This is a genomic window from Sporomusa sp. (genome assembly GCF_035561255.1).
GTDB lineage: Bacteria > Bacillota > Negativicutes > Sporomusales > Sporomusaceae > Sporomusa.
Genome location: NZ_DATMXX010000070.1, coordinates 1 through 49,207, shown reverse-complemented (window position 1 = coordinate 49,207; position 49,207 = coordinate 1). Strand labels below are relative to the sequence as shown.

The window sequence follows — 49,207 nt, the reverse complement described above, 5'->3', positions numbered from 1 at the left end:
TTATAACCAGCCTATTTTTCGGACACAATAATACCGGAGGGATGTCAAAAATGAACGAAATCGTTTGTATGAGCTGCCATAATTGCCTGCCGGATGATTTATCTTCTTGTCCTGATTGTGGCAGCGAGATTGTCTTAGAAGGCGATAGCAAAAATGTAATCGACCGGCTGCAGCCTAATTGTCTTATTCATCGTTATGAGGGTTCCGACCTGTTAGAACCAGCTGTTATCCTTAAAGAAACGAAGGTCAACTGCAAAGTGGCCACCAAACTTAAAGAATACGCTAAACCGGTAACAGTGCCCAAAGTCAAAGTATTTACATTTGACCCAAAAATTCTGGGTGCTATCCAGGCGCTAAGAAATGAGCGCACTGCTACCATACACCGGTATGACCAACTAATCCAGGTACACTGGCAGAACTTAAAGCTATATCAAGAATAGCCTGCCCTACCCAACACCAGTTACCGTGAAACCTCATAATACTGCAGCAGCTCACTGACCGTTACCAGCTGGTAACCCTGTGCCCGCAGCTTGTCAATAATTATAGACATAGCCTGGGGCGTAGGCAGCGGATACTGCCCGTCATGCATAAGGATAATGCTGCCAGGCTGCACATTATCAAGCACAGCTTTCACCACCCGTTCTACTGGCAACTGCCGCCAGTCACCCGTATCAACAGACCATAGCACCGTAGTATAACCCCGTTCACGCGCCAACGCCACAATACCATCATTGTAGGCCCCATCAGGCGGTCTGAACAGAGTTGGCTTCGGGGCAACCGGCTGTAATACCAGTTCCAGCCGCTCAAGCTCATCTACTACCTCTGCATCAGTTAACCTATTCAAACGCCTGTGGCTGTATGCATGAGATGCTATCTCATGCCCTTCTGCTACTGTCTGGGCAACAATTTCGGGATGAACCTCAGCATTTTTGCCTAAAACAAAAAAGGTAGCTTTGGCCTGTTTCTCCTTCAACACCATTAATATTTCTGGTGTTGTTTTATAATGAGGCCCATCATCAACAGTAATTGCGACTACCTTGTGTGTAGTTGGTATTTTTTTGATTACCCGGCTTTTATCATCAAATACATCGACAGTTTGATACAAAATACTGCACATTAACCCGACAGCAAGCACTGTAAAACTAAAAAAGCTGCGGCGCAGCACACTTTTTTTGTGCATAAGACCCCCTTTGGTAAAGGTTCTTCTTGATACTACGCCAGCGGCCTGTAAGATATGACAGTAAGTGGGTATGACCTGGCCGGATGAGCAATATAATAATATAGCTGATGAAAAGGGGGTATTCCATGGGCCGTCTGCTATTACGTTCTACCGCCTTAAGTATACTATTTCTCTGGGCAGTTACCTGTATTGCTTTTGCTGCTCCGCCGACCATGTCCGCCCAAGGGGCTATTTTAATGGATCTCAAAACCGGTCAAGTACTCCTCGACAGAAACATAAATAAGAAACTCGCACCAGCCAGCACTACCAAAATCATGACAGCCATCATTGCTATTGAGAGCGGACGCTTGGATGAGACCGTTCGTATCAGCGCTAACGCGGCTGGAACCGGCGGATCTTCGCTTAATCTTTATCCCGGTCAGAATATCACGCTCCGGGAACTGCTTACCGGCCTACTGCTCCGTTCCGGCAATGATGCCGCCGTGGCAATTGCTGAGCATCTGGCAGGGTCTGTTGATGCATTTGTGGAAATCATGAACAGGAAAGCGGCCAGCATCGGCGCCGTCCACACCCATTTCAGCAATCCGCACGGTCTTTCCGCCCCCAATCATCTGTCTACAGCCTTCGATTTAGCCTGGATAACCCGGTATGCTCTGGCCAATCCTACATTTGCTGAAATCGTAAGTACTAAGGAAACAAATATTGAATGGCTTGATCGTAAGGGAAAAAGTCAGGATCGTAACCTCCGTAATACCAATAAACTGCTTTGGATGCTTGAAGACGCTGATGGTGTAAAAACCGGGACAACAAACCGGGCCGGGCCTTGTTTGGTATCAAGCGCAACCCGCGGCAACCAAAAGCTTATTGCAGTCGTATTAAATGATCATTCGCGCTGGTATGATTCGATGCAGCTCTTAAAGTATGGCTTTGATTCCTTTGACCTGTATGAATATGCAGAGCAGGGGGCAATATTAGCTTCACTGCCTGTAGAAAACGGGATGACAGGGATCATCGATGCCATCGTAGATGCCCCCGGCTCGCTGGTAGTCAGCACAGCAGACTACTCTTCAGTAACGGTAGAAGTCGATTTGCCCGAAAAAATAAAGGCCCCGGTATATCAGGGCCAAAAAATCGGTGAAATCATATTTTATGTGCAGGATAAAGCCGTAAAAACAGTGGATGTCATCGCCGGGAATGCCGTCGAAGAAAGCACCCTGAGTAAAATCCTGCTCCAGCACTGGCTGGATACCGTGAGACGGCTATCCAGCTGGGGGGTATTATAACAGAAGCATTATCCGGCCTTAACTACAGAGGTTTCCGGTAAAAGAACGGCAGGTAGTGCTGAAACCCGATATCACGGAAGTTCAATATCGCCTCAGTGCCGCCGACAAATAACACACCGCCAGGTTTAAGTGCGGCAAAGAAGCGGCGGTACAGCCCGTCTTTGGCTTCTTCAGTAAAATAGATTACAACATTCCGGCACAAGATAAGGTCAAAACCTGATTCAAATTTATCAACCAATAAATTGTGCCGCTGAAAATCGATCCGGGCTTTGATATCATCACCAATGGTGGCTATGCCGTCTGCCTGCTTAAAATATTTGTTGAGCCGGGCAGGCGGTATATTTTTAAGTTCATTAGTTGTATAAGCCCCCAGCTTGGCTTTGGCCAGCATCTCAACATCAAGGTCTGTCGCCAAAATGCGGTGTCTGATATGAGGGGTAATCTCATTGAGCATAATCGCCAGCGAATAAGGTTCAGCACCAATCGAACAGCCGGCACTCCAGATGCTCAGCTTCGAACTCTGTTTTAGAAGGTCAGGAATAACCCGTTTCTCAAGTTCATCAAACTTCTCCGGTGTACGGAAAAACTCCGTCACATTGATTGTAAGAAAATCAATAAACTCTTTATATAGCTTGGGGTTAGCCTCCAGCTTGGTAAAAAAGTCCAGATACCCATTCGCCCCATGGCGGCTCATCATATTGCCGATACGGCGCTGCATTTGTGCCGGTTTGTAATCGTTAAGGTTAATGCCTGATTTAATATGAAGTTTCTGCTTAAACAGCTCCCAGTCTTTGTCGATCATGGAACCCCCCTGTTATTATTGCATCAAAATCTGCATCATCTTTTGCTTGTTAACTTTCGACATAACACACTCGTTTTCCTACCGGTCTACCTGCTTATTTACATCTATGGCCAAAACATATTAACCACAGAAATAGGGTCAGGCTCGACTTGCCTTAAGCAGCAAGTCTAACCTGACCCTATAAACCGCGCTTATTTATTTAAGCCAGAACCTCTTCTACCGGAGTAACCGGCAGGTTATGCGCTTCGGCAACGCCCTGGAATACAACCTTGCCATTATAAACATTGAGACCTTTTGCTAAGCCTGGATCGCCCTTGAGAGCGGCTTTCCAACCTTTATTAGCGATTTGCAGGGCGTATTCGATGGTAGCGTTAGTCAGGGCTAACGTTGACGTCCGGGCAACAGCCCCAGGCATATTGGCAACTGAGTAATGAACAACACCGTATTTCACATAGGTTGGGTCACTGTGTGTGGTAACGCGGTCAATTGTTTCCACTGAGCCGCCTTGATCGATGGCCACGTCAACGATAACAGAACCAGGTTCCATCGTCTTAACCATTTCCTCAGTAACCAGTTTAGGCGCTTTGGCCCCAGGCAACAACACCGCACCAACGACCAAATCCGCCTTTTTAACCCAATTGGCAATATTATAACTGTTGGACATTACCGTAGTTACCCGGCCACCGAAAATATCATCAAGATATGCCAGCCGTTCGTTTGACTTATCAATAATAGCAACGCGGGCACCCATACCAACAGCCATTTTAGCTGCATTTGTACCAACAACGCCACCACCGATAATTACCACTTGGGCAGATTCAACACCAGGCACACCGCCTAATAAAATGCCTTTGCCACCAAACGGTTTTTCCAGGCAATGCGCCCCGACTTGCACCGCCATTCTGCCTGCTACTTCACTCATCGGTGTCAAGAGCGGCAGTGTGTGGTGGCGTTCTATCGTTTCATAGGCGATACCAATTACTTTTTTGTTCAATAACGCAGTGGTCAGCTCAGGCTCGGGAGCCAGGTGCAAATATGTAAACAGGATTTGCCCCTCATGGAACAGCTCATATTCTGGAGCGAGTGGCTCTTTGACTTTCATGATCATTTCAGACTTGTCAAACAGTGCTTTCTTATCAGTAATGATTTGGGCCCCGGCTTTCACATAACTTTCATCGGAAAAACCGCTGCCTACACCAGCACTTTGTTCAACAAGCACAGTATGCCCAGCTTTTTTTAGCGTTTCAGTTCCTGCCGGAGTCAGGGCCACCCTGTTTTCATTGTTTTTAATCTCTTTAGCAACACCAATAATCATTGTTTTGACCTCCTTATAAAATCTACGCTATACAGCGGCTCTCTTCCACTTCTAAATATAATGCAATTGTTATGCCAATTAATTCTTTTAGGGGATTCTTTTTTGCTCAACAGCTGGCAATACCAGTAGAACTAGTAATCGACCCAGCATGTAACATAACTAACATAAAGAGAGATTGTTGTTAATGGAAACTAAAGTTTACACTATCCTGGCATTAAATTGTGCCATTGGAAACATTTATTTCCAGACAACATTGTTCTTTGTATACAATATTATCTGCTGTTATTAATATCCTGACGGCCCTCAATACTTGGCTTATCCCAGCCAAACATATAATAGGCGGCCACAAGCAGGCCCAACCAAATAGGACCTACAATCATGGCTATACGCGTGTCTGCGTCAAAACACATAACAACAGCAACAAAGGCCAGGAATACAAGGCAAATCCAGTTAATGACCGGATAACCGGGCATAGGATATTTTAATTCGGCTTGCTGCTCAGGCGTCAACTCCTGCCGGAACTTCATCTGCACCAATACAATTACAGCCCACACCCACAGTGCAGCAAAGGTGCCGACACTTGTTACATAAGTAAAGACCTTGCCGGGAACCAAATAGTTTAAGACAACGCCAATCAATAAAAATACCGATGATACTAGAATCCCGTTCATTGGCACTTTACGGTCACTCAACTTACCGAAAAACCCGGGTGCCCGCCCTTGCAGCGATAAATTATAGAGCATGCGCCCGGTACTGAAAATCCCACTGTTACAAGAGGACAACGCGGCAGTCAAAACAACAAAGTTAATGATCCCTGCCGCTGACCGTATACCAAGCTTTTCAAAGGTTAATACAAACGGACTGCCAATAGTCCCGAGCTGGTTCCAGGGATAAAGTGACATAATAACGAACAATGCCCCAATATAGAAAATTAGAATCCGCCAGAAAACTTTGTCAATCGCCGCCGGCAGCGTTTTTTCAGGATTTTTCGCTTCACCTGCTGTTACGCCAACCAATTCAATGCCTAAGTAGGCGAACATAACCATGACCAATGCCATAATCATTCCAGGCAAGCCTTTGGGAGAAAACCCATCATACGCCCAAAGATTAGAGATGCCAATGGGTATGCCGTTATTGCCAATCCCAAAGATTATCATGCCTAACCCAGCAACAATCATAACAATGATCGTGACAACCTTAATAAGGGCAAACCAAAATTCAAATTCGCCATACGCTTCGACAGCAATCAGATTGACAACAACCATGCATACCAGGGCCGCCAGCGCCGGAATCCACTGCGGCACCTCCGGAAACCAAAACTGCATATACACACCGACAGCCGTAATCTCGGCCATACAAGTGACAACCCACATAAACCAATATGTCCATCCGGTAAGATAACCAGCCATCGGCCCCAGGAATCTGTTAGCATAGGCACTAAATGAACCTGACACCGGATATGCCACAGCCACTTCGCCAAGTGCCCGCATAATATAGAATATAATAATACCACCCAGTAAATACGTAATCATCAAAGCCGGACCGGCTGTTTTTATCGCTGTAGCCGACCCCAGGAATAGACCGACGCCAATCGCGCCACCGAGGGCAATCAGTTGAATGTGACGTTCCTCCAAGCCCCGGTGCAGATCTTCATGCAAACCATCTTTTTTAGACACGCTTTATTCCTCCCTCATTTTTACAAGTACCCCAGAGAATTACCCGCTTTGTCTCCACCTCCACAATTTAGAGTACATTCACCTACTTTGTATTCATAGCACAAACTATGCCAATATTCTAAATAGTGTTTCAATGCCGGTTTGGCGTATTTGACTAGCATTTTGGGAAACCTACATTTCCATTATCTGGTTATTTAAGTTTCCATGTGGAATAATTTGTTTACAAAAAATGTAATTTTACTTTTTTTGAGCAAAAGACAGGCTTTCTGATCAGGGAACCTGTCTCTCCCCCGCATTTCGGCATTTGCTTATTCGTCCGATGCTAAAAAGAAAAACTCCCTTCGAAAAGGAAGTTAATGACATGGAAAACATCAGGGAGCCCCTTACTTCAAGCCCGGGGTTTATAGTCCCAGGCTCTGTTTCATTAAGTGTAACGCCGCACCGGGATACCGTTCAGCCAATAAGCCGGCAGCCGCCATAACATAATGCCTGTCGATCAGTGCCTGGCCGCTACGGGGCAATAGGCAGTTACTTTGCGAACTATTAATCCCTGACAGGATGGCCATTCGGGCAGGCAGCCTGGTCAGCGCCCCGCCGGTACCGATAATCCATTTGACACCTGTCAGATCTTTGCCCCTGGCAACTGCCATTCGGCCTGCCGGACCATAAATATACTCAATGCTGCCGGCATGGCGCCTTATCGCGGTAGTTACTGCAATTTCAGTCAAAATTCCGGCAAACTCTTTCTCGGCTGCAGTCACCGGCAACGGCGTCCGCAGATTTAATAATTGCTCAGGTTGGCAGGCAAAACGCTCACATAGCTGCTCAGTATCAGCTAACTCCAATACATTGGCTAAGTTGACATAAACCCCCAGGTCACCCTCAACAGTGCGTTTGGCTAATGGTTCAGGCGTAATTAACATCGCCGAAATATCAGGATCGGCCTCTGCTACTGAATGCACATCAGTAGTGGCACCGCCAACATCCAGGACAACAAGGTCGCCAATCTCCTCACGCAATAGACGGGCCGCCTGCATAACCGCACCCGGCGTAGGAATAATGCGCCCGTCAACCAGTTTACGGATTTTATGCATTCCCGGGGCTTCAGTAATATGTTTTTCAAAAACCTCATGGATAACCCGCCGGGTGGGCTCAATATTGAGCTGATCAATTCGCGGATAAACATTATCAACCGCTTTTATGCTAAAGCCACTGCCGGTAAAGATCTCGCATACCTGCTGTTTAGCTGCAACATTACCGGCATAGATAACTGGCGTGGATGGCGCCAAACTGGTTGCCAGCCGGCGGGCGTTGGCAATAACGGTTCGTTTTTCACCATAATCAACACCACCGGCCAACAGAATAATGTTCGGGTTAATCTGTCGAATTTCATCAAGGTCGGTCTCACTTAGCTCCCCGGCTGTAACCATATGAATGTTGGCTCCTGCCCCCAGAGCCGCTTCTTTGGCGGCTTTAACAGTCATGTCATACACCAGGCCGTGTACTGTCATCCGCAAACCGCCGGCAGCGCTGCTGGCTGCAATCATTTGCCGCCACGCTACAGGGGTGCCCAGCTTTTCTTGCAGGGAAGCAATGGCCTGATGTAACCCCAGCGTTACATCCCCATCCAGCACAGTAGTTGCAGCCTGCCCTTGCCCGATTAGCTCCGGCAGGCCTTGTTTTATGCCGGCAAAGGCATTGACGACAGTTGTTGTACTGCCAATTTCAGCAACAAGCACATCAATGGCTGCCATAATTAGCTATGCCTCAGTTCTTTATGGCGTTTTATCAGGGCGCTGGCAACATGCACGCCCTTGGTACCCCGCCCGAAACCTGCGTCCATTCCTTCCTCAACAGCAATCTCATTGCTGACCTGCGTACCGCCGCAAACAATAACAAGATTATCCCTTATGCCTTTTTCCTGGCAATATTGATGTAAGCGCCGCATATTAATCCGGTGGATATCGGCATGTGAGATGACCGTGCTGGCCAAAATGGCATCTGCACCAAGCTCAACAGCCGCATCAACCAGTTTTTCCACAGGCACCGAAGTTCCCAGATGGTGGCATTCAATCCCAAATTTTTCGATACCGCCATGCTTTATATCCAGTATCTCCCGCAGCCCCACCGAATGTTCATCCTCACCGACAGTAGCGGCAACTATTTTAAACTTGTGTTCGGTCACATACTGCCTGATCGTATCCTCAGTAAGTGTTTCCGCCACTGCAGGTATTACCAGCTCTGCCGGATCAATGGCAAAGGGAACCCGTCCCCTCACTTCCACCAATGTTCCTTCTGACGGATGCATAACCTGTTTGTGAATGACTTCAACCTCCTCAAACCCCATTCGTTCAGCAATGCTTTTGGCCGCAAATTCAGCAACCCGTTCGGCCGCAGGCAGAAACATCGTCATACAGACAATACCATCACCATACCACTGCACTTCTGGCCGCAAAAGTCCCTGCCGGTGCTCGGCATCATGTTCGGCCATCCGGCGTTCTACATTGTCCTCCGGGTCTAATTCATCAATCCAGACAATTTTATCAGGGTTGCACAAGGTGCATCCATTAATCAGATCACAGGCTTTAGTCACAGTCACGCCGTCAGGCAATGCATTATAGCCGAAGTGGTCACATACCGGCGCCATATAGTCGGCATCCCGGGGGACAATCGTGCCAGCCCCCACTCCGCCATTCAGCTGGCGGGCAATACCATCGCCATTACGTTCGGGATACAGGCCTGAGTCGACAAAGAAACCTTGACTGACTGCCGCAAAATAACCGCCGGCAACAATGATTTCCTCCATAAACAGGCAGGCCCGTTCTTTCAGTTCACGAACTCTGGCCCCCAGTTCCCCGTCAAAGTTTAAGCTAACCATGTCCTGCAGGCCGTCAAGTCCAAGCAGTGCCTGCTTAGCAGTATTAACCCCGTGGATATTATTGTAATGCCAGGGAACATTCCGGCCCTCGTCCGGTGTAATAGTACTCTGGATGTCGGCGCTGGTCAGCCGGGATAGCAGGGTGTTCAGCACATGGGTAACCGTTACCTCCCTGGTGCACGACTCCATGTATTTAGTATTCATCTGGGCCCGGAACCTAAAACCTTCAAACAATTGACGCAACGCAACCGCATATGGCAGATCGAGACTAACGCAGGGTGCCGGCGGCGCAGTGGGCGGTACTGTTGACAGACAGATTTTATCTTTCGGCATGCCTGCCATAACCGAATACTGGCAGTTAATAGCATGCTGCACCATGAGTTCGGGCATCACTTTCCAGGCTTCACGGGCTGTGGCATTGGCATTGTGAGCCCCGTCGATCTGTGCCATGCCGGCAGCAGCCATAATTCGTTTGGCAACGGCGGCATCCACAAAAGAACGGTACATGTTGACATTTCTGTACAGCACATTATATTGGGGGTCCTGATGAGCCCCGTTTACCCCTTCTTCTGCCAGCAGCACACCTACCTCAGGACCAGCCACCCCACTCACATAGGAGTGAAAATTAATCGGCCTGCCAACCTCATCTTCAATCAAATCAAGTGCTTTTCGGGTAGCCCGCAATTGTTTGCGCGTGACTGGCACACCACCAACACCTTCAGGTGTTCCCTCGATTAAGCCATCGAAATGACTTTGTCCGGCCGTCCGAATAACCATAATGTGATCTGCGCCATGCCAGGCTGCCATCCGCATCCGGCGGATATCATCCTCAAACCGTCCGGAAGCGATCTCGGTAGTAATCACACAGTCAGGCTGGGGATCAATATTGTTAAAATACTTGGCAGCAGGCAATGGGCAAGACTGTTTGAGTGGTTCTGACACCTGGCGGTATGGGAAAGCCCCTGTCTGCTCCGTTTCTGCAGAGGTTCGCCACGTCCAGCCCCTGCGCCGGGGGCGGTAATGCTCTAAATCAGCCAGGATACTGCCTATATCCAGTTTCTCATCTGCTTTCACGGTCACGAGCACCCCCTCCTTTTTGCCAGAATGCCTGCAACCGGTCCCAGCCCAGTCCTTGGGCTAACCGCAGTCCCGCTTCCCGGTGAGCGATGTTTTCAAGCTGGGCCAGCCGCCATACGGCATGACCTGCGCCTTTACTCAGCAGTTCTTTTTCGACACATTTGTCGACAATAGCGTTTGCCTCAATGCTGGAAAAACCCATACGCAGCAATACTGATCGCTCGACAGAAGGCGAAGTGTGAGTACGGGCCAATTCCACTAACGGCTGCACCACTTGTTCGGTTAACTGCCAAAACCGTTCCTTCAACTGCGCGTCAGATAACGCGGCCAGTCCGACCCGGCGCCTGGAGAATTCATCCTGTTTTTGCATATAAAATCCGGGAACCTCCCGGTTCACCTCCTGTACATTTTTTATTGCCCACTTACTATGAGCTTCGTCATTTCTTCAACAGCAGCAGGCGAAAGCCTGATTTCCTGTGCCAGAAACTCGGTATCTGCCACACTGAGTTTGTGCTGCCGGCCTGTCAAAATATTACGCAGATAGGAATACCTCATTTTATCAAGGTCAACATCCCTGACGGCAATTTGCCCGGGGTGTTCAGGAATGACGATTGTTTGCCCCGGTACATTGTCGGCAGGCAAACCGCGCCTCACCGCAATACCGTTGGTTTTGGCAAACGTCAGTTGGGGAGATGGGTGCTTGCCGGCCCCGGTATACTCTGTCTCCTGTACCACAATAACTTCAGCCTGATCCATTTGTCTGGCCAGGGAAATTGCCGCCGCCAATGACGTGTTGCCTGCAGGCCCCCGCTCCAGGCCTTCCAGGGCAGCCAGCAGTTCTGTCACGTAAAATACCTCGCCCTGCGTAACGGTGACATAACGGTCCATATACCGGAGTGAGCGGGCGGCATTTCGCGGCACATCGACCCGGTCGGGATTGGTGGCGAAAGGCACGCCGAAACCGGTATGCCCGGTAGTAAACGATTTGCGGTTGAAATCGGTATCACTGGCCATATGCAGCCCAGCCAGATCGACACTGGCGGCAATCACTTTGGCGTCATGGCAACCGGCTCGTTTAAGACCCCGGGCAGTACCTGTTACATTGCCCCCGCCGGCGTGAGTGACAACTACGGCGTCAGGATAACGGCCTATGAGCTTTTCCGTTTGAACCGCAACTTCCACACCCAGTGTTTCTATACCGGCAATGCTAAAAGGCGTATATAGTGAAGCATTAAAAAAGCCTGTTTCCTCCAAGGCCAGCAGAAACATGTAAAACAACTCAGGTCCGACCGACAATTGCAGTACCTCAGCGCCATACGCCTCACAGGCCCGGCCTTTTTCCATAATCTCCGGCTGACCGATACCCCTGCTGTCAAAGACCTCCTGCACAATTATGCTGCTGAGATTCCGCATTGCGGCCTGCGAGGCGATGGCGGCGCCAAAGTTGCCGCTGGTAGCGGCAATTACCCCGGGATAACCATGTTTGCAGGCATGATACACAGATACAGCAGCGCGGCGCGCTTTAAAACTACCTGAAGGGTTGACCGCTTCATCTTTAAGAAAAACCCTTGCCCCTTTACCGGGAGCTGCGATCTGCCGCACCAGCGCTGTTATGTTTTTCAGTTCAATAAGCGGTGTGCCGCCTACCCCGGAACCGCGCTGAATTGCAGCAATCTCCCCGGCATCATAAGCCGCCTGGCTCATCATTTTTTCGTAATCAAAGGCAATACCGCCACTTTCAAACTCATTGTAGTCAATATTGGTGGCGCGCCGGATAATCTCCGGCCGCCGGGCCATGACGGCCTGGTAGCTTGTGTCACGCATCTTTTTCACCCCGCAGTATAGCCCGTACCTCCCCGGCAATCATCATTAATTCCGGCTGCGGCAAGCCATAATCGACCCCATAGGCTGGATTTACCGCCACCAACTGGCCCTGAAGGTGCCTTCCGGCAAAAGTACGGATGGTTACCTGCTGCCCCACTGCCGCCTGTTCATCCAGCAAAAAACCTTTAACTTTCATTTCCAATGGAACACGTTGTGTTTCTACAGGTATGTGCGGTGCCCGCTCCCCGGCCGTCAAAACAACCCTGTAAACTTGTACCCAGTCTCCTTGCTGCGCATCAGCCACGACGTTTCCCTCCCCCTCAAATCTCCATGATTACTCGTTTATGTTCATTTCATTTCCATTTTGCTTATTTACGGCGGCTCTTTTAGGAGCCACTACAAAGTAATAATAGGCCATTACCACAATAATAAATGGCACACCGGCATAGATTGCAATTCTTTGGCTGTCATCAAACCACAGTCCAATGACAATAACTAAGTTTAATAGGAAGCCCAAAATAGGTACCAACGGAAACAAAGGCGTCCGGTATTTTAAATCGGTTAGCTTGCCGCCGCTATTGATAAACTGAGTCCGGAAGCGAAACTGCGAGGCGCATATCCCCATCCAGCCCAGCACCCCAGCCAAGCCACAGATCGAAATAAGCCATAGATAAACACTATCGGCGGCATAAACACTACATAACAGGGATACGCCGGAAACAGCCATTGTTAAAATCAGGGCATTCATCGGCACCTGATATTTGTTTAATTTCCCTAAAGACTCGGGAGCCATTCCGCCCTTGGACATAGCCCACAAAATCCGGGTAGCGCTGTACGCCCAGGAATTGCCGCAGGAAAGAGCCGAAGTAATAACGACCAGGGTCATTATGGTATAAGCCCCGGGAATACCTGCATACTGAAAAACTTCGGCAAAAATACTTTCTTTTACCCCGGCCTCTTTCCAGGGAATGATCGCTGCAACTACAATAATTGACAGCACGTAGAACAGCAGTGTACGAAAGGCAGTAGCATTGACAGCTTTGGGAATACTCTTTTCCGGATGCTCGCTCTCACCGGCAGCAATACCGATAATCTCTGTACCATTAAACGCAAAAGCGACTGTCAGCATCGCCACCAAAATCGCCCCTACACCATTGGGGAAAAGACCATCTGCAAAATAATTGCTAAACCCAATCGCGCCATGGCCACCAATTGTTCCGGTCATAGCCAGCCCGCCGGTAATAATACAAGCGATGATAGCCGCTACCTTGATACTGGCAAACCAGAATTCCGATTCGCCGAACGCGCCCACCCGCAGCGAGTTCAGACCGAACAGTACAACCCCGAAGCCAAGCACCCAGATCCATTCCGAGACTTGCGTCAGGTTCTTCATCAACATCCCGGCTGCTACCAAATCAATGCCGATGGTCGTTGCTCCGTTTAACCAAAACAGCCATCCCAGCAGATAGCCCACCGACGGCGAAATAAAGGTGCTGGCATAGGTTTGAAACGACCCGGCGATAGGCATCGCCACAGCAAGCTCACCAAGGCACAGCATAACAAGATACATGATAAACCCGCCAATAACATAAGCAACAACAGCGCCGCCCGGGCCGGCCTGATTTATAATAGAGCCAGATGCCAGAAATAAACCAGTCCCGATAACGCCGCCTAAAGTGATCATAAATAGATGCCTGCTTTTCATCCCCCTGTCCAAACCGGACTGCTGGGCCACCGCACTGTTGACCTTTTCATCAAAACCACTAACCGACATTAAAAATCCCCCTCATAAATTGATCAAACCAAACTATCTGTGTTCTTATCACATCGAACCAGCGGTGCTTATTTGCTTAGCTATAAATTAAGCATTGAGATGGGGCAAATGTTTCCGTACGTGTCTCCAGCAGTGTCTGAACTACTTTATTTATCACTTGATCCAGCTATTAGCGTTTAATCTTTTGACGAACATCACCCATCAAGGCAGTGATGACAGGAAGTTCCGGCATAGTAAGCAGGCCGGCTTGTGCGTTAATTACCTGTGGAATCATGTTTACAGCAGTCGCCATCGTACCGATACCTCCGGGGATTTCCTGTTCATCTGCGAACTTAATGGTCGGCGTGCCTTCAATGACAATATAATCACCTGTTTTCACACCCTCTAATTCCGGGTGAATTTGTTGCGGGTGTTCCAAAGTAATAATTTCTTCCCCGTTTTTATAACCGCGGGCAATATGCCGGCAGCCTGCCACCATGCCTGGCTGCACTTTTACATGCGGTGTTTCCCGAAATACATTGGTGATAATAGGTTCTCTGGTTTCCACAATATCATCAAGCTCCCAGCCTAACGATTTGGCAATCAGGTAAATCGATTGTTTGAAACCAATATGACCCACGATGGCCCCTGTTTTTACGCCGGCATGGAACTCTTCCACAGTTGCCCCGACGCCCTGCGTTTTCATAACAGTGGGGCCAAACGGCGAAAGGTCATTAATGCGGGCTGCCCTAATTTTATTTACTACCTGGCAAGCGCCCGTCAATGTCAAAATTAATGTATCCAGTACGAAACCTGGATTGACGCCTGTACCTAAAATTGTGATACCGTTTTTCTTGGCAAGGTTATTCAATTTTTCCGCTAATTCAGGGGTTTCTACCTGTGGTGCCGACATCTCTTCCGCGATGGTAATGACATTCTTGCCTGATTCGGCAATAAGCACTAATTCAGGATATACATCTGAGGTAAAGGACTGGGTGGAATGAAGCACAATATCGGCTTTGGTATTTTTCAGTACCTGCTCCGGATTGTTCGAAACAGTGACGCCCAGCCTGCGGTCGAGCCCCAAAACCTCCCCTAAGTCTTTCCCAATTTTTGCGGGGTTTTGTCCAATAGCCGCCACAATCTCAATCCCTTGCTTGTTAAGCAGTATGTCTTTTGCCATCCCGCTCCCCATAGCACCTAGACCCCATAAAACAACTTTGACGTTTTCCATATGACCAGCCTCCTGCTTAATATTTGCAATGAATAACTGCTAGGCCTATTAAACGCAAGATTGATGCCAACCGAAAAAGACGGATTATTCCGTATTTTTCGGTTCAATTGCCGCAAAATTATTTGCAGTAGTGCCAAAATTTTTGCACTAATCTAATTATTTAGAATACCATTTACCCATCTATCCCCAACAATCGCCAATCCATTATCCGCAGCAGTATTTCTCCGGGTGTTTATAAACCCGCGAAACATAAGGAGAAATCATAGCATGGACCAATGCGGCGTATTCCATGGAAAAACACAACTCCTGCCCCACACAGATTTCACCGGCAGCCTCAGTAACGTCAAGAATTAAATGATCACTGCTGCCGCCCAGTATCTCTACACCTGGCAGCGTTGGCTGCAACCCTTCAAGTTCAACGTCCTGCCGGCCAATAGCCGCAATTGCCCGTTTCCTTATGCCCCGGTCTTGAAATACAGGTGTATTACCAAAAGCATCCTGACTGGTTTTCCCTGGTGGTATTGACGGTTTTTCCTGAACCTCAACCACTTCTGCATGCAAAATAAAAGCATCTTGATAGGCACAGGGAATGGGGTTGCGATGTACCGTTTCCCGTCCTAGCAGAATGCTTTCGCCAAGCCGCAGCTGCGTAATTCCCGCCGGCGTAACGCCGCTTACTAATAGCTCAATATTGGCAGAGTTTCCACCTGAAATAACAGGTAGAGCCAGCATGGACTCTTCCCTTACCTTCTGGGTCAGATTAACAAGGTTATTGAGGATTTCCGGTGTTGGAATCAAACCGGCATAACATGCAAAATTAGTTCCAAACCCGCGTACTCTGATTCCCGGCAGAAGCATACCTTGCTGGACTAGGGGCAAAATTTTTTGCGGTACAACCCCTTCCCGCAAATCCCCCATATCAAGCATCAGAATAACGTCATGAACGATCCCTGCTTTTTTTGCCGCCTGACTTAACTGGCGCATTGTTGCGAACTCCGAAACAAGACTGCAATCAGCAACCCTTACCACCTCGCTGACTTCACTGGGCATAGGAATGCGCAGCAGCAGCAATGGAATCTTAATCCCAGCCTCGCGAAGCTTACGGAGATTCTGGATTCGTGCATCGCCCAGTGCTTGCACCCCGCCTGCTACCATCGCCTCTGCAATCGCCGTATCTGCGCAACAGGCTTTAGTAACGCCAACCACCTCAATCCCCTGCTTCTGGCATAAAGAAACAAGCAGCCTGGCGTTGGCTGTTACTTTTTCTAAATCAATTTCCACAAATGGATAGCCCATAGCAAAAAACCTCCACATCGACTTTGCATTTAGTCTCAGAAAACTTATCATGCACAATCAATGCCAGGATGTACGCCACAGGCCTGTCACTACTTCAGTTTATATTTCTTTATTTTGTATTGCAGCACCTGACGGGTCAAACCCAACCGCCCGGCAGCCCGGGTGGTGTTGCCACCGGTTTCGGCCAGTGCCGCTGCAATGATTGTTTTTTCCATCAATTCTTTTTGATCGCCCAACGTCTGCCCGGCTTCTAAAGCAACAGGACGAACAGCAGCTTCCCGGGGCGATTCTGCGCTGACAGCTGCATTGGCGCAAAAAAGCATCGGCAGGTGCTGTACCTCAATTTCTTCCTCATTTACGATTAGATTCATTGCCCCCTCAATTACATGCTGCAATTCGCGAACATTGCCAGGCCAGTTATACCTTAGGAAAATGTCTTCTACGCCCGGGGAAATCCTCTTTATCTTTACTTTTAAAGCACTATTATATTTTTTAATAAAAGCTGTTGTATAAATAGCAATATCATTTTTTCGCTCCCGCAAGGCGGGAATCCTGATGGTGACTACACCAAGCCGGTAATATAAATCTTCCCGCAGCTTTTTCTGCTCGATGGCTGCAGATGGATCCATGTTCATGGTGGCAATAACCCGCACGTTAACAGGCACTTCATTAGCGGCACCCACCCGGCGGACGATATTTTCCTGAAGAACCCGCAGCAGTTTGGCCTGCAGTTCCATATTCATAGAGTTAAGCTCGTCCAGCAATAAAGTACCGCCATTAGCCTGTTCAAACAACCCGGCCCGGTCAATAGCACCGGTAAAACCGCCTTTAGTTGTGCCAAACAGCAGTCCTTCCAGCAGTTGCTCCGGTAAGGCAGCACAATTAATAGCAATAAACGGATGATGTTTGCGGGGACTTAGGTTATGAATGCTCTGAGCAAATAGCTCTTTACCGGTACCGGTCTCACCAAAAATCAGCACATTGGAGGGTGTGCGGGCAGCTCGCTCGGCGTAATGAATTGCCACCTTCAACAAGGGCGCTTCACCTAAGATGCTCTCGATGGTATAGCGTGTATTAGGGTGATGCGGAACCTGTCCGCCTTTTTTTTGTTTAATCAGGTTTTCCTGCAAATTAACAATCTTATCAGCCAGCGCCTGAATAAAGGTAATATCTTTGGAGATTTCCAGCGCCCCCATAACCTTATCTGCAATGAGCAGCGGAGTAGTACTATTGACTGTAACAATCTGTTTACCGTGGGCATTAATATAATTTTGCTGGCGGTCGGTTAGCGATTTACCGGTCCTGAGAACAGTAAGCAACGTGCTCGTCTCGGTCGTTAAATGCGGCATAGCACTTAACAGGTCTTTGCCTAATACCTCAGTAGTAGCACAGCATTCCAGTTTAGACATAGTATCGTTATAAACAATGGTTTTACCCTTGTTGTCAATGACATGGATACCCACATCCAGCCTTTCCAGAATGGTCTCATACACCTGAATCTTATGCCGGAGTTCTGCCAATAGGGTTCTCATTTCAGCTGCGCTTTCCAAAATTTCCACCTGCTCCCCATTTGCGTTGCCAAAAAAACGCTGCCAATAACCGCAGCAATTTTTGTTGTTAATCGATATAAATTTGCGAAATTATCTTTTCAACTATTCTGACAATCATAATTCTATATCCATTCATATTGCTTAATCAAGAGACATTAGATCATTATGTCAAGTTATTTTTTGAACATTGTGTATTAAATTCATCCATTACTTTGTGGCATAGTAATTGCATTGTACTATCAATGAGCAAAGCGGCGCACATTAGCGCCTGACTAATAAGGACTAGGAGGCAAAAAACATGATTATTGGCGTACCAAAAGAGATCAAAAACAACGAAAACAGGGTGGCTCTTACTCCGGCCGGGACCGAAGCGTTGAGAAAAGCCGGACATTCTGTGCTTGTTGAGCTAAATGCCGGAGCAGGCAGCGGCTTCTCCGATGAAAGCTACGTAAAAGCCGGAGCGCAGATTCTTGCCGATAAGAAAGCGCTTTTTGACAAATCGGAGATGATTATGAAAGTCAAGGAACCGCTTGCGCCAGAATATGAGCTGTTCCATGAGGGGCAAATCCTGTTTACGTACCTGCACTTGGCACCTGAGCCTGAACTGACCACAGCGTTACTAAATAAAAAAGTAATTGGTATCGCCTATGAAACGATCGAACGCCATCATACACTGCCGCTCTTGACGCCAATGAGCGAAGTAGCAGGTAGAATGGCCGTACAGGTAGGCGCACACTGCCTGGAAAAACCGTTTGGTGGTAAAGGCATCCTATTAGGCGGTGTTCCTGGTGTTGAATCTGCCCAAGTAGTAATTATCGGCGGCGGCGTTGTTGGCACTAATGCAGCCAAAATGGCTGTTGGCATGGGGGCCCGGGTTGCTATTATTGATAAATCGGCTGAACGTCTGGTTTACCTTGATGACATCTTTGGCGGCCGGGTAACTACGGTAATGTCCAACAGTTATAATATTGCCAACTGGGTTAAAAAAGCGGATTTGCTTGTTGGTGCAGTTTTGTTGCCTGGAGCCAAAGCGCCTAAGCTGGTTACTGAGGATATGGTTAAAACGATGGAGCCCGGTTCGGTTATTGTTGATGTGGCCATCGATCAAGGCGGCTCAGTGGAAACAATTGACCGCGTTACCACGCACAGTGACCCAACCTATGTGAAATACGGTGTTGTTCATTACTCTGTTGCCAATATGCCTGGCGCTGTTGCCCGGACCTCAACCTTCGCCTTAACCAATGCCACGCTCGAATTTGCCCTCCAGATTGCTAATAAGGGCTGGAAAGATTCACTTAAGGCCGATCCTGGTCTTGCTAAAGGACTTAATGTCTATAACGGCAAGGTTACCTGCCAAGCGGTTTCCGAAGCCCACAACCTGCCGTTTACCCCCCTAGAGCAAGTTCTGGCATAATTGGGGGTTCCTTTTCTTGTCGTTTGTTGGGCGGAGCACTCAGCTCTGCCCAATATTTTTATGGTAATAAAAAAGGCCTCCTCTCCAGGAAGCCTTAACCAGCGCTTAACTATTCTTATATACCCGTGGCACCCGCTTGCTCACCATACACACCAATTCATAATTTATCGTCCCTACAATAGCCGCGATCTCATCTGTTGATAATTCCGGTGCTCCAAACAACGTAGCTATATCACCTGGCTGAACATCTGGTATGGCACTGACATCAACCATGCATTGATCCATACAAATCCTACCTACCAAAGGTGCCCGGCGACCGTGAATAAGAACGTCGGTCTTACCTGATAACAGCCGCGTCCAGCCGTCAGCATAACCGATCGGCAATGTGGCAATTCTCCGCTCAGCTCGTGCCGTATAAGTTCGGCCGTAGCTAATGCTCGTTCCGGACTCTACAGTTTTAACATGAGCAACCTGAGCTTTAAGGCGCATAGCCGGGGTCAATTCAATGCTGCGCTTACTTTCAGCCGATGGCCATAGTCCATACAGGATAATGCCTGGCCGCACCATGTCCAGATGGGTCTCCGGCATTTCCAAAGTGGCAGCACTATTGGCAATATGCCTTATTGGCACCTTAATTCCTTTGGCACTTATTCGCGCTAGCGCTTCCTCAAATCTAGCGTATTGTTCTTTAGCATAGGTTTTATCAGTATCATCGGCTGTGGCGAAATGAGAGAACACGCCTTCAAGCTCTACCCCGGGCATAACAGATACCGCACTGGCAAATTCGCCTGCCTCTTCAGGCAAAATACCAATCCGCCCCATGCCTGTATCAATTTTTATATGTATTTTCACCTTTTTCCCTGTCTCAATCCCGGCAGCCGCTAAAGCACTGGCAGCCTCCATTGTATACACTGTCTGCGCAATATTATAAGCTGCGACCGTACGTGCCTGATGCGGCGGGGTATAGCCAAGTACCTGGATAGAAGCTAAAAAACCTGCCTGTCGAAGCTCAATAGCCTCACTAAGGAGAGCTACCGCCAACCGGTCAGCACCGGCCGACAAAACTGCCCGGGCCACGGCTACCGCGCCATGCCCGTAGGCGTCAGCCTTAACTACAGCACAAAACTTGACATTGGGACTAAGGCTGTTTTTGATCTTTTCGACATTTTTTTTGATCGCGGCCAAATCAACCTCTGCCCAAACCGGACGTTCAAACATAAATGAATCCCCCTCACAAGTTGCATCGTATCGCTCAACAATTGTTATGCAAAAATCACGCCAACTTAATGTTAATTTGAGAACATTGAAGCAGGGTTACAGTTTCCGCCAAAAAAAATACGCCATCGTCAGCCCTAGCAGCCATATCGGGCCGATGACCAGAGCCAGAAGAGTATCAGGATCCTGACTCATCACAACAGCCACCAGCCCCAGCATTAGCAAACAAAAAATACCTGAAACCGGGTACCAGGGCATTGGATAGGCCAGCTTTGCCCTCTCGCCAGGACTCAGGCTGCGCCGGAATTTTGTCTGAACAATAACTATGGTTGCCCACACCCACAAACAAGAGAAGGTACCGATACTTGTGACATAGGTAAATACTTTCGCGGGAATGAAATAATTGAGGGCTACCCCTGCTGTTAAACAAGCAGATGAAACAAGCACACCATTAACAGGAACCTGGCTATTGTTAAGCTTCCGTAAAAATGCTGGCGCCTCACCCTGAGCAGCCAGGGTATACAACATACGTCCTGTACTAAAAACACCGCTATTGCAGGAAGATAGCGCTGCTGATAACACGACAAAGTTCATTATGCCGGCGGCATTAGCTACCCCCAGCTTTTCAAAGACAGATACAAACGGACTGCCTACACTGCCAATCTCTGTCCAGGGATATATCGACATAATTACATACAATGATCCGATATAAAACAGTATAATCCGCCAAAACACCTTGTCAATAGCCGCCGGCAGTGATTTTCCAGGTTCTTTGGCCTCGCCGGCCGTAATGCCAATCACTTCAATGCCGACATAGGAGAACAATACCATGGCCAGTGCCATAACCACACCACTTATTCCATACGGGAAAAACCCGCCATGTTGCCAAAGGTGCGAAATACCGAGCGGAACACCATTATTGCCAACACCAAACAGGATCATCCCAAACCCACCCAGGATTAAAAGGACAATGGCTATAATTTTGATTAAAGCAAACCAAAATTCGAATTCACCGAAGGCTTCTACTGCAACAAGATTGACACCAGTCATAATAACGACCGCTGCCAGAGCGGGAATCCACTGTGGCAGTTCGGGAAACCAATAATTCATATAGACACCGACGGCAGTTATTTCAGCCATGCCTGTCACAACCCACATGAACCAATATGTCCAGCCTGTTAAAAAACCAGGCAACGGTCCCAAAAACGTATGAGCATACGTGCTGAATGAACCAGCTACCGGATACGCAACTGCCACCTCGCCTAACGCCCTTAACAGGCAGAAAACAACGATACCGCCAATAAGATATGCAAACAGGAGAGCTGGACCAGCCGTCTGAATCGCCGCTGATGATCCCAGGAATAATCCTACCCCAATAGAGCCGCCAAGAGCAATTAATTGGATATGACGCTCTTTAAGGCCTCTTTTGAGTTCCTGCCTGTTCCCCGTTTTCCTCAATTCCATTCCCTCCGCAGCTATAAAGAGTACTATTTGGTGGAGTAAATACCCCACTAGTACAATTTATAATTGCAGCAGCCGGATTAGACCTCAGTTTTTCGTATCAGCCTGACGGGATCAACTTTGATTAGACCGCCGGACGCTGGCCAGTTCATACTCAACAATAAGTTTGTCAAGATAAGTGCTCATTCTTGTTACCTCACTATCCGAGAAATTACCATGTTTTTGCTCAACTAACAGATGCAGTTGGCCGCGCACAATCTCAATTTCCCGCTCTTTTTCCGCCAGACTAGTCACACTTAACCCCCTAAATCGTATTTGCCTGCCTGCGCGTCTGGGACGCCCTGGTTTTAAGCCATTCAATCCAAGCAGTTAGCCCATCCCCTGTTCTGCAGGAGGTTTGCAGTAAGCTCGCTTGAGGATTTAATCCTCTTATGTCACAAATAGCAGCATCCATATCAAAGCTTGTATAAGGCAACAAATCAATTTTGTTTAGAATTATAGCCTCAGACTGCCGGAAAATAAGCGGGTATTTAAGTGGTTTATCCTCGCCTTCTGTAATGCTAAGTACAACAACTTTTGCATGCTCACCTACATTAAACTCTGCAGGACATACCAAATTACCAACATTTTCGATAATCAGAATATCAATTGTTGCTAAATCAAGCTTAGCTAACGCAGCCTTGACCATAGAAGCGTCCAGGTGACAACCGCCCCGGGTATTAATCTGAACAACCGGTGTTCCATACTCAGCAAGCCGGTCAGCATCTTTCGAGGTATATAAATCACCTTCAATCACAGCGAGAGTATGCTCATTTTTTAACAATCTTACCGTTTGTTCCAGCAGCGACGTTTTGCCACACCCTGGTGAGCCCAATAGGTTCACCGTGAAAATTCCCCGGCTAGTCAGCATGGCATTTAGTGCTGCAGCATTCTCGTCATTTTTATTAAGAATATTACTCATAACAGGAATTTCCAATGCTACTCCACCTCCACACTTTCTACTTTAAGTTCCCGGCCTGACACAATCTCAATAGCATATGAGCCACATGATGAACAAATGAAGCGATATTTATCAACCCGGTGCTCAGCACCACAATCCAGACACCGGCCGGTTAGCGGAACAATAGTTATCAATAAGCAAGCCCCAGCAGCCAATGTACCTTCGGCCAAAGCCGCAAAACCGAACTCCAGGGCTTCAGGCACAACACCGGTCAATTCGCCAGCCAATACCTTAATGCCGGTTATTTTGCCGGCACCATGACTGCTGGCTGTATTAAGAGCTAACTCCAGGATACCCTGGGCAATTGTCATTTCATGCATCGCAAGCCCCCACCTGGTAGCAGTTCTATAGCAACGGTCTGGTGCATATAGTAATTCTCTGCCATTTTGTAAATTCCTTCCAAAATAATTGTACTATTTTTTTACAAGATAGCGCTCAATCAGCGCTGGCAACATTTTACTTAATTAACATAATATTTTTTGGATAACGATTAGTTTAGTCGTAAATACTAGGTTTAGACAAATTTCAGGAGGTGCTTATTACATGTCTAGAAGCAAAAAACCAGTTAATCCCGGCTCTGAAAACGCCCTTGATCAAATGAAAATGGAAGTTGCTAATGAATTGGGTATAAGCGAACGCGTTCGCAGCCAAGGTTGGAGTACTATGACATCGGCCGATTGCGGTCGGGTTGGCGGTCACATGGTTCGCCGCATGATCGAGCAATATGAATCATCGTTGGGCGGCCAAAGCTCAACTTCCACCACCAGCACAACTGGCACCATGACTTCACAATATGATATCAACAGCAGCAACTAAATCAATTAACATAAGAGGTGGCCTATAGCCACCTCTTATGTTTTTTTATACACAGCCAGGGCTATTGGCGCTTGCGCTGCAACACCCCTAATACTTGAGGAAAGGGATAGCTATTAACGATATCGCCGGCCGTCAGTCCCGCTTTGCGGGCTAACGCCAAGCCATAGCGCATATGCTCAAATTCACTTACAGCATGTGCATCCGGATTAATAGCAAATAGAATCCCTTGTTCTTTAGCAATTCGACACCAGCGCCAATCAAGATCAAGCCGGTAAGGACTGGCATTAATCTCAATAATTGTTCCACTTTGGGCAGCAGCCTGGATAACCTCGGTTAAATTAACCGCATACCCTTTTCGGCCCAACAGCAGCCGCCCGGTTGGGTGCCCCAGCATAGTTACATAACGATTTTGCACAGCCCTCACAATACGGCGAGTCATGTCAGTTTCACTCTGACGGAAAACCGAATGGACTGATGCCACCACAAAATCAAAACTTGCCAATACCTCATCCGGATAATCAAGCGAGCCATCAGGTAATATATCGCTTTCAATCCCCGTCAAAATAGTAAACCCAGGCTGTGCTGCATTCAGTTTTTCAATCTCCCGCCGCTGTGCCATAACAGTTTCAGTTCTGAGGCCTCTGGCATAAACCGCCGTCTGGCTATGATCAGCAACGCCCAAATACTGCCAGCCGCGTTGCCTGGCGGCGGCAGCCATATCAACAAGGCTACCCGCCCCGTCAGAATAAGTGGTATGGACGTGGAAAACGCCCCGAATATCTGACGCAGCCACCAGCACGTCTGTGTCTGTCCCTACCGGCTTAAGTTCATCCTCATCTTCTCTACACTCAGGCTCAGCATAGCGCAGCTTTAACAGGGAGTAAAGACTGCGTTCATCCTGCACTGCAACCCGATCGCCGGCCTCTGTTGTAACACCTGCAGCGTTAAATATCAATCCCTGCCGTGTAGCCTGCTCTGCCAGCTTAGCGACATAACCGCTGCTGCCTGTATAATAAGCTAACGCTGTCCAGTAATCATCAGTTCCAACAATATAAACTGTACAAATAAGGCCATTTAACAGCCTAATTGTAATTTTATTTGCCTCACGGCTAACCACATGGTCGATTCCCTGCAGCTCCATTAAACCGTCAACCAGATTATCCGGCGACGAACTGGCAGCTACAACCTCGATACCCCTGACAACCTCAAGGCCGCGGCGGATGCAGCCGGCAATGGCAGCTTGCACTACTCCCGGCTGAAGTTTAATATATTCAACAATCAAATCGGCTACCGGCCATGCATCACCAAGGATAAATTGCCCCTGAGATTTTTTCATATCTTCAATCCCCTGCAGAATCCTTTCCTGGGTTTTGCCACCAAAACCTGATAAAGATACCAGCCTGTTTTCCCGGCAGGCATACTCAAGCTCGCCCAGAGACTGGACCCCAAGTTGTGCATGTAATGCCAACGCCTTCTTTGGTCCCAGGCCGGGAAGCTTTATCAGTTCAAATAGCACAGGTGGTAAACTACTCTTAAGCTCTTCATAATAGGTTATCCGGCCTGTAGCAATGTATTCGCGAATCTTTTCCCCAAGCACCGGACCAATTCCTTTAGTGCCTGCTAACCTGGCTGCAACCCCCGGATCGGTCAGGCTGCCGTCAAGTTGTTCAATGGTACGCGCCGCATTCTGATAAGCGCGTATCTTGAACGTATTTTCACCGCTTAGCTCCAGCAGCAGGGCCATTTCAGCAAGCAGCTGGGCTAATTCGATTTTGTCTAACATATGCAGCCACCTGCCTTATCTTGGTTCAAAGTAGACAATAATCTCCGCCCCCGGTTTGACAGCTGTATAGGGGGCTATATTTTGTTTCACCGCTGAGCCTGTCCCCACTGGCACAAAAGTCAACCCCAGACTATGGAGATCTTCACCGACTTCCCTGATGCTTTTACCGCTTAACACCGGTACCAATACATGTCCGGGCGGCGGTGGTGCTGAAGGTCCATCCGCAATCGGAACAGAGTAAGGTAACTCAGCGCTTTTTACTACCGGATTATCCGGCGGTAGCAGCGGATTACCCTCATGAGGTCTAATACTCAAGTAACGCATTACCTGCGACATAATATCACTAAACACCGGCGCCGCAATCTCACCGCCATAATAAATACCAGCAGGATCGTCGAGAACGACAAGAGCCGCTACTTGCGGGTCTTCAACAGGGCCATAGCCACCAAAGGAAGCTATATACCGGCCAGACAGGTAGCCGTTTCCATCTGGTTTTAGTTTTTCGGCGGTTCCTGTTTTTCCTGCAAAACGATAGCCTTTAACAGCTGCTTTTTTTCCACCGCCTTCACTGACAACCTTTTCCAGCATGCTGGTTAATGTCCGCGCAGTTGCCGGGCTAATGGCCTGCCTGACAGCTATCGGTTCAAATGCTTCTGCCAGTGTGCCGTCATCGTTGCGGTACTCTCTGATAATCCGGGGCTTCAACAACACCCCATCATTGGCAATAGCTGCTATTGCAGCCGTCAGTTGAATGGGAGTAACCGCAATACTCTGTCCGATAGACATAGTGGCAGTGTCACTGTCACGCATTTCTTTAGGATCAAACATCAAGCCTGCTTCCTCACCCGGTAATTCGATACCTGATACTTTACCAAACCCAAAACCCCGGACATAGCTTGTCAATTTAGCAGCACCCACCCGCATACCGATCTGCACAAAACCGGTATTAATCGAGTTCTTGATGATATCGATAAAAGATACATCTCCGTAGCTTTCATCACTCCAGTTTTTTATCCGCCGCCCGGAGATTTCAACAAAGCCTTTATCAATAAAACGCTCATCCGGCCGCACTTTCCCATCCTCAAGCGCAGCTGCCGCAATAACAGACTTAAAGGTTGAACCAGGCTCATAGACAATAGAAACTGCCCGGTTTTTCCATTGTTCAGAGCTATAACGCTCAAACTGGTTAGGGTTATAGGTCGGCCTACTGGCCATCGCCAGAATCTCACCTGTCTTAGGCTGCATAATGATTACGGTAGCGGCCTGCGCGCCGGTCTCAGCCATAGCCTTATCAAGTGCCCGCTCCACAATATACTGAATCGTGCTGTCGATGGTTAGATACACCGATTTGCCTTGTTTCTCGGGAATAAATGAAAATATTGACTTAAAAATCGGCGTACCATGACTGTCGGTGTCTATGACCTGCTTGAGCTCCCGTCCTTTGATCGTCTTATCAAGCGTCATCTCGATCCCTTCAAGGCCAATATCATCAGTACCGACAAACCCTAATACCTGTGCCGCCAAACTGTCATTGGGATAATAACGTTTGCTCTCCTCAACAAAGCCAAGACCAGTAAGGCCGTGTTCTTTAATAAGCAAGGTCACAGCCTTAGTCTGCTCCGGTTCAAGGGTCCGCTTTATCCATACAAAGCTTGCTCCTGTCATCAGACGCTCTTTAATCCCCTCCGGGCTTATACCTAAAACAGAGCCCAGAAGATCGGCCAGCACAGAGGCATCCTTTATCTCTCTTGGATTGGCATACAGCGATTTTGTCATACTGCTAACAGCCAGTTCCCGCCCAGTACGATCATAGATTGTCCCGCGCGGCGACTGCATGACCCGGCTTTCTCTAAGCTGGTCCCGCACCTTAGCACTAAGCAGCTGCCCCTCGCCAAACTGAATCCAGGCAATTCGGCCAGCCAAACCAACCAGTGCCACTATGGTTAAAAACAGAAATAAAGCCAAGCGTTTTTGAATATATGTAGGCATTGCCGCCATAATAGTCAACCCTTCCTAAACTGCAAATTCACTATAAATATTCGCTATACCATAGCGATTACCTGCACAAAAAAGACATCACTCTAAAAGCGATGCCTTTTATATTACTTATTTAATTTATTGCTGCGTTGAATGGCTTGCTTTTGCACCACTGTCGGCACCTTGTTCCTGGTGACTTTTCTTCCACCAGACACTTACCACCAGCACGCCAATGGTGATGGCTGCAGGGACCAGCCACTCAGGAAAAACACCATGAATGACAGGGCCGATTTTATGGTCACTGATCATCATTTCACCGGCTGTCCAGGCAATTAAAGCAGCACCGGCGTATACAACGATGGGATATTTATCCATAATTTTAATAATAAGTTGACTGCCGAAGATAATAAGGGGAATACTGAGGGCAAGGCCTAAGGCCAGCAGCATGTAATCACCTTTAGCCACAGCAGCAATTGCCAAAGTATTGTCAAGACTCATTACCAGATCGGCGACAATAATTGTCTTGATCGCCGCCATAAAGGAACCGCTGGCTTCGACATTTTCCTCACACTTATCCTCCATCAGCAATTTAGCTGCAATCCAGATAAGGAGTAGTCCGCCGATAAACTGCACATAGGGTATTTGCAAGAGTACAACCGCTACAAGTGTTAAAATAACTCGCAGCCCTATTGCTCCGGCGCTACCCCACAGGATGGCCATCTTCTGCTGCTTCGGGGGCAAACAACGGCTGGCCATAGCAATGACCACAGCATTGTCGCCGCTAAGCACGATGTTCACCATCATGATACTAGCTAGCGCTAACAAAAACTCCATTTACTGCACTCCTCTATTGTAAATTTAGATTAAATTCAATGCACAACCAGTGCATAGCAACCGATTCCACCTCCCTATATCAAGTTTTAGTATCAGATATTAAAGGTGTGAATAGAATCTATTTTATCAAGGTATCCACAATTGTGCAAGTCCCTAAATCACAAAATATTGTATACATCACATATCCTGCCTTATCCTTATTGTTCCTCAATTTCCATATATACCTAACTCAGAGAATAAATGAATATTCTAAAGAAAAAAAACAGGCATAGCAGCCTGTCCTTATACCTGTTTTGATGTATAATTATTCACGAGGTTAACCCCATATATTAGTACCTATTTCTATAATCAATTCCTACTACCAATGTTCCCCCTCAGCTTACATGTTTATTGTTTGTCTTCTGTAAAACGTCACATGTTCTTTTGGAGCAGGCTCTTTGCATTGGGTTAGTCTATTTCTGGCGCGTCCTGATATCCATATTGATTTTCAACTGTATTCAGCTCAGCTCCGGCAGCAATCTGATTACTTAAACCGTCAAACTCTGCAGCAGTCATGATTCTCGCAGCTGCCAGCGTACCTTTCAACTCATCCAGACTCAATCGGTGCCACTGCTCATACTGGTGGCTGTCAATCAGAAAATTGCTTATCAGATAACCTAATATCATTTCAGGCATTTTACTCCTCCTTAGCTCCGCCCACTACTGGTTGATACGTTGTCGGCCACACATTTTGTTTCTCCTTGGAATTGATTTGTACCACATTGATTAGTATAACCAACCGCTTACAACACTTTCGGCGAGAATAAGATTTCTGTGAGGTATATTTTATGAAAACCATTATGATTCCCACAGGTAAAAATACTGTATCCGGCGTTATTCATCCAGCCGCCAGGTCTGCGAAGACGACATTAATCATCTCCCATGGCTTCCGGGGTACTAAAGATGGCGGCGGCCAGGCAGTTTTGCTTGCCGAAACCCTTGCCACCGCCGGCGTAAATGTGATTCGTTTTGACTTTACCCCACTTCAAAACCTATCTTGCCAGATGGCGGAGTTAAATGACGTTATTGAGTATTCCCGCCAGAATGTCGACAGTCAAACCGTATTGCTCGGCCGGAGCATGGGCGGCAGCGCCTCGCTAGCCGTGGCTGCAGCAGATCAAAAAATAAGCGGCCTTATCCTTTGGGCGACCCCTTGGGACTTAGTGTCTACCTTTCAGCAGGCCTTAGGCTGCCATTATGAGCAACTGCTGGCAGGCAAAAACCTGAATCTAACCGATGCGTATGGCAACCTGTTCCTTACCCCTGATTTTATTCGCGATTTTCAGAACCATGACTTATTAGCCTCTGTTAAGCGGCTTGCCCGCACCTCACTCCTTGTACTGCACGGCACCGCAGATATTATTGTCCCTGTCGGCCAGGCTCATACGATCTACAATCTGGCGACAGGCTCTAAAGAATTAATGCTTTATCAGGGTGGTGACCACCATTTATCAGATCACGCTTCGCAGGCTAACGCAGCTATTGTGTCCTGGTTGCGAAAAGAAGCCTTCCTATAATATTTGCCGCCAATCGAGTTTGCAACCCAGCAAAAAGTGACTCAGGAGAACCGTCCCCTTGAGTCTATAGGAATTCTACGAAACCTTGTGTGCCGTTTACCCGGATCTTTTGTCCATCCTGAATTTTTTGGGTTGCGTTATCGACGCCTACCACGGCCGGAATTCCATATTCCCGGGCCACCACTGCACCATGGGTCATCAGCCCGCCAACCTCGGTCACCAATCCGGCCGCAAGCGGAAATAACGGTGTCCAGCCGGGGTCAGTGTATGGTGCCACAAGTATGTCCCCCTTATCCATTTTAGCCTCTTCCAGCTTCAGGATAACCCGGGCACGGCCTTCAGCCGTTCCAGCCGACACAGGGCTGCCGGCCAGAGCCCCGGGCGGTACATGTGCCCCCGGCTTAGCGGTAATGATTTCACCCTCACTGGTGATGACACGAGGGGGGGTAAGTTTCGCATCGTTGGCAAATTTCTCTTTACGCCTGCTGATAACAGTTTTGTCAGCCTGCCTGGTTGCAATTATTTCCTTAATTTCCTGCAGTGAAAACCAATACGCATCTTCCGGGCGCTTAAGGATTCCGTCCGCAACCAGCAAAGCCGCCTCCTGCAAAATGGCCTGTTTGATCATATCCAGATTCTGGACAATAAAAAATTTAGGGTGTTCTCTAAGTCCGATAAAAGCACGATGAACCTTAACCAATCGCTGCATGCGCCTGGCCTTAAAAAAGCCCCCTGGTGTTGTCCGCAGGCGTTCCAATAATCTGTGTGTGGCAAGCTCGGCTTCTTTTTTGCCTTCCAGGAAATCAACGCGGTGCTGACCGGGCTTTATGCCTTTAATCTGGCTCAAAATAGCAGGAACCAAGTGGGTCGGAACTTCCCGCCACCGTGGCCGGGTTACGTCGATTTCACCAGTCCCCCGCATACCATACTGTTGGAAAAAATTTAAAAAAACAGGCAAAACAGCTGCACCACCGGGAACAGCCAGCAAACCGTCAAAAAACGAATCGTCAGACGCATGCCTGAGATACTCAATGACCGCCGGATACTGACGGGCAGCATCTGCCACATCCCCCAGCGCCAAACCCATTTCGGTGGTTACATTGCCGGCAGGGGATTTACTGATAGTACCCAGCTCAGCCGCATCACCCAACCACTTCTTGGCCAGGCCCTCAATCAGTTTATAAGTAATCAACGCGGCCCCCAGATAGGGAGCTGCCTCAGGTAGAACCGTCGGTACTAATGCAGGCAGTATTTTCTGCACCTGTTCGATACGCTCCACCCCAGATACTGCCTGTAATTTTTCTCTATTCTCTTTGCTTTGGCCATTGAGAAAATTGGTTATCTCCTCAATAGCCTCCTCATTATCACGATATAAGATATTTCTGAACACCGCATAGGCTGTGGGGAAGGCCTTGGTAATCAAAGCCAGCTCCACTTTTTTGCCGGAATGTATCGCCGGTTGGAATTCAGCTCTGCCGATAAAGTCCTGCACAGCCCGGCCAATCATTTCGTCAATATTAAACAGTAGCTCGGGCAGCCGTTTTCTTACCTGGGGGTAACCCAATAGATAAGTCAAATCCAGATACAGCCTCCCACCGACTTCCTGCAGGTAATTGCTCTCCTCCTGAGGCAAACTTTTCCCAATCGGCACCAGGGTTCTCAGCACCGATATCCCCAGAGGCTTCATGGCCTCAGTCATCATCTGCTGATGACCGATGGACACGAACAGGTGCGGTTTATCTTCAGCTACACAGGGCGCAGGGTAAAGAGTGGTAATTGGCCGGCTCTGCAAAATAAATATGTCATGATCTGCAATCCCCCACTCAATATCCTGAGGACTGCCAAAGTGCGCTTCAATGCTTCGTCCCATCCGGGCCAGCCGGACCGCATCCGCCGCTGATAGGGCCGGGATAAGCTGTTGCTCACAGGCAATTTCAGTTTTAACAGTTCCACCATTAGGCTTAGCGTAAATAGCAATTTCTTTTTTAGCAATTCGCTGTTTAATCAATACATCAGATTTTACCTGGTATAAATCAGCCGAAACAATCCCAGATACCAGTGCCTCCCCAAGTCCAAAACTCGCATCAATAGCTACGATTTTCCGGTTGCCGCTGACTGGGTCGGCAGTGAACATGATCCCCGAAACCTCCGGAAAAACCATCTGCTGTACAACGACAGACAGTAGGACCTTATCATGTTCAAAGCCATTTTTCTGTCGGTAAACGATAGCCCTGTCGGTAAACAGCGATGCCCAGCATTTCCGGATACAGTCGAGAATCTCCTGTTCTCCCTTAACATTCAGAAAGGTGTCCTGCTGTCCGGCAAAAGATGCCCCCGGCAGGTCTTCAGCGGTCGCGCTGGAACGGACAGCGTATGCATGCTGACTGCCAACCTCTTGCCAGGCACAGATAATTGCCTGTTGGATCTGTTCTGGAATGGTCAGCGTTTCAAGATGGGCCCTGATGCTCTGTCCTGTTATCTTAAGATCTTCCAGTGATTCAAGGCTGCTTAATGCCAGCCGCTTGACCAACACGGCAATCTCTTGACTTGTATTTATGAAATCACTATAAGCTTTGGTCGAAACACAAAAACCCCCCGGCACCTTAATCCCGGGAATTTGGCATAACTCACCCAGGTTTGCCCCTTTGCCGCCTACACTAGACAGACTTGATTTGTTGATTTCAGAGAAGTATAATATATAGCGATTCAATCTGCTTCACCCGTTTCATGTATTTTTCGACATTTAGTCCAAGCAGGTTAGCACCTAACACACACAGCCTTTCATTAACTGATAGTATATCCCCTTTAATGGCACTTAGACCAACAAGACAATTGCAATGTTTCCAGGCTAGAGTGGTCAGAGCAAAAAAACAGGCTTATCATGACGATACCCTGTTTTTCCATCGTTGCTCTAGCATTAAACTTGTAATACAATACAAAAACGGCTACCGGTTTTATCAACCAATAGCCGCAAATGTTTAATTGTGGCGGAGTGGCAGGGATTTGAACCCTGGCAGGCCTCACGACCTCTAACGATTTAGCAAACCGTCCTCTTCAGCCACTTGAGTACCACTCCGTGTAGTGAATTATACAAGATATTATATCAGCCGCAATGAACCACGTCAACTGATAGTTAATGGCGGAGGGGGTGGGATTCGAACCCACGGTCCCTTGCGGGATCACTGGTTTTCAAGACCAGCTCCATAAACCGCTCGGACACCCCTCCATATCGGACACATATAGTATTATAGCAAACAGCAATCAGACTTGTCAACAAAACAGGCTATGGTAATTTCTCTCTGCTGGCAGACACACTTAGGTATGAGCAAGCCAGTCGGCAGTTTCAAGTTCCCGGACAATCTGAGGCAAGTCCCGCAGCAGTTCATCCAGTTCTTCTTCTGTCAAGATTATATCAAGCAGCGAATCATCCATCTAAATACACCTCCTTTGTCAGCATACTTAGCGCACACTCAACCGGCTAATTTAATACATTAATACATAGAACGAGAGGTTTAGTAACATTCTACCATATAGGGTTCTCAGTCTATGCTAAGATCCGGTAAAAATCAGGTTAATTTTTTACAAAAAGGTTGACTATTAACGTAAACAGAATTATATTCTTTATAGAGTTATTTAAAGATAATCAATAGAAAACTAAAAGTAGGTGAGATAGATGGACGTAGACCGACCTGGTGGGCCCATTTTGTTGTATTTAATTAAAAACAGGGGAATATTCCATTTTTCTCGCCTAAGGTTTGTCTGAGCATACAGGGTTACTCTGTTTAAATTTTACCCTCGCTCATCGGCAACTCAGGCAAGGATTTGTATTCCCCTAAATTAAAGCGAGGGGGAGCAATCATGCTAAAAATTTATCGCAGCAACTGTACGCGTCTATATGAATTGACACTTCAGACACTTGAAAAGGGTGCCTGGCTTAAACTTATAAATCCTACCCCGGAAGAACTTGAACAAGTGGCGGCAGCAACCGGCAGCCCCCTTGATTTTCTTAAAGCAGCTTTGGACGAAGAAGAACGTTCCCGTATTGAACTTGAAGAAGATTATATGCTTGTTATTACAAATATCCCTGTTACCCGCGGTCATGACAGCTATGATGCTTTGCCACTGGGCATTGTTCTGACTCCGGAATACATTATCACAATCTGTCTGGAAGCCAACGATGTATTGGCAGAATTCAATCCCGAGAATGCCCGGGTTTTTAGTACCTTTAAAAAGACCCGCTTCTTATTCCAGCTCTTGTACAAATCGGCGGCATTATATCTCAAATACTTAAAGCAGATTAATCGCCGTACCGATGAGATTGAACGGTATTTGCGGCGCTCAATGCAAAATGAGGAGATATTTCAGCTCTTAGAACTGCAAAAAGGCTTAACCTATTTTGCTGCCTCCTTACGTTCTAATGGCATAGTATTGGAAAAACTCCTCAGGCTGCGTTCCACAAGTCAGGTACAACATCTTATCAAGATCTATGAAGAGGATGAAGATCTGCTAGAGGATGTTATTATTGAAAACAAACAGGCCATTGAGATGGTTGAGATGTACAGCCGTATATTAAATGGGATGATGGATACCTTTACTTCCATTATATCCAACAATCTTAACCGGGTTATGAAATTCCTGGCTTCCATGACCATTATCCTGGCCATCCCAACTATGGTCTCCAGCTTTATGGGAATGAATGTTGATATACCAATGGGCGGACAAGGCGGCTTTACGGCCACGCTGCTATTTGCCGGAGCAGTCACTGCGCTTAGTGCTTTTGGCCTGTGGCGCAAAGGCATGTTTTAACTAAAATAAGCAGTATGCAAAAACCCGGGGAGGAAAACCCCCGGGTTTTTACTATGTAAATTCCGCTAAAATGGTTAATTTTTCATATGTATACCCTATTAGTGCAGGAAATTAGTCCTGGTAAGCGAAATAGTTAGAAATATGTAAAATAAGAGAGCAATGGTTCCCGCTGTCGAGAAAGCATATTTAGCGTTGTACTTATTGGGTTCTTTTTATTTTAAGTGGCATTAATCTGAGTATCACTGACATTTCTAACAGTGGCATTCAGTCTGTAATGAAATATTAAACTAGAGGAGGATACCCTATGTTCAAGAAATTTTTAGCCGGCCTCACCATCTGCACGCTGCTTATTACCGGATTGCCGCTGGTAGCCGGCGCAGCAACCGTAAATACCAATGTAAGCGTACCTGTTTCCACTGTTGACCAGGTAGGTGCCAACGGTTCTATCAACTGGGATGAAGGTTTTGTCGAGGCCATTGGCACCGGTGTGCCCTCAAGCATTGCCAAGTCTCCGGCCCAAGCCCGCCTAATGGCCAGACGGGCAGCAATCGTCGATGCCCAGCGCAATCTGCTGGAGAGCGTTGAGGGTGTAAAAATTACGGCTGAAACAACTGTACAAAATTTTGAAACAACAAATGATACGGTACGAACCCAGGTCACCGGTATAGTAAAAGGAGCAAGAATTGTCAATGAGCAGCAACTTCTTGATGGCACTTATCAGGTAACGATGCGCATTAACCTGTATGGCAATGGTAGTCTGGCAGAAGTAATTGTCGATGCCACAAAACCTATTACTCCTGTTCCCCTGCCGTCACCGTCACCGGCCTATTACCCGATTACATTGCCGGTATATACCGGTTTAGTTGTTGACGTAACCGGTCTTCCCCTGGAGCGGGCGATGTCCCCGGTCATCTTTGATGATACCGGCCGGGCTATCTATGGTCATATGAATATCATTCCAGAGTATGCTGTGTCGCAGGGTATGATCGATTATATGTGCACCCCGGAAGATATTAGGGCAGTTGAGCTTGGCCAGTCCCGCGCCGGTACCACCCCGATCATGGCTAAAGCGATTGGCCTTCGCGACCATAACGTAAATATTATTATTAGCCAGGCTGACGCTGACAAAATACTTGCCGCTAACGCCCAAAGCAACTTCCTGCCAAAAGCGATGGTATGTGTAAGACAATAGTGATTAATTATAAATGGGGTTGTGCCGAAAATATTTTTTCGCACAACCCCATTTGTTTTAATATTAGCCAAGTACCGCTAAGTTGACCTCTCGCCCCAATCCGAAGGCATACAGGACCTGTTCCTTAACCGGACGCCCAAGAATCTGTTCAACCGCGATGGTATACATACTAAGCTGCACTGCATATTTAGCTGCCAGTTCATCGTCTGAAACCGCCCGGTCAGTCTTGTAATCGACAAGTACCAGCCCATCGTCTTCAGCAAACAGGCAGTCAATAACCCCCTGCACGAAAATCCGTTCGCCGCAGCCATTCAGGTCAGGATAAAACTTCTCGGCAGGCAGCATCAGACTAAACGGTAGTTCCCGCCACACTTGCCGGGCCTGCCGGAGTCGCCGCCCCAGGTTTGAGGCAAAAAAAGCGGCAATACCTGTGACATCCACCGACTGAGCCTGACCGGGAAGAAGAATCTGTCTGGCCTCCAGAGCCAGTACCTGTTCAGTGATCGCGGCGGCCGTACACGGGCCGGTCAACGAGATATGCTGCATGACGGTGTGAACCATAACCCCGTATTCCACAGGTGTCAACCCTGACTTAGCCTGAAGAAACCGGGGCCGGCTATGCACAGCCGGTTGCATAAACAGGTGTTCAGCCTCTGTTTCTCCCTGTTCAATAAGCTCAAGACGGCGCTTAATTTCAGACACAGCCAGTTTGGCCGGTTTCCCGACAGCAATACTGCAGCCATACTCCCACCGCAAGATATTATCTACCCACTTGGTATCAGTGCCACCGGCAACCGGCGCTAACTGCTGCACCGCAGTAAGCAGAGTATCATCAGCCTGTTCAGACTGCTCCAATAGTTTGATATCAATAGACTGATATATCTCTACCGCCCAGGAAGAAGGGTGCTGAGCCAGTTCTGGTGCCGGCAGGTCGGAGCATTCGGCATACTGCCTGATAACCGCACCGTCAGCATGGCGTGCCACAGCCATACCAACCCAGTCCAGATAGCTTTTGGCCTTAATGACCTGGCTGGGCGGCAGCTTGGCGTCCGGTTCACCGGCACAGCGGCACCAATTAGCACATTTTTGCAGTAGTTTTTTAGTAGAGCCGACAAGTATCAGCTTTTCCCGGGCACGGGTCAGGGCAACATAGAGAATCCTGAGTTCCTCGGCTTTTGTCTCAAGCTCAATCTTGTGTTGAATCCCCCAGCGGGCCGGTGTCGGATAACGGAACCTAAGCTCCGGCAGGGTGACATACGGCCCAACCCCCAATTCTTTGTGACACAATACCAGGGCGGTGGTATCCTGCAGATTAAAGCTTTTGCCAATATCGGCAACAATGACAACAGGGAACTCAAGCCCTTTACTTTTATGAATACTCATGACCCGGACAACATCTTCGCTTTCACCCAGCGCCCGCGCAACCGATAAATCAGAGTTTTTTTCTTTTAGCCGTTCAATAAACCGCAGGAAACGGAACAACCCCCGGAAATTAGTTGCTTCATACTGCCGGGCACGATCATAGAGCGCCCGCAGGTTTGCCTGCCGCAACACCCCGCCTGGCATCCCACCCACATAATCATAGTAGCCGGTATCATGGAAAATACGCCATATTAGGTCTGCGACGCCTTTACGCCGCGCCAGACTGCGCCAGGCTGTTACCCGTTCAAGCAGCAGCAATACCTTGTCTGAGGCGGTTTCTGACGTGCTGGCGGCCATTACAGCCGCCCACAGGCTGCCCTCCGGCTTACACAGCCGCAGGTCAGCCAGTTCATCACCAGCCAAAGCTACCAATGGTGACCGGAGCACAGCCGCCAGGGGAATATCCTGGTGCGGATTATCAATCACATGCAACAGGGCCAGCATGATGGTAATCTCAGTCTCGGCAAAATAACCGGACGCAAGCTCTGCATAACAGGGAATACCGTTTTGCCGCAGCATGTCCTGCAGCGCCTGCGCCTTACCCTGTACCGACCGCAACAAGATAACGATATCCCGGTAGAGCAAGGGACGATAGCCGCCACTGTGTTTATCAAATACATGATAGCCACTAGCCATTAATTGCTGGATGCGCCGGGCAATCAGCACCGCTTCCTGTTCAAAAGAACTCAGCTCTTCTTCAGCAAGCTGGCTGGAGGTAGTCTCAGGGGCGTCACCGTTGGCCTGACTGCCTGTGTCCCCGGCTTCATCGGCTTGCTCGGCCTCGTCAGGGCCCTTATCCCGGTCAATGATCATGAGTTCCACAGGGCCGTTCAGATTAGGCAGCTCTGTCAGCGGGTAATCAGGACCAGGATTAAGCTGCTCAGCCTGGCCATAATCAAGCTCAGCCGTCCGCTTAGTCATCAACTGACAAAACAAGAAGTTGGCCGCATGGAGCACACCGGGCCGGCTGCGGAAATTCTGGCTGAGATCAATGCGTTTACAGCCAGCCGCCTCACCCTGTTGGTACCGGTGATACTTATCCATAAATAGCTCTGGTTCGGCCAGCCGGAAGCGGTAGATGCTTTGCTTAACATCCCCTACCATGAAGAGATTGGGCTGCTCATCACTGGCAACAAGGCGGATAATTTCTTCCTGTACCCTGTTGGTATCCTGATACTCGTCAACCATAATCTCCTTAAACTTGACTTTAAGCCCTTTCGCCACAACCGAGGGCCTGTAAACATCCGGAGAAGCGTCAGCGTCACGCAGCACCGCCAGACACAGGTGTTCCAGATCATTAAAGTCAACTACCCCTTTACCCTGTTTGGCAGCTGCATAACCTGCCGCAAACCGGTTAACCAGCCGGACCAGGGCAGTAACCAGTGGTGCAACCTGGCGCAAGTCGCCGATAAGTTCAGCCGGGCTGCGTTCGAAATACGCTGCTTTGGCATCTGTCACCCGCTTTTTCGCTTTGTTGCGCTGACCTTGAAAATAGTCTTTGACTTCCTTGGCAACCTCCTTGCCCACTGGCGCAATACGGGGAAAGTTGAGATCGTTTATAGCTGCCGCCAGGGCAGCCCACGATTTACCGGCAGCCAGCAGGAGGTTATCAATGATACTGATATCTTCTCCAAAGGTAGCCGTATAGGCGGCAGGATTCCCGGGGATCGCAGCCTGGGCCGCCAGTGCCGCCAGCGACTGTCTGGCCTCCTCCCAGTCCAGCATAATCTTATCCCGGACCAACGCAGACCAAGGTGTAGTATCAAAATCAGCCTCAGGCGGCAAGGCAAACGCCGTGGTTAAACCTTCCAGCCACTCCCCAGGCCAGGGATGGCTCTGTGAAAAATTGTATAGCTTGAGCACCAGCCCGGCCAGCGAATTATCACCGTCTTCATCACCATAATGGTCAATCAGTGCCAGAAACTCGGGATCAGCCTGAGCATACCCCTCCTCAAAGACACCATCAAGCACATCACTCTTAATTAATGTAATCTCAGTCTCGTTGGCAATCCGGAAATTTGGCTCAATATCCAGCAGATAAAAATACTGACGGACAAGACTTTGACAAAAAGCATGCAGGGTGGAAATGCTGGCCGAGTTTAGCAACACCAATTGGCGTTCCACATGACGCTTGAGTTCCGGGTCGGTTAATTCAGGGTTATTAAGCACCGCCGCTAAGGCCTCCCCCACCCGGCTGCGCATCTCATTGGCGGCGGGATTGGTAAAGGTAACAACAAGTATATTATCCACACTCAGGCGTTCCTGCGGGTCGATGATACGGCGGATAATCCGTTCTACAAGCACCCAGGTCTTGCCTGATCCGGCCGCTGCGGCCACTAAGAGGTTATGACCGCGCGTTTCAATCGCAGAGAGCTGCTCAGGGGAACATTGCATCACTTGCCTCCTTTCCGCTGGCGCAGTTCATTCATAATAGTCTGATCATCTAATCGGGGCAGCGCCAGATAGTCATTCTCCGGCAGATGCCGGTCAAACTGGCATACCGGCCGGAAGGCACAATACCCGCAGGGGGTAGCCTTATCCAACCGGTAGGGCCTGATTGTGGTTTCTCCGGCAAGAATCGCCTCAGCCACAGCCACCAGCTGCTCTTCAACATGCGCCAGGAGAAGGGCAAACTCTTCCTCAGTCTTGAGCTTATCCATACAGCTTTCGTAAAAACCGTTTTTGCCAAGGGCAATCCTGAAAAACTCGGACCAGCCGTTTAAGGTCCCATCCAGCAGGCCGGCCAGGTTGACATCTGCCAGCAGCCAGCCCGGCATTTTCAGTTTACTGTTAATCTCTTTTTCAATCTGCTCCGGGGTTTTCAGTGTTGAGCCTGACACCACCGGATTTTTCAAAAAATAATAAAGCACACCGGCAGGTAAACATAGATTAGCCGTCCCCTGCCTGCCGACAGCAACTAAGAGATAGGTTAATAGCTGCAACTTGAGACCATAATACACTTCAGCCAGACTAAGCCAGGCCCCGCCTGATTTATAGTCAATAACCAGTGCATACTGTTGTCCTTCATGCTCCCCGACATCCAGGCGATCAATCTGTCCGGCTACCTCCAGCGCCCCTCCGGGCAGCGGAAATGTCAGCGGTGGCAGCGCACCAGAGCCGCGGCCGAAGGATTGTTCCAAGGCCAGGGGCTTAAACTTGCTCACCTGGGCCCAGGCTACCAGCCTGCTTATTGACCGGACAGCCCGCCGGGTCAGCCTTGTTACCAAATGTTCATGCTGTTTACTGCTCAGCAATATCTCGTTTTGCAGTTTAGGCGCCAACTCAGTAACAATACCGGTACACAACTCGCTAATCTGTGTTTGTGTCACATCGCCCCAGGGTTGTCCACGTTCAGTTAGCCGATCGCCAAACTGCTTAATGACAGCATGCAAAAACTGGCCTAAATCAGGGGCTTTAAGCTGATAAACAGCCCGCTCCTTTAACCCCAGACCATATTGGGCAAAATGCTTAAACGGACAGGCCCGAAAGGATTCAAACCGGGTGACACTGCCCCGCAACACGCCATTCTTCAGATATAGCCGCCCTGATAAATTTTTCGGCAGCCGCTCAACCTGATTATGATGAAACAGGCCGGCCAGTGCCGCAGTCAGTTGTGGCCGCAGACTGGTCTCAGCCAGCGCCCAGTTATATACATCCCACCAGGCCGGACTGATGTGGCCGGTGTGCTTGTACAGCCTAAGTGCGCCGGCCAGCGCCGCCAGCGCCCGCTCAGGGCGGGCCAGATATTCAGCTTCCCGCCCTGGCGGCGGCTCAACCGGCAAAGCCCTTACCTTGGCGCCGGTGATCTCTTTTAGACGCCTCACGATCATTGACGGACCCAGGGCCTTGCCCTCAGCATCTGCCAACGGGTAACTCACCCACAACCTTCTCCCGGCCCGGGTCAAGGCAGTATAAATCAAAAACTGCTCTGCAAAGGTATCGGCTGCAGCCCCCCCGCCAAGCTCCAGACCCAGCGTAATCAACTGTGCCCGCTCACTATCTGTCAGCAGGCCTTCCTCCCGCCGCCGGCGCGGCAGCGCACCGTCACTCGCCCCCGGCACAAATGCTGCCTTTATTTTAAGCCGCCTGGTTCTCTCCAGTGCGGCAATTGTTACATAATCAAGCCCTGGTGGAATCAGGCTGAGTGTAGTGCCTTCCAGCCCTTCACTGATAATGGCGGAAAAATCTTCCAGGGTCAGCGGCTGATCCCCAAAGGTATCCACAATCTGGTCCAGCAGCTCCACCACTTTTGCCCACATCTGTCGGTGTTCACGGGCCTGCTCCAAATCACCGCCGGCCTCAGCCGCGTCTGCCCAGGACTCCAGCGTGTCAGCCACCTGTAACCCTGTCAAAAATTCATACAATGCCTGGGCCAGTTCCACCGGCGGCAGACCCTGGCGCACGGCCAACGTCAGCCGGTCGGCCAGCTTCACTAATTCCGCGGTACTTTGACTGCGAATGTGATTGACATGGACCAGATACTCCTGCTCGGCCTCACTTAGCTCATCACTGGCCCATTCGTCCTCAGCCAGCGAGTAGCGACGGCGGAAAGCCCAGGCTTCCGGGTTTGTCCACCTTGAGCCCCGAATACCAAACTCCAGGCAGTAGTTCTCTAAAATATCGACTTCATCCCGCGTAACCGGAAACAAATCGGTCTTAAGACAACGAAACACCGGCTCATAGCCCCACTTTTCCAGCACAAGCTCAATGGCTGAACGCACAAGCTCGGCCAGCGGATGGTGGACGGCCGGACGGCTGCCGTCGCTGAAAAACGGGATAGTATAGTCAGCCAGTACTGTCGCCATCAGCTCGTTGTAACTGTCTGTATCACGAATCAGAACAGCCATATCCCGCCACCGTAAACCCTCTTCCCGGCTTAACCTGATCATTTCACAGGCAATGGCCTCGGCCTCAGCCCGGCGGTTAGCCGCCTCAGCCAACGTAAAACCACTCTCTTGAGCTTGCTCAAACTGAGCCCCTGCATTCCGGCTGCCAAAAAACTGCTGCTCAATGGCTGCCAGCACCGGCTTTTCAAAACGGCGTGGGATAAATAGTTCTTGCTGACTAACAGGCACCTTTAACCCTGAAGCCATCTTTTTTAATTTTGCATAGGTTTCCCATTGACGGTGAAACAGCGCCTCTTCCCGGGTATTAAGCGGGTTATCCGGCTGATCCAGACAAATAGTAACCGTAACACTTGCAGTTGCTTTCAGCAACGCCTCCAGCACCGCATACTCCTGGGGTGTAAACCAGGTAAAGCCATCTATCCACACTTCAGCCTGAGCTACAAGACCAGACTCCGGAATTTTTTCAGCTAAGAGACTTAAGTAATCCTCCGGATCAATATACCGCCCGGCCAGGAAATCTTCAAACCCCTGGTACAGCAGGGCTAAATCATGGATCTTGCCGGCCAGGGCCGGGCTGCCCAGACGCTCCTGGTCACCAGCCATAGCAGCAAGCGTTGCGGGGCCAATCCCATAGGCCTTAAATTCTTTAACCAAAGCTTCGATTGTTTCGGCAAAGCTCTTTTCCGAGGCAGCCCGGGTGAGCAGCTTCAAACTGGATTTGTGCTCCATTAACAAGCGGCTAAATACCATCCGCTTACCTAATTCGGAGATATGGGGTCTGGCATCCCCGCCTGTTTCATTCAATACCCGGTGCGCCAGCCGGCGGAACCCGAGGACATGGGCGCGAACAAACCCTGCAGCCGGACAGGCTGAGGCCAGGGCCCGTTCTACCTCATAGGTAGCCTGCTCCGGCACAATAAAAATAAGCGGCCGGCCATCAGGCGATGCGGCCAGCCGGGATAAAACCTCGTCAAAACATTGCCAGGTCTTGCCGTAGCCGGCCCGGCCCAGAATGAGTTTAAGTGTCAAACGCCATCCCCTCCTAAGCGTTTTTCTACAAGTTCACAAAATATAGCAGTAAGCTCAGGATCAAACTGGCTGCCGGCCTGCACCCTTAATTCGGCCAGGGCAGCAGCAGGATTCCGCGCTTTCCGGTATGGCCGGTCACTGGTCATGGCGTCATAAGCATCAACAATAGCCAAAATTCGGCACTCCAGCGGGATTTCCTTCCCTTTTAGGCCGATCGGGTAACCACTGCCGTTCCACCATTCATGGTGTTTTAAGATAAAATCGGAGATCGGAATAAGATCTGAAATCGACTGTGCAATCCGATAGCCAATATCGGCATGCCGCTGCACCTCCATGTGTTCTACAGAGGTCAACTGATCTGGCTTAAACAGGATGCGGTCAGGTATTCCCACTTTGCCGATATCATGGAATTGAGCAAGCAGTTTGATATCACCGGTGCGTCGTTCAGACAAATTAAGGGTTGTAGCAAGCCCTTCCACCCATTCCTGCATTCGGTCGCCATGGCCTTCTGTAATAAAATCGCGAATCTCCAGTGCTTTTAACAAAGCGTTAACGATAGCACTGCGGGTGTTGCGGCTCCGGTGGAGCTTCTCCCGGTACATATTGTCATCAGCTTCCCGGAACAGCTCATTCATTGTCACAGTGCCTGCCACATCAATGGCACTTACGGCAAAACCAAGTGACATACTCAGCGGCAACTCCAGATGCTCGGCATTGTAGGCATCTACAGCACTGCGTATCCGGGTGCAGATAGTCCCCACCCGCTTATCATCTGTGTCCGGCAATAAAATGGCGAATTCATCACCACCAATTCGCGCTACAATATCACTGGCGCGAACACTGGATTTTATGACGTCGGCAACCGCATCCAGCAACAAGTCACCCTGTTCATGTCCTAATGTATCGTTAATCAGTTTAAGCCCGTCAACATCGCACAAAATGATGGCAACAGGCCGTTTGCCAGAGCGATCAAACCGCCCCATTTCTCTTTTAAAAAAGGTTCTATTGTATAAACCGGTGAGCGCATCATGATAGCTCATATACCTAAGCTTTTTCTCAATCTTCCTGCGCTCGGCCAATTCCTGCTGCAATGCGGTATATAGTGTTGCATTGGTAAGAGCAATTGAGGCCAAATCGGCAAACCGGCTGAGCACAGCCACTTCCTCTTGCCCAAATTCCTTTGGTTCATCATAGGCCAGACCAATAATGCCCACAAGGTCACCACTTGCTTTGAGCGGCATTCCCATTACGGCACTAAGCACCTTGTATTCAGGCCCCTGTTTACGGAAGCCCCAGGAAGCATAGTCATTGACAATACAGGTTTCGCCAGTAATCATGACCTGCCCCATCACCCCATCCTCAGGAGTAATGACCAGGCCAACATACTGATTATAAAAGCCGGCAGCCACTTTTAGCCTTAGACTGCCGGAAGCCTCGTCTAGTAGCGCAATATAGCCGTTCTTAGTACCAACAAGCTCCCCGGCCCGGCACACCATATTCTCCAGCAATTGCTGAATATCAAGATGATTCATTAAGGCCATCGCCGTATCATGAAGAGCAGTAAGATAGGCGTTCAGACGGTATACATCAAGCATATATCATCCCTGCCTTTCCCAAGGTCCTGTCTTGGCGGAAATAATGCATATAAATTCGCCGCAGCTAAACAGCTTTCCTGCTGGCTATAACTGTAAAATTATAACCCGGCATATACCCGTTTAAGCACTTCGTCCATTTGCGCAGCAGTCACCGGTACAGGGTTAACCCGGGTAGACCCTTTCAGGCAGTTGGCAACTAAGCCGGTTAAACCATTATCAAAAGCACTTTGTTTAACCCCGGCTTGTTCTAGACCTGCAGGGATATTCAGGGCTCGATTCAGTTCCTTGACTGCGGCAATAAAACCACTGCTGCCATTACGCCCGATGCTCCGGGCCAATTCGTCCAACCGGGCGGCGACTACCGGGTTCCGGGCATTAAACTCCAGCGCATAAGGCAGCACAATTGCGTTTAAAAGCCCATGGCCCAGATCAAACTTACCGCCAAGAGCATGTGAAATGCCATGCGCCATCCCCAGGCCGGTGTTATCAAAGGCCATACCCGCAAGGCACTGATAATGGTGAACCTTTTCCCGGCTCTCAAGAGTCTTATCCTGATAAGACACCGGCAGCCAGGTAAACAATCCGGCTACAGCACCTTTAGCAAGCACCTCCGCAAAGTCGTCCAGGCTATCATTCATGTAACATTCGACCGCATGAGTAAGTGCATCTAAACCGGTCTCCGCTACAATATTAGCCGGCATCGTCATCGTAATATCAGCATCCAGGATGGCCCAGTCCGGAATAAAGGCCGGGGTTTTCAAACCAATCTTTAGCTCTAGCTCGCGAAAGGTAATGACCGCGGCTTTGGTCACCTCCGCCCCAGTCCCCGAAGTAGATGGAATGGCAACAAATTTCAATTTTTTCCGCAGCAGTGGCAGTTCACCTGCCTGTGCTTTAGCAAAGTCAAGTTCAGGGTAATCGTAAAACAAACCCATCACCTTAGCGGCATCAATCGGCGAACCACCCCCAACGGCGATAAGCAGGTCTGGTGCGAACTTACGCATTTGCACCAACCCGTCAAGTACAGCCTGGGTATCCGGATTTTTGCCGATACCGCCATACACACTGGAGGTGCATCCGCTGTCGGCAAGGATTTTTTCTATTTTGGCAATGACGCCGCTCTTTTGCATCGCACTGCCACCGGTTACAATGAAAGCCCGTTCGGCTTTCATTGCTTTCAGCTCAGCAATTGAGCCGCAACCGGTAATAATGGCCTGGCCACCCAACATTACTTTTTTCATGCGATCATCTCCTTCTTACTTTCAGGGCCTCACTCACGTGGGCAAACATAGTGAACTTCGCCAATATGTATATAGCCACTTGCTTCTTAATAAATAAGTATTGGACAAAAACAGGTCAATACCTGCCATAAAAATATAAAGCAGTACCAGCGCCAAGGCCTGATACTGCTTTAGTTCAACTTTATTATTGCGGCTTTTTACCAAACCACTTTTCATAGATTTTAGCATACTCGCCGTTTTGTTTAATTTCGTCCATCGCTTTGTTAATCTTCCCAGCCAGTTCAGTGTTTTTCTTGGTTACAGCCACGCCATATTCCTCTGAATTGAGCACTTCGCCCACCAGCTTAGCATCTTTGCTGCCACCCTTGGCCAGGTAATATTCGTTTACCGGCAGGTCATTGACAACAGCGTCAGCACCGCCGGCTTTTAGCTCAAGATACGCTTCTGATGCGCTGTTAAACTCACGAACCTTGGCATCCTTGATCTTTTTGGCTTCTTCAGCGCCGGTAGTACCAATTTGTACGGCAATACGCTTGCCTTCGAGATCTTTAAAGCTTTTAACGGCACTGTTATCGCCTTTTACGACAATCGATAAGCCTGACTTATAATACGGTTTAGAGAAGTTAACTTTTTTAGAGCGCTCTTCGGTAATAGTCATCGCCGACGCAATGGCATCAATCTGGCCGCTTTCCAGGGCCGGAATCAGTCCGTCAAAGGCCGTATTGACAACTTGAACCTCCATACCCATTTGTTTACCAAGGGCCTTCATCAGGTCCACATCAAAGCCTACATAATCCTTGCTCTTCTCATCCTGGAATTCAAATGGCGGGAAGGTCGCCTCGGCGCCAACTTTAAGGACTTTAGCGGCAGCTGGTTGAGCTTGCTGACTACCACCACAGCCGGCTAAACCCACTGTCATAACAAACAAGGCCAGAACGGCAAAAGCAATCCATTTTTTCGACATAATATGTAGTACACCCCTCTTATGCATAATCTATTCATAATTATACATAACTTTTTAATAGCAGCCAAGCACCACAAACTGCCGAATTTACGATAAAAGTAGGCGTTTACTCCAGCAAACGCCTACTTCAACCCTTTTACTAACATTCATGTCAAATTTCTGACACTATCGTCCTGTCAGCATGGGCATTAGCTAGCCTAGGTGGCCAGCAGGCGCGCAAGCTGCTGATAATACACCAGCTGATCAGCAAACAGGATCCGCGTCAAACCACTGGGAGACGGTACCACAAAATCGTTCACCCCAGCCACCACATGATCTGGCTGCTGCCCGCATTTTATGCTGGAACGACCGGCAAATTCCTTATATACACCCACCCCGGCAAAACAGGCGATCTGTGGTCTGTATTTCCTGAGTTTATCCTGCAGAATATCCCGCCCGTCCCGGAATTCAGCTTTAGTAATCTCGTCGGCAGCCCGGCTGGGGCGGGCTACGATGTTGGTAATACCCAGACCGACAGCCAATAATGCCTGGTCTTCCTCCGGACTGAATTGATAGGGTGTAAGTTCTGCCGCTGCTAACAGCTTCCAAAACTTATTCGAATAGCCCGCAAAGTGATGACCGGTTTCGGCAGATCTGCGGCCAGGATTAAACCCAATAAATAAGATTCTCAGGTTATAGTCAATTATGTCAGGTACTTGGTTCATAGAAACCTCTCTGCTGAAATTTTATCAGCGGTCACCCCCGCCTTAGCGTAAACAGGCTAACCTCTGCCGGACAACCAATTCTAAGCGGCATCCAATGTCCTGTGCCAACACTGACATAACCATAAGAGCCCTCTTGCTGGAACATCCCTCTCATATAGCGATACTGCACAGGCAGCAGCGAAACACCAAAAATTGATACCTGGCCGCCATGGGTATGCCCGGCTAAAGACAATGGTACCTTAGCCGCAAAAGAGTTATCAAAAAAATCCGGATGATGGGCCAGGAGGACAGTAAATGACCCTGCCGGGATGTCCCGCACCGCCTGAGCAAAAAAATCCCGCCGCTTTACTTCCAGCTCTTCTTTATTTTTCCCCCAGGGATAATCGACACCAGCCAGGTATAGACCATTGCCTACAGCCTGACTCCGGTTTTCCAGCACAGTCACCGGACTGGCATATAGCGCCTTACGAATGCGTCCGATATCCCGGAAGTATTCATGATTGCCCCAGCAATAAAAGATACCGTCAGGCATCTCCGGCTGGAAAGCAGTCAGGCGTTCCATGGTTAGTGACAACAAATCCAGGTCATCCACCAAATCACCGGTAATTGCCAACAGATGCGGCTTTTCCTGTTTAACCATCGCCAATACCCGGTCAAGCTTGGCCATGCCGAAAAACGACCCGATATGGGTATCGCTGATCTGGGCAATAGAATAGCCGTCAAGACCCGGCGGCAGGTTGGGAAAAGACAGGGTATAGCGGTTAAGAACTATATTGTTATCCCCGCCAATCACCCCATACGCAGTGACCGCCAGCGGTACCGCCGGGACCATCGCCCCTGCCCCCTGCAAGAACTGCCGGCGTGTTATGCCCCCCGGTACCGGCAATTCTTCCTGCACTGATTCTGTCTCGATTTGACCGGTTTCCGGGCGGCTAAGCCACCGTACGAGCAGCCTTACAGCATAACCAGCCAGCAGTACCACCAGCATAAATAACAAGCCAAACAGCCACACATAGGCCGCGTAACTAACATACCGGACCCCTTCGTCGGAAAAGCCGTCAGCCGGCCGCAGCCAACGGCTGCCGCTAAGCATTCCCACCGATAAGATTGTGGCCAGCCAGTAGCCATATCGAACCTTTTTACCGGCATAGAACGGATGCCATTTAGGCAAAATCCGGATCCCCAGCCAGGCTAAGCCACCAAAAAGTGCCAATACAAACAAAATTGCATATAGCGACGGACCATGCTGCATAGTAGCCTCCCTATCGACCGTGTATGTTGTAATTATCTCCGTAAAGTACCTTTAGTATAGTAGATAATAAGAAAAAATAAAAGCCTGCGTGCTTACCCCCCTCAAAAATTAACCTCCCGATACTATCCCTGACCTTCGCTAGGATAACCTGCTGTTCACTGGATCAATTAGCAAAAAAAGCAATATAAAAAAGTAAGAAACCGCTACATGAAATTAACGGTTTCTTCTAAC

At 48.8% G+C, this 49,207-nt stretch carries 37 protein-coding genes and 2 tRNA genes; 7 read left to right on the top strand and 32 right to left on the bottom strand.

Annotated features, from left to right (window positions below; genetic code table 11):
* Nucleotides 1–440 (top strand): hypothetical protein (locus tag VN379_RS04225; protein WP_325531118.1); only part of this gene is annotated, 440 nt, incomplete at its 5' end.
* Between the two features lie 20 nt (nt 441–460).
* On the opposite strand, the gene VN379_RS04220 is transcribed toward VN379_RS04225, so the two are convergent.
* Nucleotides 461–1,180, bottom strand: coding sequence for a polysaccharide deacetylase family protein (locus tag VN379_RS04220; protein WP_325531116.1), 720 nt, complete (start codon nt 1,178–1,180; stop codon nt 461–463).
* A gap of 125 nt (nt 1,181–1,305) precedes the next feature.
* On the opposite strand from VN379_RS04220, the gene VN379_RS04215 reads away from it, so the two are divergent.
* Nucleotides 1,306–2,463 (top strand): D-alanyl-D-alanine carboxypeptidase family protein, encoded by a 1,158-nt coding sequence (locus VN379_RS04215; protein ID WP_325531114.1) that lies wholly within the window; start codon nt 1,306–1,308, stop codon nt 2,461–2,463.
* A gap of 22 nt (nt 2,464–2,485) precedes the next feature.
* Here the strand turns inward: VN379_RS04215 and VN379_RS04210 are convergent, their stop codons facing one another.
* From VN379_RS04210 to VN379_RS04155, 12 genes are all read right to left on the bottom strand, one after another.
* Nucleotides 2,486–3,265: a protein-glutamate O-methyltransferase CheR gene (locus VN379_RS04210; RefSeq protein ID WP_325531112.1), complete on the bottom strand. Its 780-nt coding sequence runs from the start codon at nt 3,263–3,265 to the stop codon at nt 2,486–2,488.
* A gap of 199 nt (nt 3,266–3,464) precedes the next feature.
* Nucleotides 3,465–4,580, bottom strand: coding sequence for an alanine dehydrogenase (ald, locus tag VN379_RS04205; protein WP_325531110.1), 1,116 nt, complete (start codon nt 4,578–4,580; stop codon nt 3,465–3,467).
* Nucleotides 4,581–4,852: 272 nt separating this feature from the next.
* Nucleotides 4,853–6,256, bottom strand: coding sequence for an amino acid permease (locus VN379_RS04200; protein WP_325531108.1), 1,404 nt, complete (start codon nt 6,254–6,256; stop codon nt 4,853–4,855).
* Between the two features lie 401 nt (nt 6,257–6,657).
* A complete protein-coding gene (locus VN379_RS04195; protein ID WP_325531106.1) occupies nt 6,658–8,010 on the bottom strand; it encodes a GlmL-related ornithine degradation protein in 1,353 nt (450 codons plus the stop codon).
* A 2-nt stretch (nt 8,011–8,012) separates the two neighbouring features.
* Complete coding sequence (gene oraE, locus VN379_RS04190; protein ID WP_325531104.1) at nt 8,013–10,214, bottom strand: D-ornithine 4,5-aminomutase subunit OraE; 2,202 nt, start codon at nt 10,212–10,214, stop codon at nt 8,013–8,015.
* Complete coding sequence (locus tag VN379_RS04185) at nt 10,195–10,581, bottom strand: ornithine aminomutase subunit alpha (RefSeq protein ID WP_325531102.1); 387 nt, start codon at nt 10,579–10,581, stop codon at nt 10,195–10,197. Before VN379_RS04185 ends, oraE begins: the two co-directional genes overlap by 20 nt.
* Before the next feature lie 41 nt (nt 10,582–10,622).
* Nucleotides 10,623–12,035, bottom strand: coding sequence for a 2-amino-4-oxopentanoate thiolase subunit OrtB (gene ortB / locus VN379_RS04180; RefSeq protein ID WP_325531100.1), 1,413 nt, complete (start codon nt 12,033–12,035; stop codon nt 10,623–10,625).
* Nucleotides 12,028–12,339, bottom strand: a complete 312-nt coding sequence (ortA, locus tag VN379_RS04175; protein ID WP_325531098.1) for a 2-amino-4-oxopentanoate thiolase subunit OrtA — start codon at nt 12,337–12,339, stop codon at nt 12,028–12,030. Before ortA ends, ortB begins: the two co-directional genes overlap by 8 nt.
* 30 nt (nt 12,340–12,369) lie before the next feature.
* Nucleotides 12,370–13,809, bottom strand: coding sequence for an amino acid permease (locus VN379_RS04170; protein WP_325531096.1), 1,440 nt, complete (start codon nt 13,807–13,809; stop codon nt 12,370–12,372).
* Between the two features lie 169 nt (nt 13,810–13,978).
* Nucleotides 13,979–15,022, bottom strand: coding sequence for a 2,4-diaminopentanoate dehydrogenase (ord, locus tag VN379_RS04165; RefSeq protein WP_325531094.1), 1,044 nt, complete (start codon nt 15,020–15,022; stop codon nt 13,979–13,981).
* A 204-nt stretch (nt 15,023–15,226) separates the two neighbouring features.
* Complete coding sequence (locus VN379_RS04160) at nt 15,227–16,318, bottom strand: alanine/ornithine racemase family PLP-dependent enzyme (protein WP_325531092.1); 1,092 nt, start codon at nt 16,316–16,318, stop codon at nt 15,227–15,229.
* 89 nt (nt 16,319–16,407) lie between these two features.
* The gene (locus VN379_RS04155) at nt 16,408–17,877 is read right to left on the bottom strand and encodes a sigma-54 interaction domain-containing protein (protein ID WP_414714955.1); all 1,470 of its coding nucleotides are present in this window, start codon (nt 17,875–17,877) and stop codon (nt 16,408–16,410) included.
* Between the two features lie 289 nt (nt 17,878–18,166).
* Between VN379_RS04155 and ald (VN379_RS04150) the strand changes: the two genes are divergently transcribed.
* Complete coding sequence (ald, locus tag VN379_RS04150) at nt 18,167–19,282, top strand: alanine dehydrogenase (protein ID WP_325531088.1); 1,116 nt, start codon at nt 18,167–18,169, stop codon at nt 19,280–19,282.
* A 105-nt stretch (nt 19,283–19,387) separates the two neighbouring features.
* On the opposite strand, the gene alr is transcribed toward ald (VN379_RS04150), so the two are convergent.
* The 5 genes from alr to hypA all read right to left on the bottom strand — a co-directional run bounded on the left by alr (nt 19,388) and on the right by hypA (nt 23,278).
* On the bottom strand, nt 19,388–20,500 hold the full coding sequence (gene alr / locus VN379_RS04145; RefSeq protein ID WP_325531086.1) for an alanine racemase: 1,113 nt from the start codon (nt 20,498–20,500) through the stop codon (nt 19,388–19,390).
* Nucleotides 20,501–20,596: 96 nt separating this feature from the next.
* Complete coding sequence (locus VN379_RS04140; protein WP_325531084.1) at nt 20,597–21,961, bottom strand: amino acid permease; 1,365 nt, start codon at nt 21,959–21,961, stop codon at nt 20,597–20,599.
* Nucleotides 21,962–22,072: 111 nt separating this feature from the next.
* Nucleotides 22,073–22,252 carry an aspartyl-phosphate phosphatase Spo0E family protein gene (locus VN379_RS04135; RefSeq protein ID WP_325531082.1) on the bottom strand — a complete coding sequence of 60 codons (180 nt, stop codon included), beginning with the start codon at nt 22,250–22,252 and terminating at the stop codon, nt 22,073–22,075.
* 10 nt (nt 22,253–22,262) lie between these two features.
* On the bottom strand, nt 22,263–22,934 hold the full coding sequence (hypB, locus tag VN379_RS04130) for a hydrogenase nickel incorporation protein HypB (protein WP_325531080.1): 672 nt from the start codon (nt 22,932–22,934) through the stop codon (nt 22,263–22,265).
* A gap of 2 nt (nt 22,935–22,936) precedes the next feature.
* Nucleotides 22,937–23,278 carry a hydrogenase maturation nickel metallochaperone HypA gene (gene hypA, locus VN379_RS04125; RefSeq protein WP_325531078.1) on the bottom strand — a complete coding sequence of 114 codons (342 nt, stop codon included), beginning with the start codon at nt 23,276–23,278 and terminating at the stop codon, nt 22,937–22,939.
* Between the two features lie 223 nt (nt 23,279–23,501).
* Between hypA and VN379_RS04120 the strand changes: the two genes are divergently transcribed.
* On the top strand, nt 23,502–23,774 hold the full coding sequence (locus VN379_RS04120) for an alpha/beta-type small acid-soluble spore protein (RefSeq protein ID WP_325531076.1): 273 nt from the start codon (nt 23,502–23,504) through the stop codon (nt 23,772–23,774).
* A 61-nt stretch (nt 23,775–23,835) separates the two neighbouring features.
* Here VN379_RS04120 and polX read toward each other — a convergent pair whose 3' ends face one another.
* From polX to VN379_RS04100, 4 genes are all read right to left on the bottom strand, one after another.
* Complete coding sequence (polX, locus tag VN379_RS04115; RefSeq protein WP_325531074.1) at nt 23,836–25,557, bottom strand: DNA polymerase/3'-5' exonuclease PolX; 1,722 nt, start codon at nt 25,555–25,557, stop codon at nt 23,836–23,838.
* Between the two features lie 15 nt (nt 25,558–25,572).
* Nucleotides 25,573–27,555, bottom strand: coding sequence for a penicillin-binding protein (locus tag VN379_RS04110; RefSeq protein ID WP_325531072.1), 1,983 nt, complete (start codon nt 27,553–27,555; stop codon nt 25,573–25,575).
* A gap of 117 nt (nt 27,556–27,672) precedes the next feature.
* Nucleotides 27,673–28,368, bottom strand: a complete 696-nt coding sequence (locus tag VN379_RS04105; protein WP_325531070.1) for a TerC family protein — start codon at nt 28,366–28,368, stop codon at nt 27,673–27,675.
* Nucleotides 28,369–28,815: 447 nt separating this feature from the next.
* Nucleotides 28,816–29,043, bottom strand: a complete 228-nt coding sequence (locus VN379_RS04100) for a hypothetical protein (protein WP_325531068.1) — start codon at nt 29,041–29,043, stop codon at nt 28,816–28,818.
* A 152-nt stretch (nt 29,044–29,195) separates the two neighbouring features.
* On the opposite strand from VN379_RS04100, the gene VN379_RS04095 reads away from it, so the two are divergent.
* Entirely contained in the window at nt 29,196–29,924 is a 729-nt protein-coding gene (locus VN379_RS04095; RefSeq protein WP_325531066.1) for an alpha/beta hydrolase, read from the top strand.
* Between the two features lie 64 nt (nt 29,925–29,988).
* Here VN379_RS04095 and VN379_RS04090 read toward each other — a convergent pair whose 3' ends face one another.
* From VN379_RS04090 to VN379_RS04080, 3 genes are all read right to left on the bottom strand, one after another.
* The gene (locus tag VN379_RS04090) at nt 29,989–32,634 is read right to left on the bottom strand and encodes a phosphoenolpyruvate synthase (RefSeq protein ID WP_325531064.1); all 2,646 of its coding nucleotides are present in this window, start codon (nt 32,632–32,634) and stop codon (nt 29,989–29,991) included.
* Nucleotides 32,635–32,909: 275 nt separating this feature from the next.
* A tRNA-Ser gene (locus VN379_RS04085) sits at nt 32,910–33,000 on the bottom strand.
* A 61-nt stretch (nt 33,001–33,061) separates the two neighbouring features.
* A tRNA-Ser gene (locus VN379_RS04080) sits at nt 33,062–33,150 on the bottom strand.
* 632 nt (nt 33,151–33,782) lie between these two features.
* On the opposite strand from VN379_RS04080, the gene VN379_RS04075 reads away from it, so the two are divergent.
* Together VN379_RS04075 and VN379_RS04070 are read left to right on the top strand one after the other, a co-directional pair.
* Nucleotides 33,783–34,730, top strand: a complete 948-nt coding sequence (locus VN379_RS04075; protein ID WP_325531062.1) for a magnesium transporter CorA family protein — start codon at nt 33,783–33,785, stop codon at nt 34,728–34,730.
* Between the two features lie 304 nt (nt 34,731–35,034).
* A complete protein-coding gene (locus tag VN379_RS04070; protein ID WP_325531060.1) occupies nt 35,035–35,922 on the top strand; it encodes an LPP20 family lipoprotein in 888 nt (295 codons plus the stop codon).
* 63 nt (nt 35,923–35,985) lie between these two features.
* On the opposite strand, the gene addA is transcribed toward VN379_RS04070, so the two are convergent.
* The 7 genes from addA to VN379_RS04035 all read right to left on the bottom strand — a co-directional run bounded on the left by addA (nt 35,986) and on the right by VN379_RS04035 (nt 48,976).
* Complete coding sequence (gene addA / locus VN379_RS04065) at nt 35,986–39,738, bottom strand: helicase-exonuclease AddAB subunit AddA (RefSeq protein ID WP_325531058.1); 3,753 nt, start codon at nt 39,736–39,738, stop codon at nt 35,986–35,988.
* Nucleotides 39,738–43,220 carry a helicase-exonuclease AddAB subunit AddB gene (gene addB / locus VN379_RS04060; RefSeq protein WP_325531056.1) on the bottom strand — a complete coding sequence of 1,161 codons (3,483 nt, stop codon included), beginning with the start codon at nt 43,218–43,220 and terminating at the stop codon, nt 39,738–39,740. Before addB ends, addA begins: the two co-directional genes overlap by 1 nt.
* Nucleotides 43,217–44,815 carry a diguanylate cyclase domain-containing protein gene (locus tag VN379_RS04055; RefSeq protein WP_325531054.1) on the bottom strand — a complete coding sequence of 533 codons (1,599 nt, stop codon included), beginning with the start codon at nt 44,813–44,815 and terminating at the stop codon, nt 43,217–43,219. The genes addB and VN379_RS04055 overlap by 4 nt, the downstream gene beginning before the upstream one ends.
* Before the next feature lie 98 nt (nt 44,816–44,913).
* A complete protein-coding gene (locus VN379_RS04050) occupies nt 44,914–46,056 on the bottom strand; it encodes an iron-containing alcohol dehydrogenase (protein WP_325531052.1) in 1,143 nt (380 codons plus the stop codon).
* Nucleotides 46,057–46,240: 184 nt separating this feature from the next.
* Nucleotides 46,241–47,020, bottom strand: a complete 780-nt coding sequence (locus VN379_RS04045) for a basic amino acid ABC transporter substrate-binding protein (RefSeq protein ID WP_325531050.1) — start codon at nt 47,018–47,020, stop codon at nt 46,241–46,243.
* A 197-nt stretch (nt 47,021–47,217) separates the two neighbouring features.
* Entirely contained in the window at nt 47,218–47,724 is a 507-nt protein-coding gene (locus VN379_RS04040; RefSeq protein WP_325531048.1) for a mismatch-specific DNA-glycosylase, read from the bottom strand.
* A 31-nt stretch (nt 47,725–47,755) separates the two neighbouring features.
* Complete coding sequence (locus VN379_RS04035) at nt 47,756–48,976, bottom strand: metallophosphoesterase (protein ID WP_325531046.1); 1,221 nt, start codon at nt 48,974–48,976, stop codon at nt 47,756–47,758.
* Between the last annotated feature and the right edge of the window lie 231 nt (nt 48,977–49,207).

What these genes read in the sequence shown, in the direction of transcription:
- VN379_RS04220 (WP_325531116.1), bottom strand. Translation starts at nt 1,180, where the DNA reads ATGCACAAAAAAAGTGTGCTGCGCCGCAGCTTTTTTAGTTTTACAGTG.
- VN379_RS04215 (WP_325531114.1), top strand. Translation starts at nt 1,306, where the DNA reads ATGGGCCGTCTGCTATTACGTTCTACCGCCTTAAGTATACTATTTCTC.
- VN379_RS04210 (WP_325531112.1), bottom strand. Translation starts at nt 3,265, where the DNA reads ATGATCGACAAAGACTGGGAGCTGTTTAAGCAGAAACTTCATATTAAA.
- ald (WP_325531110.1), bottom strand. Translation starts at nt 4,580, where the DNA reads ATGATTATTGGTGTTGCTAAAGAGATTAAAAACAATGAAAACAGGGTG.
- VN379_RS04195 (WP_325531106.1), bottom strand. Translation starts at nt 8,010, where the DNA reads ATGGCAGCCATTGATGTGCTTGTTGCTGAAATTGGCAGTACAACAACT.
- VN379_RS04185 (WP_325531102.1), bottom strand. Translation starts at nt 10,581, where the DNA reads ATGCAAAAACAGGATGAATTCTCCAGGCGCCGGGTCGGACTGGCCGCG.
- ortB (WP_325531100.1), bottom strand. Translation starts at nt 12,035, where the DNA reads ATGCGTGACACAAGCTACCAGGCCGTCATGGCCCGGCGGCCGGAGATT.
- VN379_RS04170 (WP_325531096.1), bottom strand. Translation starts at nt 13,809, where the DNA reads ATGTCGGTTAGTGGTTTTGATGAAAAGGTCAACAGTGCGGTGGCCCAG.
- ord (WP_325531094.1), bottom strand. Translation starts at nt 15,022, where the DNA reads ATGGAAAACGTCAAAGTTGTTTTATGGGGTCTAGGTGCTATGGGGAGC.
- VN379_RS04160 (WP_325531092.1), bottom strand. Translation starts at nt 16,318, where the DNA reads ATGGGCTATCCATTTGTGGAAATTGATTTAGAAAAAGTAACAGCCAAC.
- ald (WP_325531088.1), top strand. Translation starts at nt 18,167, where the DNA reads ATGATTATTGGCGTACCAAAAGAGATCAAAAACAACGAAAACAGGGTG.
- alr (WP_325531086.1), bottom strand. Translation starts at nt 20,500, where the DNA reads ATGTTTGAACGTCCGGTTTGGGCAGAGGTTGATTTGGCCGCGATCAAA.
- VN379_RS04140 (WP_325531084.1), bottom strand. Translation starts at nt 21,961, where the DNA reads ATGGAATTGAGGAAAACGGGGAACAGGCAGGAACTCAAAAGAGGCCTT.
- hypA (WP_325531078.1), bottom strand. Translation starts at nt 23,278, where the DNA reads ATGCATGAAATGACAATTGCCCAGGGTATCCTGGAGTTAGCTCTTAAT.
- VN379_RS04120 (WP_325531076.1), top strand. Translation starts at nt 23,502, where the DNA reads ATGTCTAGAAGCAAAAAACCAGTTAATCCCGGCTCTGAAAACGCCCTT.
- polX (WP_325531074.1), bottom strand. Translation starts at nt 25,557, where the DNA reads ATGTTAGACAAAATCGAATTAGCCCAGCTGCTTGCTGAAATGGCCCTG.
- VN379_RS04110 (WP_325531072.1), bottom strand. Translation starts at nt 27,555, where the DNA reads ATGGCGGCAATGCCTACATATATTCAAAAACGCTTGGCTTTATTTCTG.
- VN379_RS04105 (WP_325531070.1), bottom strand. Translation starts at nt 28,368, where the DNA reads ATGGAGTTTTTGTTAGCGCTAGCTAGTATCATGATGGTGAACATCGTG.
- VN379_RS04100 (WP_325531068.1), bottom strand. Translation starts at nt 29,043, where the DNA reads ATGCCTGAAATGATATTAGGTTATCTGATAAGCAATTTTCTGATTGAC.
- VN379_RS04095 (WP_325531066.1), top strand. Translation starts at nt 29,196, where the DNA reads ATGAAAACCATTATGATTCCCACAGGTAAAAATACTGTATCCGGCGTT.
- VN379_RS04075 (WP_325531062.1), top strand. Translation starts at nt 33,783, where the DNA reads ATGCTAAAAATTTATCGCAGCAACTGTACGCGTCTATATGAATTGACA.
- VN379_RS04070 (WP_325531060.1), top strand. Translation starts at nt 35,035, where the DNA reads ATGTTCAAGAAATTTTTAGCCGGCCTCACCATCTGCACGCTGCTTATT.
- addA (WP_325531058.1), bottom strand. Translation starts at nt 39,738, where the DNA reads ATGCAATGTTCCCCTGAGCAGCTCTCTGCGATTGAAACGCGCGGTCAT.
- VN379_RS04055 (WP_325531054.1), bottom strand. Translation starts at nt 44,815, where the DNA reads ATGCTTGATGTATACCGTCTGAACGCCTATCTTACTGCTCTTCATGAT.
- VN379_RS04050 (WP_325531052.1), bottom strand. Translation starts at nt 46,056, where the DNA reads ATGAAAAAAGTAATGTTGGGTGGCCAGGCCATTATTACCGGTTGCGGC.
- VN379_RS04045 (WP_325531050.1), bottom strand. Translation starts at nt 47,020, where the DNA reads ATGTCGAAAAAATGGATTGCTTTTGCCGTTCTGGCCTTGTTTGTTATG.
- VN379_RS04040 (WP_325531048.1), bottom strand. Translation starts at nt 47,724, where the DNA reads ATGAACCAAGTACCTGACATAATTGACTATAACCTGAGAATCTTATTT.
- VN379_RS04035 (WP_325531046.1), bottom strand. Translation starts at nt 48,976, where the DNA reads ATGCAGCATGGTCCGTCGCTATATGCAATTTTGTTTGTATTGGCACTT.